Genomic DNA, 44,994 nt, shown 5'->3' with positions numbered 1-44,994 from the left:
GGAGTTGAATCTCCGCTACAAGATGCTGGAAGACTTTCTCGAAGATTTCAGGTGATAACATGCTTTGTTTTCTCGAAAGTTGAGACGTGCTTATTGCATCGATTTCAATCTGTGTATGAAGATCTTCTCCGTCTCTTACAAACTTCGATAAGTGCGCTAAACTATCGAGTTTGTTCACTTGGGCAGTGATAAGAAGTTGAAGAAACTTGTAGGCAGTCAGCTTTTTTACGTATTTATCAAGATCCATGACGTTCAAAATTCTGATGAAAGATTTCTCATCTAACTCTTTTAACAGTTCATTTATTGTGGTTTTTGTGTTATTCTTGTCCATGTGATTTCTCCTTATAATTAGGGATTTGGACAGGACTATCAAACCTAATTATAAGGGGTTTTTTTATCTATTAATAGTCTTAAAACTTACATTTTAGTGAAAATCAAACATTTCGTTATTGGTATTTTAGGAACTTGACAAATCGAAATAGTTTTTATGCAATGCTACTGAAATTTAGTACCAGTATTATATTTTTCAGGAGAAATAGGATTCCTTTGGGGATCTCTTTGAAGGAACAAATCCTTGTAACCGTTGATAACATTATAATAATTTTCGGCTTCTAAAATACGCATAGCTTTGGAGCCATTGTTTATTATAAGTCCTCTGTCTCTAAGACCTTTTAGTTGCATTCTATGGGTTGTAAATGGCTTCATGAAGGTGTCACTCTCCCAAAAAATAAAAATGGCCCAGTCCTCGGAAGGAACATGGGCCTAATCGTTTAAAATCATTATAGTATATGCCGTTCACATAGTCAATATGTATGCTTTTTATGAATTGATTGAATTTCATAGTTCTCAGTCCATATACATCAAGGCTTTTTATCCATTGATTTCCGATGAAGTAATTGATATTTATACCCCGCTCAGCATCGAAAGTCCTGATATTTTGATTCTGTCCGATGGATATTTAGAAGAAGTGGCTTTCTATGATGCATTAGCTTCACATGATACGGCAGAACAAGTATTAGGCGATGACATCTTGAAAGTGATTGCCCATGAGCTGACGAAGGCAATCAAAGAGAATATGAGCATCGACTGGAATTTACGTGATTCCGCGAGAGCCAAGATGAGGATTACCGTTCGGAGGCTGCTGGGATGGATGTATAGGATTGATTTAAGGCCCTGGTGTTCAGAAATGGATGCTGGGGTTTTTATTATTGGTTAAGTAGACCAATTGTTTTGATTTATTGGTATAAACAGTATGGTTTGTGGTAGGATTGAGTTAAGAATATACGTTCCTTTGATGCAATCTATTTTCCTATTAAATTAACTATTGTGCAGAAAAGAAAATTTTAAAAACAGCAACGATTGAAGGGGGATTTTATGCGGATTTTGAGTGCTATCTATTTGGATAAGGATGGAGTAACAAAAGAGATTCATCCTAGAGAGATAACAGCTCGTATTTATGAGAATGAACTAAAACGAAAACTATACTGCCCAACAGAAAATTGTCCAGCTAAAATTAGCTTTAGTAGTGGGAAAACAGCACATTTTAGAACTTGGAGATTTGACGAACATTCGAGAGATTGTTTGTTTTATTTTGATAGGATACCTATGAGTTTAGGCAGGAACACAACGAATATAATTAGTGTTGAAATTACTTATAATAGAAGACAAAATGCTTTGCAAGATGCTTTTGTACAAATGAATTTAACCGAAGAAGAAAAGGAGATTCGACAGAAGAATAGAGCTACTACTGGAGCAAGAAAAAAAGAGAGAGCAGTTACAAATGCCAAAAGGAACGCGTCTTCAATTCAAATGGTTTTGTTTGATGGTGACCTCTATGAAGATGAACTTCTTCTTAGAAGAAGGAATATTTCCAAACGGTTCGTTGATGAAATAACGTCATCAGATATTGGAGAAATTCGCTTGATAATGGGTAATGTGAAAAGTATTCAGCAACTTGGAGAAGTAGCGGAAATAGTTATTGAAAATAATAAAGAAACCATAACGGTAGTTTTTGAAGAAGCTTTTACCGCTGAACGATTAAACAGCAGTTATCTAAAAAAGTTTTGGTCCATAGAACGTTTAGTTGACCAACATGGACAAGTTCAATTCACGGGCATTGGGGATGTGCGTGAAAATCTAAGAAGGAATAGATTGGAACTGGCGATATACATGGGAAGTGATTTCCGAGTTAATAATTGGGATATGTTTGTGTTGGTTGGTTGGTTTGCGAGGGGGGATCTTGAGAAAAGATAGATAAAAAAAGGGGAGAGGAAGAGTATGTCAATTAGTATGTTACTTAGCCAGATAAAAAGTTTAGAAACGGGTATTACTAGTATCAATAAGAAAATAGATGCACAAAAATTAAAAGAAGCAAAAGCAATTGAGAAGATAGCGAAGGCGCAGAAAAAGTCGATGGGAGCAAAAACTATATCCACAATAAGCTCCGCTCAGAGAGAATATCAATCGGCATCTAAGGAGCTGACAAGTGCGCAAGCAGAACAAGTTAAATTATCCAAACAACTGGTCGATAAATCTAAAGGGCTGACTAATAAACAGAGTGACTTGATGAAAGCACAAGCAAAAGAGCGGGAACAGCATCAAAAAGCTATGGAAACACTTCAGCAGAAAGCCCTTGCAACACAAAAATCACAAATTCAAGAAATAATAAAAGTTGATACAGATAATACTTTTTTGGACAAGAAATATGATGTGTTTATTTCGCATGCATCTGAAGACAAAGACGATTTTGTAGAACCTTTAGCTAGAGCTTTGCAAGAGGCAGGTATTGATACTTGGTATGATTCAGATCAGATTGGATGGGGCCAAAGTATTCGCCAAAGCATTGATAAAGGTTTAATTAATTCACGCTTTTGTCTGATTGTGTTATCACAAAGTTTTTTAAAGAAGTATTGGACGAATTATGAACTGAACGGTATTTTCCAAAAGGATGCGACTACTGATGGTTCAGTTATATTGCCAATATGGCATAATGTCACACGTGATGAAATTCAAAAATTAAATTTAACTTTGACAGATATGTTAGCAATGAACACTGCTATACATTCCACTGAAGATATTGTAAGGTCCTTGAAAGAGTTGGTTGATGCTCTTAAATGAGACAGTGAAAATGCATGGCAGTTCTGTAATTTTGATTTGAATCGGAGTCCAATATTATTGGATACGAGGGAGGTATATCATGTTTGTCGTCGATCAAGGTTTAAATAAAATTACAAAAATTGCAAATAAAACTTTTCAGGAATTAGGCATACGGGAGAGGGAGCATCTCCAAGAGTGGATTGCGGATAATACGGAGTGCCTTGGAGAAGAGCTGTTAATCATTCAGAAGGAATTCGATGATTTTGATGATACCAATGAAAGATCAGTCTGTCGTTTTCATCTGGAAAATTTTACATTGAAATATGCTCTTTTAGAGTTATACTATATATTTAGAATCCTCTGTAGCATTAGGAAGAAGTATTATAATGAAGGATTCATTAGAAACGGTAGAGATGGGGATGGAAATGGATAATAATTCACATGCACAAAATGGGAAAAGCTCGGAATTATACGCGCAGGTCGAGCGTTTTCATCAAGATGATGAGCATCAGCAAATTATCGAGTTAATTCATCAAATTGAAGGTTACGAAAAGGATTATGAACTAATTGGTTTGTTGGCAAGAGCGCATAACAATCTGGATGAATATTCGGAAGCAATTGCGCTATTGGAAGGTGTAGCACCAGAGGGGGAGAATGATAGTTTATGGCATTATCGACTTGGCTACGCTTATTATTATGATACGGACGATGAGGAATTGATGAGAAGAGCGTTGAATCATTTTGAGAAAGCTTATAAATTAGGGGATGAGGAATCTCTTGGTATGCTTGCAATGGTTAAGTCGGGGTTGGAGCTTGAATTATCCGAAGCTGAGGATGCTGCGCTGATCGCATTGGTAGGAGAGTATGATCAGGAAGTGTATGAACCTCTTGTATATAGCGAAGAAGAGATGCAGGCGATTGAAGAACATACGACAAAATGGTTTGGAGAGCATAAAAATGTGTTTCATGAATTGGTTTCGCCTGATTTACATATCGATCTTCTAATTATAGAGCCTAGACCAGAGCATGATTACTACACAATTGTCACAATGGGGGCAGGCATGCATCAGATGAACATTCCTGATGGCTATGAAGGACCAAAACGTGCAGAGTTTTTGATTAATTTACCAAAAGATTGGGATGTACATAGTGAGGATGAAAAAGATTACTGGCCATTACGCTGGTTAAAAATTCTTTCTCGTTTTTCTTTACAGCAAGATACATGGCTTGGCTGGGGACATACGATTCCAGCAGGAGAACCATTTGCAGAAAATACGTTATTGAACAGTATCATGTTGTCAGTGCCACTTAATTTCGAAGAGGAGAGTTTAGTTAGTGCGCTTCCTAATGGTGATCAAGTGGTATTTTGGCAAGTCGTTCCACTTTATGAGGAGGAAGTGCAGTATAAGCTTCGCAATGGGGTGGAGGCATTGGAGGAAGAGTTTGATTGTTTCCCTTCTGTGCTGGATATTACACGACCTTGTGTAGTGTCCTTAAACCCGCAGAAAGATTTTGCATTACAGCCGGAGCAAATCGAGGAGTTATTTTCTTGGGATGAGCCAATGGGATGCTTTGCAACAGACGGCATTTTGGTTGATGGCAAGAAAGTCGGCTATATGTACCGAGAAGAGCCGGATTTGGATAAAGAAGAATATGATAGTGGTTGGCGTTTTGTTGCTGGTGATGAAGATGATGAGTATATGGATAATGAGGAAAACTTAGGTGTCTATTCGCTGAACACAATTGCCAATTACGACCGAGATATTATTCCATTCTTAAAGGAAAGTTATCCTACTACATTTGCGCGTGATGAAAATGGAAAGTTTATTAGAGTAGAGACGAGGGAATAGGTAATTTCTTCATTTTTATAGGGTAGTATAATTTGGGGGGAATGATGATTTTATTAGCTATTTTATAAACAACCGCATGTAAAGTTCTGGTGTTTGTACTTGGCTTTCGATATAAAAGACCACGCCTGGTAACTACTCAGGGCATGCCAAAAAAGTAAATTGTGCCCTTTGTAAAGAACATTTTAAAAAAGCCTAGGCAACTTGTTGAAGCTGCTGTCTGTATTTTGCAGGCGGCAGCTTTTTTAAATTCCGTTGCCCTCGATAATGATTGTAGTAAGTCATATAACTTTTAATTTCACGTTTTACTTCCTCTAATGTTTCACACTCTTTAATAATCGTTTCATCTTTAAAATGCCCAAAAAACGATTCCTGGGGAGCGTTATCCCAACAGTTTCCCCGGCGTGACATCGATTGACCTAGCCCCATCTTCTTTACTAAAGCTTGGAATTGTGGATTTGTATAATGGAAACCTTGATCTGAATGGATAAAGGCATCTTCTGCTAAATGGCTATGTTTTTTCAACTTATGGAGCTATGAAAGAAAATAAAGACTTACGAATGCATGAGCGCTATCTAACAATTTTGATGCTTCTACGCGGTGAATCATATGAAAACATAGCGGAAGTACTCGGCCGAAGAATTTCCACACTGTACAATTATAGTAAGGCGTATCGTGAGAAAGGTCTGGATGGACTACATAGGGGTCATCCCCCAGGTCGTAACCCGATGCTTACTCCCGAGCAGGAACAGAAACTCTATCAGACGATTGTAAACCAGACACCTGTAGATGTAGGATTTCCAGTGGAAATGAATTGGACTTCCCCCATTATTCGTGAATGAATTAAGCGGGAATTCAATGTGCACTATTCGGACCGAGGCACACGGACTTTGCTTGAGTGCCTCAATTTAAGCTTTACAAAACCTACGTATACACTTGCTAAAGCCGATCCTGCCAAACAAGCAGCGTTTAAACAAGCGTTTGAAATCCTAAAAAAACTCTTGAATGAAGAAATTGACCGTATTTTATTTCAGGATGAATCGATGATTCGTTATTATCAAGCGCTATCACGAACGTGGTTTCCCAAAGGCCAACAAAAGATTATTCCAACTTACGGAAAACATTGGGGTGCAAAGTTAATCGGCACGTTGGATTACGCAACAGGAGAGGTTTTTTGTGTACAAGAAGAGCACTATACGGCCGTTGAGTTTCTATCTTTTCTCGAAAAAGTGGTGGCTACCTATAAAGGCGAACACATTGTCATGATTTTGGATAACGCACGGATTCATCATGCAAAACTCATTCAGCCATTTTTGGAGCAACATAAGGCGTTTTTAACGTTGATGTACCTTCCGCCTTACAGCCCAAACCTTAATATGATTGAGGAGCTTTGGGGTTGGTTAAAATCAGCTGTTATCAATAATGTATTCTTTGATTCGGTTCAGAAAATCCGTAAAGCCGTCCATGGTTTTATTTGTCACATCAACAAAAAACCATAAGTTACCATTAACAGGCTATGTATTCAATTCTAAATAATTAATGCCGAGTATATAGAAAGGATGCGTTGGTATAAACGGTATAGTTTGTGATAGGATGGAGTTGAGAATGTATGTTCTTTTTGAAATGTAGTTTACTTTTCTATTAGATTAACTGGAAATTCTAACGGAAAGAGCTCTTACTATTAATATAAGAGGAGTGGTACCATATATTTAAAAAAGGTTAGCTTAAACAATTGGAGAAAATTCAAGTCTAAAGATGAAGAAGCTCCTGCATTAGTAGAGCGATAGACACTTCGACCAGTGAATTTATCGATTTTAATTCTAATTCGGGCTTTATGGATTGGAAAAATTTTTGAGATAAGGTGATTGATTTTGGGGAGGGATGACAAAGATGAACGATGATCAAATCCATTTTAAGTATAGTCCAAATATAAGAGAAATTGATGTGCTCGAAGAGGGGGAGAGTATTTGTGAATGTTGTGGAAACACTGTAATTCTATATTATCCTACGATGTATTGCGTAGAGGATATTAATTGTCTTTGCCTATCCTGCATTGCCAGTGGAGCAGCAGCAGCCAAGTTTGATGGTGACTTTATGCAAGATGTGGAAATGGATAAGGTTTCTAATCCAGAGAAGCATAAGGAATTACTCGAACGAACACCTGGATATGTAAGCTGGCAAGGGGAATATTGGCTCGCTTGTTGCGACGATTTTTGTGCCTATCTTGGCGATATAGGAACAGCAGAGTTGGAAGAGATGGGAATTGCAGATGAAGTGCTTGCTGAATATGAGGAGCGTGGCGAATACACCGACATAAGAGAGCATTTGGTGAAGTTAGGTTCGCTGGCAGGCTATCTATTCCAATGCCTGCATTGTCAAAAATATCATTTATGGGTGGATGCAGATTAATCATATGAAATAGAAAAGAGATATGAAGAGTATTGACTGCCGATCTATTATTGTGAGGGAGATGAAATCATGAAGCATAATTGTGAGAGTTGTAGTACGCCGATTGGCTTTAAAGGAGTATGCTGGAAATGCCGAACGGAGCAAGAAAGAAACGAGGTATTGGCATGGACGCATGAGCAGATTACGAGTAAAATCCAACATCTGATTGCGCATGCTGGTCGATTGAGTAAATGGGATACTGATGAATATGATGTTTGCTGTAAACTGTTGGAAATCCGCGGCATCTGTCCACCAGAGTTGCAGCGAGCAGCATTGGAAGCAAGAGCATTTTCGATGGAGCAGCTTTATTATAACGCTCCAGTAGATGTACGTGACGGAATGATCACGTTGCTAATGGAGGCTACAGATTCGCGTGAGGCGAGCGAGCTGATGACATGTCTTGCGATGCAAGGTGATGACCAAGCATTGCAAACGTTGCTGATGCTGGAACGTAATCCTAGGCCGTGGCGTGAAAAGCTGTATGTAAATCCATCTGTCTATGCCCAAGCGGGGGGATGGACGTTTGATCAAGAGGGGAATCGACACGAGTTGAATTACGCTACTTGTTATGCAATGGAAAAGGGAGATAAAAGCATAGACAATACAGCTGTAATTGGGCGATTGTGTCAGGATACATGTCCCCACTGTAGCTGCCAATTAGTAGATATGCTCGTGTTGGATGGACAGGATGAACGGCTAAAATTTTTAGGGATGGACGGGATTTTTACCGCAACTGGTTGCCCTAATTGCTGTGGCTTTACTGATGCGGTATTCAGTCGATTTACATGGGATGGCGGAAGCACACCAATTTTTCCTTATAACGAATTGGAAGACGAGATGGAAAATTATGTGGATGAAGATGTGATGAAAGAGCTGTTAGCTAATCCCTATATACTGGGAAAAACACCGGTTCCACTATTTTACGGTGTAGGCAGTGAGGATATCAATACAATAGGTGGTTTTGCTTCCTGGGTGCAAGATTGGCAATACATTGCTTGTCCAGATTGCAGTAAGCCGATGAAATATGTGGCACAGATTCAATGGGATACAGTGATGGATTATAGTGAAGGAACGTTGTATATCGAAGTTTGCTTGGATTGCTCTATAGCCTCCATGCACCATCAACAAACATAAGCGATATGAGTAGGCGAGAATACAATAACCCAAATATAAAGAGGCGAGTAATATGTTGAAGGACATGCTGAATTATTTGCAGGAATGTGATAGCGAAACAGTGGACACATTCTGTAGTAATGGATAGAAAATATGAATTGCTCATCCTCCCCGGAGATAATTTGTTAGAAATGCTAGAGAATGTATGCGACGAAGAAGGATCACTTTCTGCTTACGTACGTCATCAACTAGTAGAGGCGCAGAACCTAAGCGTGGAAGATGCATGGCGAAAAATTGTAGCAGGGATGCCGAAAGAAAACCATCAACGCTAGAAGAAGCATTAAAGCTAGCGAAAGAGCATTTTCTGTTTTGCTAATATGTTTTTGAAGACATGCCTACCTTGGGGCATAATGCAGACTATTTAATGAGGCATGATCTATGGTACTTCTGGTGGGACTAAAATGAAAAGAGAAATGTGATGCACAAGGTCGTACAACCAGGAAGTATCTACATCATCTGGGAATCGCAGTTGTTTACCCAATATATGAACTCCGATACGCAATGAATGGGAATGAACAATTACGATTTTTGTTTTTCCCTTTAGCGTTTGATGGTAATTTGCACTATGTTTTCGTGAAATTTTTTCGGAAAACTCAAAAACCACCGGTAGATGAAACGAATCAGATGAGAGATTTGGCGTATAAGATGTATAAGGTAATATTGCAAGATTCTAAACAATACCTAGAAGGAGTTGAGTGAAATGAAGAAAAAGGTTAGAAATCTTTTAGACACTTCTGAAATTGTAAAAGTTCATCCTCATTTTCAAGAGGCATTATATGGCTTATCTGCTGTATATGGACATATTATTTTTTCGGAACGTATTCAGAAAGGTTATACTCAGCCGAAACTAGCAGAACTTTCAGGTGTTAGTATTAAGACGATTTCACGTGCAGAGGGCGGAGTTGATAACTTAGGGTTGGATGCATATGAAAAGCTGTTTAAAGCGTTAGATTTAAGTATGAGTGATGTAGCAAAACTAACGTTGAAATTTTCATCATCAACGGATGAACTTGCAATTACAATTTAAAGAGAAACGACCTTCAAATTATTCCGAAAGGTCGTTTCTCTTTGTTGTATAGCGCCAAAATTTGCCGTTGAGACGATAGATGAAGAGTCTTGGTGAAAAGAAAGAGTTTGGAAGTTCACTCAGTGAAAGGCGCCTTAATTTCAAAAGAGCAATCCATAAGTCTTTATGACTTGTAGATTGCTCTTTTTTCACACTTTTATTTTCGCATACCAAGCCGGCCTGAAATCTGTACTTTTGTTCCCATTCATCATTCTACTAAAAGCTATCCCTTGGCTTCGATAAGCATACAACGTTTGTTCTAGCTCTTTTCCACCAATCACGTAAAGCGTTTCCGATTTATCGCGATTGTCGACTATTTCGAAACCAAGTTCTTTCATTTCTTCTATCAATGTTGAGATGTGATCATCATTTGATTTTATTTGAGAATTTTTAGTGTGAGTTCCGGTCGTTAGTGCAACTGATTTATCAATAGTGAAGAAAGAAGGTTGTTCAAATTTTTTTTCGTTCGATTGCTGTTTGGTTGCACTTATTATTTTTTCCACTACAGGTGAAGTAGCCTGACTTATCGGCACAACAGGAACATCATTTCCCGTCGGACGTGTGTATTCAATAGCAGCTGGCGGTGCTGCATTAGCCCATTCATCATACGGCCTAATTTTCATCTCATCAAGCATAACCCATAAGCTTTCAAGTGCTTTTTCTGGGTTATTGTAATACATGCTACCTAGTACGCGCCAGAATGTCCACCCGGCTCTTTGTAATAAACGCTCACGCAGGAAATCACGTTCGCGGTCTTCTACGGATGTATGCCAATGGTCGCCGTCACATTCTACGACAAGTTTTGATTGTTCGCCTTGTATGACAAGATCCATTCTAAAACCAGCGACTTCGTATTGTGGAATGACACGGTATCCATTCGCCACGATGGCATCAAACACATTCTCTTCGAACTTACTTTCACATTTCTGGCGATTCGCTTCTGTTTCCTCTTTTAAAGGATCTGCAATGTAGGTAAGGAGTTGGTAACGTAAGCAATCAGGATTGCTAATGTCATTCACCGAGATAGAGTGCATGACCCAAAGCTGATCTTTGGCACGGCTTACCGAAACGTTGTAACGTTGCCTAGCGGAATCGGCTACCTGTGCTGTCAATCTTGTTTCACCTAGCGAAGCTACCATTGATAGGAAAATGACATCACGTTCATCTCCTTGGAATGCATACGCATCCCCACAAATGATTTTGCGCTCTTCCATCAGTTCTGCACCAAGTACGGCGATTAATTTAGTTTGAATGAGTTTCGCTTGGTTATTGCCAAGTAGTGAGATAACCCCAATTGTCTTTCCTGCATAGTGCGGATTGTTGATGCAATTCTTGATTTCTTTGACGATTTCATCTGCTTCCACTTCATTGGAGGCATTTTGAGCGCTACCTTCCCGCACACCATGTGGTAAATACCTCGAGATGATGGGTTCCAATCGATTGGCAGGGTATTGCCTTAATGGAATCAATGGACTGTTTGGGTATGAAATTCGATTGGAAAAACCGATAATTTCTGGCATACATCTGAAATGTTCACGAAGTGTGATGGTTTCTTTGAACATGATGTAAGCAACATCGAAAAATGAATTGGCTGCATTTAGCGTATCCGCAAATTCAAACTCGATGGGTTTAAGATATTTGTGATTCAATTTATTAATGTCGTCGACTTGGATACCAACGATACTTGGACTAATCTGTTTATCATCCCCGACAATGATCATTTTCTTTGCCAAGTATTTGAGTAGTAGGGCATCATGCCAGGATTGACTCGCTTCATCGACAATGACGATGTCAAAAAGGCCCGGACGGATTTCAAAGTTCTCGAAAACCCGGTTAAGTGGCATAATCCAAGCAGGGATGGCCTCTTTACATTGTTCCATATGCATTTGGGCCTCCGCGATATAGCGTGGAGCATTTTTCCCAGTACCTTTCCCAATGTTTTTTACGGAGCGGGCCCACGCTTTCAAATGTCTGGACTGGGAATCGGTCATGGTACTCAACATGCTAATCCATGCTTTTGCTGTACCGATTTCAGTAATGGTTTCACTGATTTCCTTTTCAAGCTGATCAAATCTGGAGGAAAGAGCTGCTTCGTCTTTCTGCGCGAAATCATAAAGCCAACTTTTCTGTTGTTTCCAGTATTGCGCCTTGTCCCAAATGGCTATCCGTTGCGTCCATATCGGCTGTTGGTAGGTCGATTCTAGCTGTTCTAACAGTACTGGAGATGCGGCGCCAATCTTATTGGAAATTGTTTTAACCGTATTGTCGCGATTCATCACCTGTTGAAAATGCTCATAGTGTGCCCAAAGAGCTTGTAAGTCCTCGATTTTTCGTTCATTCAAAGCCGCAATCATCTTTGCGTATAGTGGATGTACTTTGACAGTCAGTTCGTTTTCAATAGTTGCCGTCGCAATACGTAGTTGTTCAGATTTTTGCTGTAGTGCATTCTTAACATGGAACAGTTCAATATTGGCTCGTAATGAATGGACGAGCTGTTCGTTAAAAGTATCGGCAGAGAGACTAGTGACATCACTTAATACAGCAGCTCTCCATTGTTGAATCTGTATGGCCTCATTTAGTTGGGATAAGACCGTTTCATATTCAGTAAAGGCAAGGTCTTCGACAAATGGTTTTTCCTCCAGAAGATGTGGAACGACTAATTTTTCTGTGTTTTCATAGGCATACTTTGTACGTGCATATGCATGTATTTTTTTCACGTCATCTTCAGATTTAATCGGTAAGCCGTTGTAAGTGACCTTTTGCAAGGTAGGTTTATATTGCTTCACAATTTGGGGCTGAACAAGGAAGTTGCCCATCGTACCGCCATCCGCAAAATGTAAGGATAAGTCTTCCGCCATCTTTTTTAAAGAGGCTGTTGGAACACCGTCAATTAAAACGAGATTCAGATCAAAATTATTTTTGGCATCATCGATTACGGCTAAATGTTCGGTTAGATCCTGTTGGATTTTCTCCCACAAATGACTCCGATTGTCGAATATATCCTGGATGACTTTTTTTAGCTTAGGATATGTGTTGAATAGAAGTGGTTTTAACAAATCATCATAACGTGATAGTGATGTCTGAAGTGTTGTCGTGTCCTCATCCGAAAGACCAGTTAAATATCCTTGAAGCTCAGATACTTCATTTCCAATCAACGATGCATATTGCGATTTTAGGTTTAATTCCTCTTTCATATCCTGAACAATGCGATTCAAATCGACAGCTTGTGGGAGGGCAGGGTAATCAAATTGATCATAGCCTACTGGTACTTCCATATCCGTGTTCTTTAGTTCAATGAAACGGGAAACAAGTTCCTTTTCCTTAAGTAAATATGAATCGGCTGTGTCGGTATTGACAGGTGTTGTATACCAGTCATAGAGAGCTGTATCCGCGTTCAATTGGATAGCAATCTGTTGTGCAGTCCCAGAATAGGGTGGGTCAAATGGATGGATATACGTCTCAGTTTCACGGATTTCCATTAGTTCTGTTTTCGTTTTATTCAAATCTTCTTTTCGTCTTTTTAGTGCTGTTTCTTTCTTTTCGACGGTTGAAGCCATGTCAGTCAAATCAAACCGTTCTTTATTGACCGAAATGGTGGAGACGACTTTTTCCAGGTCTTTCATGGAAGCAGAATCGCCACCAAGTAGGCTAACAGAAAGGTTTTGAAGTTCTTCAGGAAGTTTACTTTTTAACACACTTAAAGCTTTTGCTGTTTGGCTCGTGATTAATACACGCTGCCCAGTCGCCAACAAATGTGAAGTTAAATTGGCGATTGTATGTGTTTTACCAGTGCCGGGAGGTCCTTGAACAAGTACGCTGCTCTTGTTGTTAAGTGTTGAAATAATTCTGCCTTGTTCTTCATTAGATACTAATGGGAAATAAAATTCTTGAGCCTGACGAAATGCTGCGTCATCTGCATGATTTTCACCTTCAACATCCGCTAACCGTCCGAACATATTAGCCATATTTTCTGGAACAGACGAATCATCCATTTCCTTTAGTTGCTCGACGGCTGTATCACAAGCAAATTGAAAACTCTTTTGTGACTTCTTTCTTAAAATAAACGCAGGCGATAAAGAAATGAGTGGCCCTCCAGGCGAACAGCTTGGAATGTCAATTGCATTCACGTATGTACCACGGGAATCCAGCGCATTAACTATGTGAGTGAGTAGAGTAGGGAAGTTCTCTCCAATCGTATTCTCTTGATGATACGAATTCAGCAGCGACTGTATTTCTTTATTATCATCTCCAGAAAGGCGGTCTTCTACAAGTAGCATATCTTCTTCAAATTCGAAATGAATTCCTTTGAAAGAAGGAACGATTGTTATTTCTGCACGCTCTTTATTGAATTGCAATTCTACCGCAGAAGTGAGTAAGTGTCTTTCTACTGTGCTTTTATCATCTTGCTTCCATTGTAATAGACCAACGCTCACCACAAGTTCAAGTAGCTCGCAATTAGTGTGTAATTCCTGGTGAATTTTGTAGAGTTGGTCGTATAGCGATTGAATGTCGTTAACACGTTCATATTCTTCTCTGTACGGATTCCAGAGATTATCTTGAAATTGTTTAATTTCATTTACGACATCTGGTAAATCTTTGAGAAAAAATTCTTCCGTGACTTGTTCACCTTCATCCGTCTTGCCTAACTTGACGACGATACTGTTATTCACAGAAATCGTTCCACGGCTCGAATCGATAATAATCCATTCTTGAATCTCTTTCGGTACGACCGGTAAAGTGGGGAATTTCGGTTTTTTCACATATAACCAGTCATCCAAATCATTTCTAAACGCATCTAGGCATTCTATCTCTAGTGGTATGCGATCAATCCAAAGAACATCTTCATAGTTTTTATGCGAATAGACAGGTTTTTGCTTGAGCTGTGTCAATTCATTTATGTACTGAACGAGATTTGAAACTTTTTGATTTAACGGGATTGTATGCATTCTGTCACCTCGGGGATTTTTGATGTTTTGGTGAAAAATTAGTGAGTTCTAAGGGGATTATACCATGTGTATCGACCTATTTCGGAAAAATTAAAATGTTTTGATGGTTTGGAGGCTGTTCATACATGGACAGCATATTGATAAGCATTCAATTGAAGAGCTTAAATTGAGATTGAAAAAGTTCCGCAAAAGACTTGCAGATGAAACGGAACGAAAGGCATTCCACATATTTATGAACAAAACGTTGGACGGCTTAGTTGAAATGAGACCGACTACGCTGGATGCCTTGCGGAAAGTAGAAGGGATAGAGGAAAAAAGTTAGAGGAGTTTGGGACAGAGTTATTGACGATTATAAGGGAAAGTGTACGATGAGCTATGAACAGTAGCCTGGAACTTTGTTACATATATTTGCAAGGAAGTGTAGAAATTGAATGATTTTAAACGAGGTGATTACGTTGGAGCTTATCGAAGAACTTATTGATGTTTTTTTACAAGGGGATCAAAGTGAAATGCCGTATGTCCTTAATCGTCAAACCTGGGGAGGTTTTTTTGGACGCGCCGGAAGAGCTGACAGGAGAGCCTGAAATTGATTGGGACGACGAAGAGGCTACTGCGTTTTTAGTAGCTATTCCACAAATTACTTCGGCTGAAGCCTTTGATGTCATGGTCAGTTTTGCTAAAAAGCAAGATGATACAATCGTGGTTCAGTTGGTAACTCTCCTTAATGGAAGAAGGCCTTTTCGCTCTTTTAAAAACAAGTTAATCGAATTTGGTGTCGAAAGTCAATGGTATGCTTTTGAAAGTGACTATGCAAAAAGTAGAATAACGGAGTGGTTAGAGAGGCATAAATGAACTACTAGTGACTTCTATTCAGCGAAGGAGTAAAGCGAGAAAAAGGTCGAGTGCCTAAGCGTTAGAATAACGAAAAGCACCCCGGTTGGGCAAAATTGCTGGTTGGGGTGTTTTTTGAGCAATTTATTTTAACTATATTTTTACACGCATGTTGATTTACCATTCCATGATGCACTGGTCTCACATGATACGGCAGAACAAGCATTAGTTGATGATGATATCTTGAAAGTAATCGCACATGAGTTGACGAAAGCGATTAAAGGGAACGTCTGCATCGACTGGAATTTGCACGATTCCGCGAGGGCAAAGATGCGAATCGCAGTTCGGAGACTACTGAAAGTTTATTTCTTTAGACATCAATGGGGGACAGGGTAGAGAAGACGCAATAGCCCTTTCTACTCCTGGCTTTTTAGTATGTGTTGAAGCGCTTCCTCGATTGTACCAAATGTAAAGTGAAACCCTTCTTTTTCTAGTCTATCCGGAACAACCCAACGACTTTTTAAAATCAATTCTGTTTCGGTTCGCATAAAGACCGCACCCATTTCAAGCATCCATTTCGGTGAAGGGAAGCCTATCTTTCGGTCCATTGATTTTCGTAGTTGTGTCATGAATTCCCGATTAGTGATAGGTTGGGGAGCTGAACAATTGAATACTCCATTCAACTGTTTATTCTCCTGAAGGAAAAGTATAATTCGAAATACATCTTCTATATGAATCCAGCTGAACATTTGGTTGCCTAATCCTTGTACACCGCCGAGTCCGAAGCGCACTAGGTTACGGTAGGGCTCCATCACTCCGCCATCCTTACCGAGTACGATGGCTATTCTTAAGGCAACTTTCCTTGTCTGAGGCAGGTCGAAAGTAAATAGGGATCCCTCCCATGCTTTAGCTACATCAACTGAGAAACCCGTTCCAATTTCACCACTCGCTTCTGTCATGGGACGATCTTCCGCATGCCGATAAATCGTAGCCGTACTTGAATTAATCCATAAAGTGGGTGGATTTTTACAGGCTAACAATGCATGCCCAAGGAGGTGGGTAGTTTCTGTTCTGGAATGTAGGATTTCTTTCTTATTCTTCTCGTTATAGCGACAATTGACGGACTTACCAGCGAGATTGATGAGCATTTCTGCATCTTCCAAAGCCTTCACTATACTTGCCCGATCCGTCCAAGAAAGATGTTGTGACTGCCTTGAAATAATAATTACTTCATATCCTAAGTTCGTAAACTTCTCCTCAAAATAGTGACCTATAAAGCCCGTTCCACCAGCAATGACTATCTTTTTTTTCATATCATTCACTCGTTTCTTATAAGTTCTTATAAATAGGACGACAGTTAGCCTGTTTATGATGCCAAGAATTACTTTATTCTTTTGAAAGTTTGAGTGACTGGTACCTTTCGCACCAGCTGCATAAGAAAAAGGTTGGAAGCTTTAGCCGAATTGCCGATTAATAGCTCCTCCCTGAAGAAATTTCAGAAAATCACATTATAAGCAAATCAGCTACTGATAATCAGAAATATGATCTGTGGTGCTGAATTTTAAAGTGATTCGGAATAGTGCCGGGAAAGTTTAATTTTTTGTGGTAATCTAGGGGGTAGGAACAAGAATGGGAGCAGGAACGTTGAGATTGAAAATAGAAGATCTAAGACATATGGCAATCGGGATGCGGAAACTGCGAAAAGACGGGGGAGCTTAGTTCCCGAATATTAGGAGGAATGCTTTTATGAAAACAGTGATTTTTGGAGATCACGAAGAAAATACTCTTCGTCAGTTTAGAAATTGTATGGAAACCGGAAATGTTATAGGTGGCGTGTTATGTGCGGATGGACATTACGGCTATAGTCAGCCAGTAGGTGGAGTCATTGTGTACGATGGACAAATATCTCCCTCCGGCGTTGGCTATGACATTGCTTGTGGAAATAAAGCTGTCAGAACGAATATTAAGTATGAAGCGATTAAAAATATTCTTCCGAGTGTTATGGATGAAATTTCTGGGAAGATTACTTTTGGTATTGGACGAAAGAACAAGAAGCGAGTAGATCACGAGTTGTTTGATGATCCGGACTGGAATGTTTTTAGTCAGATTGGTAAGCAAGAACATGATACTCTAAAAAAATTGGCAATCGATCAATTAGGGACTGTCGGTTCAGGTAATCATTATGTCGATCTTCTTGTTGAAGAACAGACAGGAGATTTATGGATTGCTAACCATTTTGGCAGCAGGGGATTTGGCCATAAGACAGCGAGTGGTTTTTTAAATTTGGCTAATAATCGTGCGTTTTCAGACCGAGCCCCTGGTGAAACCATGGAGCAAGCGCCGACATTGATTGATTTAGATAATGAGCTAGGGGATATGTATTATCGAGCGATGACGTTGGCCGGAAAATATGCGTACGCAGGAAGGGATTATGTCATTGAACAAGTTCTCCATATTCTGCGTGCCAAAGCGCTATTTGAAGTGCATAATCACCATAACTATGCATGGAAAGAGATGCACCAAGGCAAAGAAACAATCGTTGTTCGGAAGGGAGCAACGCCTTCTGCACCAGGCCAGTTAGGTTTTATCGGGGGGAGTATGGGGGACATTTCGGTTATCGTGCAAGGGAAAGGTCATGAAGACAATGAACATGCATTTTACAGTACAGTTCATGGTGCGGGGCGGATTATGAGTCGTACGCAGGCAGCAGGGAAGATGAATTGGAAAAAGCGTACTCGCTCTGGCGGCGCAATATCCCAGAAGCAGATGGATGATGCAGTGAAAGAATTTGGCGTCATGCTACGCGGGGGAGGGACGGACGAAAGTCCATTTGTTTACCGAAAACTAGAAACTGTACTGGATGCACATAAAGACACGATTGATATTTTACACGTCCTTAAACCAGTTGGTGTCTGCATGGCCGGTGCAAATGAGCTTGATCCGTATAAAGATTAAGTGATGATGTTTTTTAGATAACGATGGGTTGTTTCGATTTTCCAATTTCGCACTTCACTAGTAACTACAATTATCCTAAAAAGGAATAATTAACCTCGGTAATGTGCTACAATACGTAAGGAAGCTTGAGCGCAGTTTAAATTTTGTCTTGCTTAGTGGGGGATTTATCTTATGGTTGTCTCGCAATATGCTAAAAGCCCAATGCTAGTGTCTTTTAGCGGTTACCTCAGCGTAGTAAGAAAAAATGCTTTTAAACTGCATCAAATAATAACAGAGAGAGGAACGTGATGGTTTGAATATTTTTCTAATTATTTTCGGAGTTATTGTGGCGATTGTGATTTTACTTATCGTGGGTTTGATTACAGCGAGCAAACGAATTAAGAAGAATAATAAAAAAGCGCGATTAGAAATGGAGCTGGCTAACCCTTTACCGAAGGAGAAACAGCATTTGCTTGCCTACGGTGCGAATCTCTCTCTTTACCGCTGTGATTCGCCACGGATACTGCCGGTGAAGGAAGATAATGAATCTTTGAAGGAAGTCCTTGCTTCATACTGGGACGTTAGTAATCCAGAGGAAGCTGCAGAAACCCTGGAATGGCTGCTTACGGAAGGGCATCGTGCGAAGTATGATCAGCTTCTTATAGCGTTGAAAGCTGGCCAGTCTTTTACAGAGGAGGAAGTGGGGAAATCGCAGGAATGCTATGAATCAGCCCAAGAAGCGATGATGAAAAAGCTTTCCTTTGCTAAATCTGATTTTGACCGGTTGAACAACATTGCTGCCTGGGATTTTGACCGAGCTGTAAACGTTGCAAGATGGAGCTACATACTTGGTTATATAACCGAAGAACAGGCATGGAGCTATATAGAGAGAGCTGCTGATGCCGCGAGCCATTTCTTTCAATCCTGGAAGGACTATTTTATTTCATATGCATTTGGCCGAGCTATTGCTTACGAGGGTGACATTTACGATATCCTTTGGAATGGAAAAGAATTATTGAATGAAAAGGACTCGATCTGGAATGAATTTAGCATTAAGCGATCCGGAACAGGAAGCCAATAATTTAGCATAAGATAAGATCTAAGAGAATGTGCTGCTTGACTGTCATTATTGTAGTCTCGTTCTAGTAGCTGGATTATAGGCGTGAAAATGCCCTCTTTCTCTGCCGATTTATTAGCAAAGATAAGGGGGATTTTAGGTGAACAATTAGTAGGGAAAACTAGATTTTCATCAATCTATATCATTTTCATTGGGATTTAATCCGCCAAAAAAACAGGCTAATTGGTCATGAAATCCCCAGCCCAGCCCATCTGTATCTGTCATGACCTTTTTCAAACTTTCCTTAAAGATTTGAAATCAATTTAAAAGGCATTATGCTTTTTTGCGTAATGCTTCCGACTTCTTTTTCATCCAAGGAACAACTTTATTATTAAGCCATTGACGATCCTTCAATCTCATTCCACTGTATTTATCCATTTCCACTAGTGCAGGATTCGAAATTGTACCAGAAGAAATAACTTCAGTTAGATATGTACCGTAATTTCTTTTTCCTGCATTGTCAGTGGCCCTTATTATAGCCGAGCTTACAGGCTTCCTCTGATGCTTAATCTGTACAGCAACTTTCTCATATGTATCGGGATTCGTATAAATTAAATCAATCCCACCGTCCGCGCCTTCTTTAGTTCTTACTGGTTTGTAACCCAAGTCCTTATAATACATATAAATCAACTGTTCAAACTCCCACCACGATAATTCATTGATTTTCATAGAAATAGTTTTTTCGAATGCTAATTTTCTGCTACTACTTCTAATGCTTGTAGCTCGTGCTGGCGCATTCGTCTTTTTTTGTGACGCCGTGGTTTTCTTTTTCGGAGTAGATTTTTTCTTTTTTGTTGGCTTAGGAAAAAATAATGTTCCGATAAATAATGATCCCATAGCTAACCAAGGATTAATGGAAGAGTTAAAAATTGCATAGAATCCAAATCCAAAAAAGATAACCATAAAAAGTATCCTCATTTTTCAATCTCGCTCACTTTCCATGTCAAATAGTCAATGTTGTCTTTTAGTATCTTCAATTTCTTTTTTCATGTTTTGAAATACATTCTATTAACACTCTGCTTTCCCACTATATAGTACTTTATTGGTATGTTCAATCTACGATAAATAAAATATAGAATAGAGTGCTAAATAAGACCAATTATCCACACGAATATGCTTAGATTTCAACCTAACCCTAAAGAATATTCCCAAACTGTTGAATCAGTTCGAGAATACATAATCCAAATTAGTTGTGAATAGATTCAAAGTTGTATAGGTGACATGGGTCGACACGGTAACAATCGAAAAGAAATTCTAATAGTATGCAATTAAAGAGGTTGGTAGATGGTACTTGTATATCGATTACAAAAAAATCTTTAGGAGCGTGTGCATGTCGGCTATTACAGGAAACGATTATATGAATCGAATTGATCAGCTGAAAACAAATATATGGATGGATGGTAAGCTTATGACAGGTAAAGTTTCTGAGCATGCTGCATTTAAAGGGGTAATGAAAAGTCAAGCAGCGTTATACGATATGCAACATGATGCATCTTTACAAGATGTACTGACCTATCCATCACCTTTAACTGGACACCAAGTGGGCATGTCTTATTTACAACCGAAAACAATAGAGGATCTAGTAAAAAGACGAGTAATGATTCAACAGTGGGCTAAATCGAACAATGGAATGATGGGAAGAAGCCCAGATTATATGAATACAGTGTTAATGGCCCTTGCGTCATCTGTACATTTTTTAAAAGGAAAAGAAAACTGTTTTCCAGAAAACGTGCTATCTTTCTATGAATATGCACGTGAAAATGATATATCGATGACGCATACATTTATTGATCCACAAGTAAATCGGGCACAATTCTATTTTGAAGATACGGATGAGCCGATTGTTGCAAAAGTGGTGGGCAAAAACGAAGCGGGCATCATCGTAAAAGGTGCGCGGCTATTGGCAACACAGGGTGGAATAACGGATGAAATCGTCGTTATTTCAGCGGGAGGGGTACAGGATAAGGCTTATGGATTTGCGTTCTCTATACCTAGCGATTGTAAAGGTCTACGATTTGTGTGCAGAGAGTCATTTGTTGGAGGCGACTCTACATTTAACTACCCATTAAGTTCGCGCTATGAGGAAATGGACACGATTGTTATTTTTGACAATGTACTAGTCCCATGGGAGCGTGTGTTTTATTACGACAACATCGCAATAGCGAATAGTTTCATGACTTGTAGCTCGTTCTTACCTTTTACATTGCACCAAGTTGTTTCAAGGCAGATTGTTAAAACAGAATTTGTGCTAGGCGTTGTTCAGTCCATCATTGACTCCATTAATATCGGGGAATACCAGCATGTTCAAGAGAAGGCTTCCGAAATTATTGTTGCATTGGAAATAATGAAAGCACTAATAATCAAATCAGAAGTCGAGGCTGAGCTGGACGAATGGGGATTTATGCGACCAGATCGAACAACACTCCAAATCGCTATCAATTACTTTCCACACATCTACCCAAGATTCACTGAAATCATTCAGCTATTAGGTGCAAGTGGATTGATGTCAATCCCAACGGAAAACGCATTTCAATCGAGTATTCGAAAAGACTTAGATCAATATTTACAGTCTAAATCCAACAACGCAGAAGATCGCGTAAAAATTTTCCGTTTAGCATGGGATTTAACAATGAGTGCATTTGGTACACGCGAAACGTTGTATGAACGGTTTTTCTTTGGTGATCCAGTTAAACTGGCGAGTCAGTTGTATCACTCTTATGATAAGGAGCCGTATGTGGAGCGGGTGCAGAGTGTTTTGGGGTGATTAGATATAGTGGGAATGACGGTCAGCCATGTTATCCCGCATTAATGAGCAGTAAGACCCCTACTTCAATTCTTTGAGGAAACAAGAAAACTAAGTGGGGGATCAACTGCCCGTAAAAGCCCGAATGGTTAAACTAACAATCAGTGGGGATGAAGAAAACCCCCGCCAAGTCTAGCACCAAGTAAAATTATGCAATATCTAAAAGGAAGATCATTTAGGTTATTACAAGACGAATTCCCGGATCTAAAGAAAAAGTATTGGGGCCAACACTTATGGGCGAGAGGTTACTTTTGTGCAACGGTTGGAAATGTAACGGAAGAAATCATAAGAAACTATAAGAAATCATAAGAAATCATATAGCGAACCAATCAAATGATGAAAAGAACGATATATTCAAGATAGAGGAATGAGTTCAATCAAGTTAAGTGTGCTTCAGCATATGGACTTTGAGAAGACTTAAGTCTTAGTGGCGACTTTAAGTCGCAGACATTTATGTCTAAATCCACCTACTTTAGTGGGTGGTCGTTTATTCTCACCTATAATGACAAACCAATTGTCTATGGAAATCATTCACTATTTATAAATGACTTGTCACCTTGCATGGTACCAAAATAATTAAAGTGCCAGACCCCAGACTCTAAAATACATTATAAGCCTATCCTCATCAGCAAATCCCCTATATAATGGAGAAGATTCTGCATTTCTCGTTTGAAGATAGCGCTGGACAAGTAGAATTATTCTTAGTGAAGGAAAAGGTGCAAAACATATGAGTTTATTGACTGTAGCAAATTTAAGCCATGGCTTTGGGGATCGTGCGATTTTCGAGGATGTCTCTTTCCGTTTATTGCAGGGGGAACATATCGGATTAATTGGTGCCAATGGTGAAGGAAAGTCCACGTTCATGAATATTATTACACGCAAGCTAGAGCCCGATGCGGGAACAGTAAGTTGGTCGAAACGGGTACGGGTTGGCTATTTGGATCAGCATGTTGTGCTAAAACAAGGAATGACTATCCGTGATGTGCTACGGACCGCGTTTCAGTATTTATACGACCAGGAGACGGACATGAACGCACTCTTCGAAAAGATGGCTGAAGTGGATGCGGATGAACTAGAGGTCCTCCTTGAGGAGACGGGTCAGATGCAAGAAGAACTGACGCACAATGATTTTTACATCGTTGATTCCAAAGTCGAAGAAGTAGCAAACGGACTGGGCTTAAATGAATTCGGTCTGGATCGGGATGTTCATGATTTGAGTGGAGGTCAGCGGACAAAGGTGTTGCTTGGCAAGTTATTGCTGGAGAAACCAGATATTCTTCTTCTTGATGAGCCGACGAACTATTTAGATGTTGAGCATATTGACTGGTTGCGCAATTATTTGCAGAACTATGCGAATGCGTTTATTTTGATTTCCCATGACATTCCGTTCTTGAATAGCGTTATTCAGCTTATCTATCATATGGAGAACCAAGAGATTACCCGATATGCAGGGGATTATGATGAGTTTTTGCGCGTGCATGAGATGAAGAAGCAACAGGTTGAGGCCGCCTACAAGAAGCAACAAAAAGAAATTTCACATCTCAAGGACTTCGTAGCGCGTAATAAAGCGAATGCGGCGACGAGTCGAATGGCGATGTCCCGTCAGAAGAAGTTAGACAAGATGGATGTTATCGAATTGGATGCGGAAAAGCCGAAGCCTCAATTCGCCTTCAAACAGGCGCGGACACCGGGAAGATTTCTGTTCGAAACAAAAGGACTCGTTATTGGATATGATGAACCGTTGTCAAGGGAGCTGGATTTGACGATGGAGCGCGGATGGAAAATCGCATTGTCAGGTGCGAATGGTATTGGAAAAACGACACTTTTAAAAAGTATTCTTGGGGAAATTCCGGCACTTTCCGGTTCCGTTGAACTTGGAGAGTATTTGGAAATTGGGTATTTTGAACAAGAAGCGAAGACGGACAATAACAATACTTGTCTTGAAGAAGTATGGGAAGCTTTTCCGCATTTTACGCAATATGAAGTGCGTGCCGCTTTGGCTCGATGCGGCTTGACGACTAAACATATTGAGAGCAAGGTGAAGGTGTTAAGTGGTGGGGAACGAGCGAAAGTACGTCTTTGTAAATTAATCAACCGCGAAACGAATCTACTCGTTCTCGACGAACCGACGAATCACCTTGATTATGATGCGAAAGAGGAATTGAAACGTGCCTTAAAGGAATACAAAGGTAGTATCCTGCTAATTTCTCATGAACCTGATTTTTATGAGGGCATTGTGACAGACGTTTGGAACGGTGAAAATTGGACGACCAAAATGTTTTAATCAAGCTTGTGAATTATTTGTCTTTATGTCTTACACGGACACTCTTCACAAGAGAGAGGTAGACTAATTATGGAAGAATATATGAGCTTGAAAAAAGCCGCGTGATATCCAATTATAGTGATTTTCCTGATGATAGAGAGTGACAAAGCTATTCTACATAGGAGAGGAAAAAAGGATGACCGACATGGCTTACTATCATTGTATCAACATTGGGTGCCAGGTTCTAAAGCAACTCGGAATTCAATGAGAAACTGGTTCTCTTAATTTTTTAATTGAGGAAAGGAATCGGAGTTAATGGGATTTTAGAACGTGTGTGTGATATGATGGTAGAACAATAGAATAGGTGGCTCAAGGGTGGTCGGCCCATTCCCGAAAGAAAGGGGGTGGTGCTGATGTCAGTGTTCCAATCATTGATGTTCGCAGTAGCATTCGCAACATTAATCGTATTGATCCTGTCGTTTAACCAAAAACAAAAATAACCCATCCTTGAGTTAGCAGCTCAGATGGGTTACTCCTAATTGTCAGCCGCCCCCTTGAAGGGACCTGCTATTGCACCGACCGCCCGATTTGGTAAATCGGCGGTCTTTTTTAAGTATATTCAACACCTAAGTACATTATACAATTCAAGGAATTGCATTGCAAGAAAGTAATTTTGTTATCAGCTATGAAGAGGGAAATTTAATAAAGTGTTGGGTATCGTGAACGGTCTTTAATGAATTTCTACTTATTTTAGCTCCTATTTTTACTATACGGAGGTGTTTTAATTGGCATTTTTCACAAAGGGTTGGTATGAACAAATGCAGGATGCACATGTATTGACATTGCCGGAATCGGATGAGGAATGGACGGATTTTATTCGTAGTTTTGAAGAGAATGGCGAGGATGTGCACGCTTATTTACAAAGTGAATTGGAGCGGAACAAAGGGCGATTGTTAACAGTGCTGCCAGAGGAGTTTCATTCGTTCATTGAGGATGGTTCAATCAACCAGCCCTACTTGCCAAAAGAGGTGAGGGAGCGACTGCTAATGTGGTCAAATGAAATGGAGCAAAATTACAAGACGGTGCTTGAGCAAGCGCGTCTATATTTTGAATCGATTTGCGATCAAGTACCTGAAAATTTTGTGAAATTGCAGGAGGCGAGGCTGCACGATGCCCGTATTCTTCATATTGCGCATAAAGATGACGCTATTCGTTTGACGCTAGATGGCTCGGGTTCGTTTAATAATGCGGTTTGTATTGTGTTAACCTTTAAAAAGGTGAAGAAAGAACATAGTGATCTACCGCTTGAGGCAGGACAGCATTGGCTGTACGAAGAAGTCGATGTGCATGAGGTAGGTGCAGTCTTTCATGTACTTGTGGATTGTCCGATGACGCAGTGGATGGTTGCCGCGGAGGATGTACTCATCGAGTATTATTACAGGGCAAATAGCTTACCTGTCTGGCGGGTTGGTGAATCGATTACGGGAGCTTCGACTGAAGAACTATCTGGGGTGGAGGAGAGATTACAGGTAGCACTTCCATTGGCATATTCGGAATTGCTTACTGAACAAAATGGGGGTCAGTTAACTCATAGTTTGATTGGGACAGCTGATGCGGTAGTAGATATCGGATGGTTATTTGGTAGTGATCAGCTAGTACGAGATGGTGAGTTTGTTTGGATTGGTCAGCATGTGGCATTGAAATTTAGTGAAAATTCAGAGCCGGTTGTTGTCTATAGAAATGTTGGACAGATAGCTGAAAACTTCGAACAGTTTTTAGGATGCTGTGTATCGACTGACTATATTGATGAGTATGCGATATTTTCAGTCCCTTTAATGGATGAAGAGTTAGAGCCCGCCTTACTTGGAGAAGATTTGGAACGGATGGTACGGGCGTGGAATACGGTGTATCAACGACCGGAGGATTATGTGTCTCTTATTGAAAAAGGCATACTGTTTTTACTTGCGCAGGAGGATGAAAACCTGCTCAACATGGGTTCGACAAATGCGTCTATTTTTGAACACAAAGGGATTTTGACTGAGTTATTTAAAGAAAAATTGAAAGGGTATATGGGCTAATGCTCGATATCTAGTGACACATCGTGCATGTTTTCTTTCGATGTCGATGGTAACCGCTGCGATCGTTGCTACAACAGTCGGGTATTTGTAATGATGGGAAATATAAGTAAGAGTCTCTTTATGAAAAGGAGAGAGTAGACATGAAACTCGATTTATACAGTATAAAAAAGGCTGCTAATTCTATGGAGAGAAGTCTTCAAGTCGTGAGTAGCGAGTTGAAAGCGGAAGAGATTGATGAAGATTTGCTAGAGGTGGTAAAAGCGGGTGTTATTCAAAACTTTGCATTCACATACGAGTTATGTTGGAAATATATAAGAAGATGGTTTGATTTGAATATCAGTCGCGATTTTACAAGCGGCTTAACACGGAAACAGTTATTTCGGCATGCAATCGAAAATAAGCTGATTTCTGATTTTGAGCAGTGGGTCCGTTATCATGAACTTAGGAATTTGACTTCGCATACATATGACCAAGCGATAGCAGAAGAAATCTTTTCAACTGCGGGACAATTTTTGTGTGATGCCCAAAAGTTGATTGCTGCTTTGGAGGAAAGAAATGATTGATATCAGACAAGTTGGTGTAATTAAAGTTCTAAATTTAGACATCATCTGTTAGCGATTGTGAGATTCTTTTAAAAAATCTCTAGCCGATTTTTCGGGAAGTTTCCCAGCCCTTATCAGTTCAACTTCTTTTAAAGCATCCTTCAAATTATTACTTCGGGTGTTAGGAATAGATTTTAATACTGCTTTTGTAGACATATCAACATCCTCCTTTTTACACATACAACCACAACCTTTTCTTCAAAAAGTAATAGTAGTATATGTATTCCTATTGAAAATTATACCAGTCATTTATCAAATAAGCTATTCCAAGAATAGGGTGATAGGGTGACTTACACAGCAATACTCCAAGTGTCTTTCAAAAACAAAATTCATAAAAAAAAGATTTCCGACCATACTTTGAGTATTATTTCAAAGTAGGAGGTTTTTTAATTTGAATAAAACTGAAAATAAATTGTCGGTTTTTGCGCTAGGTGGCATTAACGAAATTGGGAAAAATATGTACGTTCTCCAATATGAAAACGATATCATTGTGATCGATTGCGGTTCAAAGTTTCCTGATGAAAGTTTATTAGGAATTGATTTAATCATCCAGGATATTGCGTACTTACAGGAAAATAAGGATAAGATACGTGCGTTAGTTGTTACCCATGGGCATGAAGATCATATTGGGGGCATCCCATACTTATTAAAACAACTAAATATGCCAATTTATGCGACACGATTAACGCTAGGTTTAATTGAGCTTAGGCTAAAAGAACATGGGCTTCTTAGGCAAACCGAACTAGTTCTGATAAATGCTGATTCGGATTTAGAGTTTGGTACGGTGGGGTTAACGTTTTTCAAAACAAATCACAGTATTCCCGATTGTCTAGGCGTTGTATTTCATACACCTGAGGGGGCAGTCGTACATACTGGTGACTTCAAGTTTGATTTAACGCCTGTGAATGAGGAATATCCAGATATTCATAAGATGGCTAAAATCGGTAGTGACGGTGTATTGCTTCTATTATCGGAAAGCACGAATGCGGAGCGTCCTGGTTTTAATCCATCTGAACAACTTGTAGGCGGTCATATTGAAGAAGCATTCCGCAAAGCCCGCCGGAAAGTATTTATCTCTACATTCGCATCTAATGTCCATCGACTACAGCAAGTGGTAGATGCTGCGCAAAAAACAAACCGTAAGCTTGCATTGCTTGGGCGAAGTATGGTGAATGTGGTAGCGGTCGCATCGGAACTCGGCTATTTAACTATCCCTGAAGGTATGTTAATCGAGAAAAATGAAGTCAAGGGAATGGACCCAGAGAGGATTGCTATTCTTTGCACGGGAAGTCAAGGAGAGCCTATGGCAGCTCTGTCTCGTTTGTCCAGTTCAAATTTCCGTGAGGTAGAAGTTCAGCCTGAAGATACGGTTATTTTTGCCTCAACACCAATTCCAGGGAATGAAAAAAGTGTTTCACGTATTATCGATAATTTATTTCTTTTGGGGGCCAAAGTAATCTATGGTTCAGGAACCGCTACAGGTATGCACGTTTCAGGACATGCTTGTCAGGAAGAACTGAAACTAATGTTAACTTTAATGAAACCTAAATATTTCATTCCCATTCATGGTGAATTTCGAATGCTTTATCAGCACCGCATATTAGCGGAATCCGTTGGAGTGGAAAGAGAAAACATTTTCATTATTAACAATGGTGATGTTGTCGATATTACTAATCAAGTTGCTCGCCAAACACGAAAAGTGCAATCGGGGAATATTTTCGTAGACGGATTGGGTATTGGTGATGTTGGAAATAGCGTGCTACGTGATCGGAAGCTACTTTCTGAGGAAGGTATGCTGGTCATAGTTATTACCTTAAGCAAAACGGATGGTCAGCTAATTTCTGAGCCAGATACAATTTCTCGCGGATTTGTGTATAGTAGCGATTCGGAAGCACTTATGAATGAAGTGAAACAGTTAGTCAAAACGACCATTAACAAATCGCAAGGAGCCAATGGAAACCAAAGAATAAATCTAAAACAGCACATAAAGAAATCGATTGAAACACTTTTATATACTCGGATAAAGAGGAGACCGATGATTCTTCCACTCATTATTGAAATTTAATATCGACCTATGATAAAGGGCGAACTCCTTGCAGTATGGGGGGGCGCTCTTTTTTAGCTTTTTATTTGGATAGGCATTACAAGAAAGAAATGAATTACATCGTCTGCTGGATGAAGAAGTATTTGCTCTGGATCATCCAAAAGATGTTACTATTAAGATGCAAAGATATTTAAAGAACAAATAAAAAACCTTCAAAAAGAGGCGTTATGGTGAGAAATACCAAAGATATTACCGTATTATCAGGAGGGGATTACAATGATCCTAATAAAAATATTGGCACTATTTAATTTTTCTTTTGGGCTTTTTCATCTGTTTTTCTGGAAGTTATTAAATTGGAAAGCTCAGCTTAAAGAATTAACTGCCGTTAACAGAGCAGTTGTTCAAACATTAAATATCTGTTTAACATTCATGTTTTTCTTGGTCGCATATATTTTTTATTTTTCTGCAACGGAAGTTAAAACAACAGGGATAGGCAACATATTACTGTTTGGGATGGGAATATTTTGGTTTATTCGTGCTTTACTGCAATTGTATTTATTTGAAATGAAAGAAAAAATACATAAGGTTCTATTATTTCTTTTTTTTATAGGAGCAGTAATTCATGTAAGTTCAATATTCATACTGTAAGCGAGTTTTTGAATGAGTGCCAAGTGCATTAGACAGACATTTCCCCATCCCACGTCTCAATATCTCTTCTGTCGACGTGCCTTCTACTGGAGTATAAATACTACATCTCAAATCCATATCGCCTTGTACTTGGAGTGCGCAGCCATCGTTTTGAAAAAGTATGAGAATTAGGGTGGTACACATTTAACCGTACTTTCAAAACAACTCATTAGATTCATCGTAATGAGTACCGTGCTTAATATGATTATTCCACTTCTTTCAAAATTGTTTCAATAGAAGCCAATCGAGCTTTTACTTCCTTTAACTCTTCAGCCAAGAACTGTTGTTGGCCCGCGGATTCCTTTTGCAGTTGGGCTGATTCAGCAGCAATATCCTGTACGACTGTTTGATTAGCCGAATCAGGCTTCTTTTTTAATAATTTCACAATAAGAACAATAATAAGGGTGAAAAGTGCTATATAAAAAACAAATGGTAACAAAGAAACAAAATATAGGTTAATCCCCATTTTATTTCCCCTCTTTCTTTTTAATCGATAGTGTTTTTACAGCCTCTGAGATCATCTCTTGATTAATCTGAAATTCAAAAGGTATGAGTTCATAATATTTCATCGCCTTGCCATCATCTGAAAGTTCCATTTCACTTTTCACAATACTAGCCTGCTCTAGTTTTTTTAAATGCATATACAATAACGGCCGACTCATCTCTGCATCCCTTGCTAGCTGACTGACATATTGTCTTCCTACACTCAAAATTGAAATGATATTCAAACGATGTGGGTTGGACAATGCTTCAAAAAGTGCAAGGAGCTCATCGCCGTTTTGTGAAGGATTATTTTTCATTATGATTTACCCGTTTTAGAAACGTTTATGACAAAAAATAGTATACCCATCCCCTTGCTCCTTTCTTTTTTCATGTTCCAATTTCCACTTGTTATTTTCGGAAATCTTTAAAACCCTCTGGTAATAGTACAGCGAGAATTAAATAAAAAACCAAGGAGACTGGAAGAATAACGAACAGGAGTCTAACAATAAGTGGAGAGACAGCAAAAAACTCCGCTATTCCTGCACACACACCCAATAACACTTTATCGGTTGATGACTTCGTTAATCTATTCAGTGGAATACCTTCTTCCTTAAATTTATTTGTAACACCTGAAATAAATCTATTACAGGTGATGCGTTTTGTCAATGTATTAATAGAGTGATTAGCTTTCTTTGCTGCTTTCGGTACTAGGTTCATACATCCACTATTTGATTTCGTGTTCCGTTTTTTTCTATAATTGTGCTAGACTATCTATAAACAAAGTGGATGGGGGAATTTAAAATGAAGGTGTTACAAGATTACATCAAAGCAACAAATTCGCATAAATTTGATGAAGTTAGAAAAGTGCTTCATCCAAATGCAGTTTATTTTTTCACAGATCGAAATTGTACGACTCACGAAGAAATACAGGCATACTTTGAAAACGCTTGGTCAGTGGTGAAAAATGAAAATTATGAAGCACAAGATGTGAAATGGCTATATAGGGGAAGTAACTCCGCAACGTGTACTTATACATATTTCTATGAAGGGTATATCAATGGAAATTATACAAATGGTCATGGAAGAGCCACAAATGTCTTCGTCAAAGAATCAGATGAATGGTTGCTAATTCACGAGCATTTAAGTCCATTATCCAAATGATTTTTTTATGAATGAGCTGATCTGGAAATTGGGTGTTGGCACTCATTCAATCGTGAAAGTTTAAACGAATAGGGGATTTTCAGTGACACCGTTTACTAACATATTCTAAAGGATGTGATGGTTGTGGAATGGTGTTAACTATTCGGAAAGTGCACTACAATTGCATAGAGAAAAATGAAAACCACTCACGTAAAAGGGCTGGTTTTCATTTTTCTCTATGTTTATTTTGTTAAGCAAATTGTAATCAGTGTGTTTCGCACAAGTATCTTAATTTCAGTGTTAGATCAAAACTCTAGAATCTCGTGCATATCGAACATATACGACAAAAAACAGGGCGGCACTTAGTAAGCGTAGGCCGGAGTTAATATACATTGCCGTTTCAACACCTAACGTATCTAGCATCCAAATGCCGATTTGTGGAGCAAGGAAAGCCACGACCGCGAGTAAAACATTGTATGTTGTAATGCAATATGTTCGCGATGCTTCGGGCGATTGTTCGAGCAATAAATTGAATAGCAGCAACAATACACCTGATAAGAAAAAACCTGATGTTGTTTGCACGAGTGTTAAATAATACAAGTTCGTAGATAATACCGTTAAGAATGGTGTTGTTGCCATGCCTATCGCTGCCCACACAAAAATGCGTATGTTTGATTTCCGTTCTGCCCATTTTTTCCATAGCGGAAAAGTCAATATTTGCATCAACATATTTCCAACTGAAAACATACTAATCCAAAAAATTGTTGCTCCAACGATACGTACATGATAAATATTAAAAATTCCCCACGCCATTTGCCACGTGAAATTGAAAAAAAGTGCAGCAACTAAAAACCATACATAGCTGGAATGTTGAAAAATTGACCATTCCATCAATTTCTTCTTCGCTATAGGGCCTTCAATTTTCATTGGTTCTTCTTCATGTTTCATCAATAAAAATACTTCCACTAAACCAAAACAAAATGCGATTGCGAATAACACTTGATAGGCGACTACATTGTCGGATGCGTCTTTCATTAGAATCCCAATCAATAGGGTTGAAACAAGGCCGACCATCGTTAACAACCGGTTGCGATCACTAAAAAATGCTCCTCGCCTCGAATTGCTAACTAAATCACCAATGAGTGTCTGCCATCCCATGTTAGCGACTGTATTTGGCATACTCATAATTGCAATAACCACAAGAAATGCCCAGGCTTGAAACGTAGCCGATGGTAAATAAACAAGCAAAATAATAAGTAAAAACATCAAACGCGCAAGCAACACTGACATCGCGACGAGTTTCTTTTGTTTATGGGCCCGATTTAATAAAATCGCAGCCGGAATCGTCATTAGTAATGCCATAAGTGGTGGCAAGGAACTTATTAAACCAACCTGATAATTCGTTGCGCCTAAAATTGTAATCGCAAAAATAGGAAAGAAGTTATTCGAAAAGTTCAACGCAACGGTCGATGCCATTCCATGATAAATACTAATTTTTTCATTATAAGTCCGCATAATATCTTCACATCCTATAAAATTTTAAACCTTATATTTTGAATTATAGACCTGTATAAAGAGAATACAAGTACTTTGAGACACGAAATTTTTTAGTTATTTCATATTATCAGTGTCAATATTACAAACGAAAGTAAATACTTAGGGATTAAGGGGTTCAAAAATAATACCAATTTGTTTCAAAACTTTTTCTGTATTTTGTTTCGTTAGAAAAATGGTATACTAATGGGAAGAAATGAAAATGATTAGTGTTTTAATATCCGGGTATTCTTATTTTGCAGTGGAGGGCGGGGAAACAATTTGATAAAGCGGCGAAGGAAAGAGCTAAGAAAAAAGAATAATGAACGTTATACAATTGGTGATTTCATCATAGATTTATTATTTTGGATTCCAGAGTTACTATTACTTCCTTTTCGTTTGTTGTTTTTCGGTGTCAGGTCTATTGTACGATACATTTCTGATTTTTGATTGTTAAGGTGTTGGTGATAGAAGTTACTGAACGTGAAGTAGCTTCAGCCGCTATATAATAGTGTGGAAGAACGCACGTGTGAAATAATGGAAGAGTGGTAGTATATGGAATTCCCAAGGGTGGTGCGAGTGACAACATTTGAAACACTTAGGGTAACGTTTACGATTACCTTATTAGTTGTAGCGATGCTGGCATTGAATACAAACCATAAAAAATAACCTACCCTTGTGTTTTGAACGGCTCAGGTAGGTTATTATTAACTATTTTACAGGTAGATCCCCTTTGAGGGCCTGCTATTACAAAGTCGTTTGACGGACCAACGTCAAGCGGTCTTTTTTTAATATACCCTGTTTCTAACGTAAGAATACCAAATCAAAGTTTGCTGTCTATGTAAGAGAAGGAGAGGGGAAATCAGTTGAACAAATTACTACGATTTCGATTTGTACTTACAATTTTTATTTTTACAATTGAATCATTTCTACCTACTGACAATTCTACTTTTTGGGAAGAGGAGTCTGAGGAGTATATAACTGGTCAAGATCAAGAAGTGTTAACGTTTAGGTTAAATGAATTGCAGCATAATGGAAATATAAATGAATCTGTATGTGAACCATTCGAAATCTATGATGAACTAGAGTCGGAATGCCATCCTCCAGAATCCTGTAAAACTTTGGATGAATGCTCCGTTTTGGGTGATGAGTTGGCCGAACAAATACTAGAACGGTTTGGAGATTTGCTTACGGACTATGAATTCGATGGGGAAGGGGATACTTACATCGAACAGGAGCTAGTCAGGTATCGGTTGGATGGCGAATTTTTGACGAATCCGCAGTTTGTGGTCGTTGATAATCAGATTTCTGCCTATCGCGATGATCTTGAAATGCATGTACAGATTTGGGAGATGTTCAGGTATTTAATTCCGGAGAAAGAGCGTAAGATGCTATCCGGCTTTACTATATTTACAGATGGAAACGAGGAGATGCTAGCACAGGTGGAGCCGGATGACGATGATGTCAACAGCTGGTTACTTGGAGTGGACATTATGGATGCAGATGAATCTTTAATACTTAAAAGTACATTACTTCATGAATACGCCCATTTACTTACACTTCAGAAAAATCAAATGGATATGAATGAGGATGTTCTATTCGCGGATGAGGATGATCCTATACATATGACTGCAGCGGCTGCTTGCGACTATTATTTTGTCGATGGTATGGGGTGTACCAAGGAAAATTCCTATTTACATCAATTTTATTTGCAGTTTTGGCAAGACTTAATCGAAGAGTGGCACGAGCGAGGCGTTGCGGATGATGAAGAAGAGATGGAAGAATTTTTTGTGGATTATGAAGACCAATTCGTTACCGATTACGCAGTCACAAGTCCTGATGAGGATATCGCAGAAGTATGGACTTATTTTATTTTATCTCCACGTCCGGATGGGGAGGAAATATGGGAGCAAAAGATATTGTTTTTTCATCAATATCCGGAACAGGTAAAGCTACGAGCCGAAATCCTCTCACGGTTGTTATCCTACTTATCGCAAAATGAAGGGTAGTAAGGAGGGACTTTTTGTTATTTTGTTGTAACGCCCACTCCGTTTTTTCATTGTCTTTGTTTTTGTAAATATCTATAGTATTTTTCCTCCTTCTCTTGTGAAAGCTGTTTAAAGAACCACTTAGAAGGAGGAAAAACTATGTTGAAATTACAAACAGGGCTTGAAGGGCAAAGGGCCTCTTTTGGTGTCGTAAGTGATTGTATTCGAGGGCTTGGCTATCATTTGGGTGGAAATTGGGATTATCATAAAGGATGCTTTGATCACACTTTATGCCGCGAAGGCGGTGAAACCATTTATATCCGTATTCCTTTTTCCGTTAGGCACGGAGAACTTGATGACTATAATGCTTCCATCGAATTTGGAATACCTTTTGTAATCAAGCATGTCGTGCATGTCGGACTAGACAGCGATGAAAGTTCATTAGTAGATGCAACTGGGTTTAGTCAATTCCAAGAACCGATAGATACAGACGGGGAAATTATCAATAAAAACAGATGGATTCATGCAGGCGAAGTCGCCGTAAAAGAACTTATGGATTGTTTGTATGCACAAGAGCACCTGAAATCAGGTTAAAGGAAAACTTCAATTAATGAGGGGTTTTTTGATCCCTCATTAATTGATTTTACAAAAGCTATGCAGTTATCCAATAGAATTCAGCCCCGGAAACGTAATAACCAGATTGCCATCATTATTCACAACCTCAATTAGTTCATCTTCAAAAAGATAGGGAGTATCATTTTTATCTTGTGGTTTAACCTTTTCATAACTATTTTTCACAGATAATATTTGAAATGTAACGGGAATATATCGACCTTTATTAAGTGTTTTCATATTGCCCATTAAAAACACTTCTTTGCTAGAAGCTGCAAAACTTAGGTGTCCTACTTCTTTATTCAAACTTCCAGATACTAATTTGACGCTTTGCAATAAGGAAATAATACACAGAATGAAATCATTGATTATTTCGGAAGACAATTTTTCAAAGCCATGTTTTAGGAATAAAGAATTAAAGCCGTTTCTTATTTCTTTGAACGAGAAAAGATCTTCAATTCTCTTGCTATTTTTTTGTTTCCCCAGAGTATTAATGATCTGCTTACACTCGTCAAGATAGTTCTTTACGTAACCTGAGCATTTTTCTCTATGTACAATGAAATTGCAGAGTTCTTTAATTACTTGATTATCTTGAGCATCTTCTTTCACTACCATTAAAAAACTGTAAAGGTCTTTTTCGTCAAAGCTTCTGTTGGTGAATTTTTCATAATAGTGTTCAACTAACTGTTGTTCTTTTTTATCCATCATTTTTCGCCCCTAACATTCTTCTTTACTTATTTTCAAGGATCTGTTCCTTAATCATAGCACGTGTTGGATCCTATTTTCAAAATACAATTGTTAAGTCAAAAGAGTTCATTGAGTTCTCCTAAAATCACGGGACATTACATTGAAAATACATTACACTATACAAAGAGTGTAAATGGAAATTAGCTAAGTGAATGAATGGCTGGTTATATACCAAGTAATTATATAAGCTAAAATCAGAAGTCAGTTATCTCAAAAGGAGATACTGACTTTTCCTTGTTTGTTAGTTCAGCGGATTGTAGAAAGAAGGCATACCAATGAAACAAGAATCAGCCATACAGAAAGCAATACAGAAAGCAATACGATGCGAATTAGGCGTAACAGATAACGCACGCAAAGGAATTATGAAATTTGCAAAGGATGAGCGTGCTTTATTTTCGATGCAAGAGGCCTTTGATGTACATATTGAAAAGCGCCCGGAAAATAGGCATGGCAATATGTCGTTTTCCATTTTCTTTGATAATGTGACGAATACTACTTTAGCAGCCCACTTAAGCGATCGGGTAGCTGTGATGGAATGTGTGTATAAAAATGAAGGTTTTCTGGCAACCGGTTTTCACGTAAGAGGCAGAAGAGAGCCTGTCCGCACGAACCGACGTCTTGCTGTACGGCTGAAGTTCAATGTTGGTCGTACTTCCGGGGCTGCGATGCCTATTGAATTGTACACGAGTATTCGGGAATTGCCGATTGCAGAAGAACGGTCTGCGTATGTGAAGAAAAGGGTAGCCAGTTGGGAAGGTTATTTGCGAATTCAAGAAAAGAATGCGGATGTCGCGGATATCACAGTGTCTTTTTCGAGGGCCAGTTTAAACGAGGATTTTAGTAAGTTGAGTCTTGTTTGTAGTGGATTGAAGGGACAGGACTGGAATGTGATAAGAGGATTCAGTGCTAAGATGAAAGGCCAGCAAAGTGATATTGGCAATGTAATCAATGCGAATAGAACCAAAAACGTTGTAGAAATCGAGCTAAGTCCTAAATGTAAAGAGATGGCGAGACGAAACGAGTGGCATCCGAAATCGTATAAGGAAGTTGTATTCAGTAACTTTGCCGAGCTTAGCCAAGTAAAGAGGCTAAGGAAAGGATTCAAAGATCTTCAAGATGGGCTAGCGGCCAATTTTAATTTAGAAAAAATCCTTTTCGAAGAGCGACCAACTGTGCGCATATCGAAGAAGCAGAAAGAGCTTGTTTTTCATAACGAGTTAAATAAGTTCCAAAAGGAAGCGGTAACCGGGGCGATGACGTCAAATGATCTTTATGTCATTCAAGGGCCTCCTGGAACTGGAAAAACAACAGTGATTTCTGAAATTTGTCACCAGAACGTAAAGGCTGGGCTACGTACATTGGTTGCTTCTCAGGCGAATCTAGCCGTGGATAATGCGCTTGGCAGATTGCTATCCCATCAAGATATCCGGATATTACGTTATGGACGGACTGACAGTATTGAAGAAGAAGGAAAAAAGTTCATCGAAGAAAATGTCGCCCTTAATTGGAGAAGCCAGACATTACATGCTGTCAATGAACAACTCCAATCTCATTCAAAAAGAGAAGCGCAACTTGAAAACGATTTGAGTTGTTGTGGTGTCGAATTAGAACAACTTCAACATGAATTGGATTTATTGACAGAAAAAATTAGATTGAAGGAAATAGCGCAAGCGGAACATCTTACGCACTCCAATGAAATCAGTAGGCTGACTAAAAAGATTGGATTCTTAACAAAAGAGCTTAAAGAACAGTTAACCAGTCAAGCTGTGTTGAAGGATTTAACCGACAAATTAGCAGTAGAAATCAATCGAATTGAACAAGTCATTCAATCACAAAGTATAAGCCCAGAGACGATTATTCAAATGGAGACAGTAGAAAAAGAAATAGAGCAGCTTCGTCATTACATAAGCTATCGTCAAACATTACAACAGATTGGTGAAACGGTAAATACCCTGGCAATGATCCATAAAGAACTTGAAGTGAAACAAAGTAAGATAAATGGACTGCACGTGTTTTTAAAGGAAGTCCAAACAATTATCAAATTGGATGGATTGAAAAATTGGATGGATTCATATGGAATTATTCCACCTTTCGTTACGAATCAAAAAGTGGTTGAATTAAATCAACTCATTGGCAAGATTAAATCCGCAACGTCTGCCGACACATCCAGCGATTGGAAGAAACTAAATAACCGGTTGCTAAACGCTATTAGCCAAATAGAGCGTGTATTGGCGGACCATGGATATATTAAACAGACAGTGAAGCGAAGTGTAAATCAAAAATACACGTCTGTGATTGACATTAATGGACTTATTGATCGTGTAGCGCGTTTTTTAATTGAACCGTCAACGAAGCGTGTTCTTGATACGCGGAACTATTCTGCTCAAAAATATGATTACCTTCAAAAGATTGCCACTGCTTTGGACATGTTACAAGAAAGGAGGAATCATGCGAAAGCACAGGAAGCAAACTTGGATAAGCTAAATCAGCTGATGCTGGACTCGAAAAAGCTGTTTGCAATCATTAGGGCAGAAATTATAGAGTTTGCGAATCAATCCATTTCGGAAATAGAGCGAGATAAAAAACGCTTGCATCAAGATACTGAAGGTCATGAAGGCCAGCTTAACGACCTCCAGCAAACGAGTTCTAGACTTGTGAAACGACTTGGTACTGTTGATGAGAATGCAACAATTAGCATAGTGAAAGAAGAGTTGGCTGAAAAAGAAGAAATCCATGTCACTTACCAAAAAACGCAAGCATCACTTAAACAATATGCATATGAGCTAGAGAATAAAAAGAACGATGCTGAAGACACGATGAACCTCATGATGAAAAATACAGAAGCGCTTCAGTTACTCAACAAGGATATTGAATTAGTGCATGTTGGAATTGGTGAACGAGAAAAGCAAGTGGAGGTTTTAGCAGAGATTTTGGAACAGAATCTTGATGTTCAGCGTCACCAAGCACTTTCTACTTTCGATGCGCTGTCAGAAAATGTGAAGGTGCTGAAAAAGGATAAAAAGCGATTGCCCATCACGCATAGCCTTCAGCAAGAGTGGTTGTCACTACTTACAGAAGCAAATGCCTATGATCTCGATGAAATTCGAAAGCTGTATGTCCGACATGCGAATGTTATCGGAACAACATGTGTTGCGTCTGCAAGGCGTGACTTCATGGAGGAGTATCCTACATTCGATGTGGTCATTATCGATGAGGTTTCAAAAGCGACACCGCCTGAACTACTACTACCTATGTTAAAAGGGAAAAAGATTATTTTAGTTGGTGATCATCATCAGTTACCACCGCTTGTAGGTCAAGAAACAATTGAGGAGTTTCTCGATGAAATCGATAGTCAGGAAGAAAAGAATGAACTGAAAAAGCTGTTGAAAGAGTCATTATTTGAACGTCTTTTCAGAACATTACCAAAGCAAAATAAGACGATGCTTGGCATTCAGTACCGTATGCATGAAAGTATCATGGAAACGATTACGCCTTTTTATGAAAATGGTCTCCAATGTGGGCTAACGGATTCTGATGCTGCACGTGATCACTTGATTGAATCTCGTTATGTGCAAAGAAATAATCATCTTCTCTGGTTCGATATGCCGAACGAACTGGATTATTTCGAGGACAAAGTAAAAGGCGGAACAAGTCGTTTTAATCAAGCGGAGTTGACGATGATTCAAAATCTCCTACTGGATTTAGAGGGGGCTACTGAACAGGCGAAAAGGGATGGAAGGCTAGTTCCCGACGCTAAAAAGAGTGTCGGTGTAATTAGTTTTTACGGTGAACAAGTGAAGCGGATTGACCGATTGATTCAGCAGGATTTGATGCCACAACATTTGCATTGTAGGACGGGGTCAGTGGACAAGTTTCAAGGGATGGAAATGGACGTTATTATTTTGAGTTTCGTGCGGAATCACCAGGACAAGGGCGGCGACATTGGCTTTGCGAAGGACTATAGACGTCTAAATGTTGCGTTGTCACGTGCGCGAGAGCTACTTATTATTGTAGGGAGTTCGGATATGTTCACAATACGGACGAAAGATGCAAGTTCGAGAGCAATGTATGGACGCCTGTTAGCAGATATCAAAAAGGAAAATGGATTTAGGGATCATGAAGGAACTGTTAAATTGTAGTTTGGGTAGGGGGCGTCGTTATGGATGAGTTAAAGAGGCGATTAACAAAGGAACTTCAAGAGGACTTCAATGTGAAAATCATGGATTCCCTGTCATGGGGCTTGCCTGTACATTCCATCGAAATTTCATTCCAGACGGTTATGCGAACTAAAATGGATATCCTGATGAAAATGATGATGATCGCTTTCCAGAAGGCGGAGATTGCAACTGTTGAAGAGCTAAGTGACATTCTTCTTGTTGAACAGCTCTTTATTCAAGATCTATTAGGGAAGATGTCAAGGGCGCATATGATTGAGAAAAAAGGCGGCTTTTATGCATTGACTACTATAGGGGTTCAGCAGCTTGAGGATGGACTTTTTGAACATGAACCGGAGAGTGGATCCAAAGATGGACTGTACAGTCCGTGCCACCGGTCTTTTCTGAATGGAGAACGCTATGATAGTTCATTTGAAGAAAAAGAAGTCTACCGCTTTGCTAATGAATTCGATGATTGGGATGTCATGTCACTGGAGGATATCGATTTAGTAAACGTATTAAAAATGATGGGTGTAGAATCAAGTGAAGGTAACATACAAATTGTTATATCCGAGATTATCTCAACAACTGATGTTCAAATTGACGCGGTACCTTGTCTTGAATTTCGTCTATATAACGTGGTAGAAGATGTATTGTATGCCCGGGTTTGGAACACACTTACGGAACATTGGGATGCGAAACTCGAAGCTCAATTGAATGAAAAAGAATTGAAAAATTGGCGTGAGATGTATTTATGAACAAACATATTGAGTCAAGAACACCCTACGTTTACTGAACGTGGGGGGAGTTCTTAATTGCCTTGACTTTTCTATTGTTAGAGCATATGATGTGTATAATGATAAACGATTAACAATTAGTTAATTGTTCATTGGATTGTTAATTCAAAATACGATGAATTGTAGGGGGGAATCAAGTGTCCAACCAAGAAGCACTCAGCCAATACGATAGTAGCCTATTTCGAACACCTGACGGTTACACATCAGATATCGCTGTATTTACTATCACATCCCATCAATTAGCTGAGTACACACCACCAAAGATGACGTTGAAACTTATGCTCATTAAACGGGCCTTGTTAAATGCAGAAGGACAAACCAATATTGAAGCAGGTAAATGGGCGTTGCCAGGTGGATTCGTCCAAGCTGCTGAGTCTGGTTTTGAAGCGGCGGAAAGAGAACTTGAAGAAGAAACAGGTGTGAGTAGTATCCACATTAAGCATTTCGGTGTGTACGACAAACCAGGTAGAGATCCACGAGGATGGATACTAACGAATGCGCATTATGCCATTGTTCCGGAACACTCTTTAGTTAAAAGAAAAGCAAATGATGATGCCGCTGAAGTTGAATTGTTCTCGATTGACGAAGTATTAACATTAGAACTAGCCTTCGATCACTACGATATTATTAAAGAGGCTATCAATCGAATTACGAATGACCTACTTCAAACAACTGTTGCACAGAACTTTTTACCGAACTACTTCACTTATTCGGAACTTCAAGCATTGTTACTTACAGTGACAAAGGATCCCGCAATTTCGAGTGATCAAAGTTTTGCCAGGAAAATAAAAACACTACCGTTTATCCAAGCAGTTCCAGGGGAGAAAACACAAAGAACTTCCAAATCACCGACTCAGCTCTATGAATTTGTAGACATTGACGTTGTGAAACCTATCTACACAGCTAGGTATTAATTTTTTGTTTTCCAAAGTTAACAAATCGTTAATAATGGTATGCAACTTACATCTAGGGGGAGGAATTAATGATGAAGAAAGCCTTGCTTAACATTGATTACACATATGATTTTGTTGCATCGGAAGGAAAGTTAACATGTGGGGATCCTGGACAGAAGCTGTTGAGGTATATTTGTGACCTTACGCGTACGTTCATGGACAGCAATGATTTGGTGGTCTTCTCGATAGATTTACATAAAGAAAATGACCAGTATCATCCGGAATCAAAACAATTTCCGCCACACAATATTGAACATACAACAGGCCGTGAATTATACAGTGAATTAAACGACCTTTACCAAGCGAATAAAGAGAATGATTCTGTTTTATGGTCAGACAAAACGAGGTTCTCAGCTTTTGCAGGAACGGATCTGGAACTTAAATTACGGGAACGTAGAATCAATGAGGTTCATCTGGTAGGCGTTTGTACGGATATCTGCATTCTTCATACAGCGGTCGATGCATACAACAAAGGTTTTAAAATCGTTATACATGAACGTGGCGTTGCAAGTTTCAATCAGGCAGGGCATAATTGGGCACTCGACCATTTTAAAAACACATTAGGGGCGGACGTTATTTAACCTAACTAGGGGGCGGCATACATGAACAGTAAATACAAAGACGATAGCCTAGCTCTTCACACGGATCTTTATCAAATCAATATGACTGAAACATACTGGGAGGATGGCATTCATAATAAGAAAGCCGTATTCGATGTTTACTTTCGGAGTCTTCCATTCAATAATGGATATGCTGTATTTGCAGGACTAGAACGGGTAATCGACTATCTGCAAAATGTTGAATTCACAACAAGTGACCTGACCTATTTACGTGATGAATTGGGGTACGAAGAGGATTACTTAGCCTATCTCAAAGATGTTCGCTTTACGGGAACTGTCCATTCAATGGTGGAAGGTGAATTAGTATTTGCCAACGAACCCATTCTTCGTATCGAAGCTCCCTTAGCAGAAGCGCAGTTAATCGAAACTGCAGTTTTGAACATTGTTAACTACCAAACGCTCATCGCAACGAAAGCGTCCCGCATTAAGCAGGTCATAGGGGATCAAACAGCGATGGAATTTGGAACACGAAGAGCGCAGGAAATGGATGCAGCGATTTGGGGGACTCGAGCAGCCTATATCGGAGGATTTGAAGCGACTTCTAACGTAAGAGCGGGCAAGCTTTTCGGAATTCCGGTTGCGGGTACACATGCACACTCGATGATCCAAGCTTACCGCGATGAATATAGTGCATTTCACAAATATGCGCGTCGACATAAAGACTGTGTTTTCCTAGTGGATACGTACGATACACTTAAATCTGGTGTACCCAATGCCATCAAAGTTGCGAAAGAGCTGGGCGATACCATCAATTTCTCAGGGATTCGCCTCGATAGCGGTGACTTAGCTTATCTTTCAAAAGAAGCGAGAAAAATGTTGGATGAAGCGGGTTTTAAAAGTACGAAGATTATTGCATCGAATGATCTCGATGAAGCAACGATTATCAATTTGAAAGCTCAAGGTGCTAAAATTGATGCATGGGGAATAGGGACAAAACTAATTACCGCCTTCGATCAACCAGCTTTAGGAGCGGTTTACAAATTAGTTTCAATTGAAGATAATAATGGTGTTATGGTTGATACGATAAAGATTAGCGGTAATCCTGAAAAAGTGACAACACCAGGTCTTAAAAAGGTTTATAGAATTGTCAATAAACTAAACAATAAAGCCGAGGGAGATTATATTGCCCTTGAGCATGAAAAACCAGAGGATGAAGAACGACTCAAAATGTTCCATCCAGTTCATACACATATCAGCAAATTTGTAACGAATTTCGAAGCGAGAAATCTTCACACAACTATATTTGAAAATGGTAAGCTTGTCTATGTATTGCCGGAACTTTATGAAATACAGCGACTTGCAAAAGAGAATCTTGCTATACTTTGGGATGAATACAAACGCACGATGATGCCAGAACAGTACCCAGTGGATTTAAGTCAACTCTGTTGGGATAATAAAATGAAAAATATTTCAGAAGCACAAAAAAAAGTGGCAGGGATAACTTCTGCTAAAAAGAAATAGCATCAGTCAACAAGTGCTGAAGAAGCAGAGGAGGAAAAACAGATGGCTAGAATAGGTATTTATGGATCGTCTTTCGATCCGATTACAAACGTACACTTATGGACTGCGAGTACAATTGCACATCGCTGTAAATTGGATAAAGTCATCTTTCTTCCTTGTTCAAGTAAACGAAAAGATAAAGGAATGAACATAAACGATGAACATCGATGGAATATGGTGGAATTGGCGATTCAAGAAAATGATAAATTCAAAGCGGATAATTATGAAATGAATCAAGAAGCCTGGAAAATAACTACTTATGAAACCCTTAACTATTTTAAACAGGAATACAAAGACGATGAAATATTCTTCATTATGGGCGCAGATTTATTAGTAGATATCGGCGATGGCAAATGGGGGCATTCAGAGTCTCTTGTCAATGAAAATAGATTTATCGTAATGGCCCGTGAAGGCGTCAATATGCTAGAAGCCATTAGTAAATCAGCTATCTTAAGAAATAATGACGATGGAAATACATTTCATTTGCTTGACAAAGGTCTATCTATGGAAATCAGTTCTACTTATATTCGTG

Annotated in this window: 38 protein-coding genes and 5 pseudogenes (1 of these 43 cut by a window edge); 31 read left to right on the top strand and 12 right to left on the bottom strand. The window is 39.1% G+C overall.

The window, feature by feature from the left end:
* Both H4683_RS13585 and H4683_RS13580 read right to left on the bottom strand, forming a co-directional pair.
* The coding region (locus H4683_RS13585; protein WP_192599357.1) for a DUF4372 domain-containing protein at positions 1 to 331 on the bottom strand (331 nt) is incomplete at its 3' end.
* A gap of 164 nt (positions 332 to 495) precedes the next feature.
* Positions 496 to 705, bottom strand: coding sequence for an Abi family protein (locus tag H4683_RS13580; RefSeq protein WP_192599356.1), 210 nt, complete (start codon positions 703 to 705; stop codon positions 496 to 498).
* A 256-nt stretch (positions 706 to 961) separates the two neighbouring features.
* Here H4683_RS13580 and H4683_RS13575 point away from each other — a divergent pair.
* The 5 genes and pseudogenes from H4683_RS13575 to H4683_RS13555 all read left to right on the top strand — a co-directional run.
* Positions 962 to 1,144, top strand: a pseudogene (locus tag H4683_RS13575) (type I restriction enzyme endonuclease domain-containing protein); the annotation flags it as partial.
* A gap of 230 nt (positions 1,145 to 1,374) precedes the next feature.
* A complete protein-coding gene (locus tag H4683_RS13570; RefSeq protein WP_192599355.1) occupies positions 1,375 to 2,253 on the top strand; it encodes a hypothetical protein in 879 nt (292 codons plus the stop codon).
* A gap of 24 nt (positions 2,254 to 2,277) precedes the next feature.
* Positions 2,278 to 3,117: a TIR domain-containing protein gene (locus H4683_RS13565; protein WP_192599354.1), complete on the top strand. Its 840-nt coding sequence runs from the start codon at positions 2,278 to 2,280 to the stop codon at positions 3,115 to 3,117.
* A gap of 79 nt (positions 3,118 to 3,196) precedes the next feature.
* A complete protein-coding gene (locus H4683_RS13560) occupies positions 3,197 to 3,529 on the top strand; it encodes a hypothetical protein (protein ID WP_192599353.1) in 333 nt (110 codons plus the stop codon).
* Positions 3,483 to 4,946, top strand: coding sequence for an immunity protein Imm33 domain-containing protein (locus tag H4683_RS13555; protein ID WP_192599352.1), 1,464 nt, complete (start codon positions 3,483 to 3,485; stop codon positions 4,944 to 4,946). The genes H4683_RS13560 and H4683_RS13555 overlap by 47 nt, the downstream gene beginning before the upstream one ends.
* 192 nt (positions 4,947 to 5,138) lie before the next feature.
* Here H4683_RS13555 and H4683_RS13550 read toward each other — a convergent pair.
* Positions 5,139 to 5,456, bottom strand: a pseudogene (locus H4683_RS13550) (IS3 family transposase); the annotation flags it as partial.
* Between the two features lie 23 nt (positions 5,457 to 5,479).
* Between H4683_RS13550 and H4683_RS13545 the strand changes: the two are divergent.
* The 5 genes and pseudogenes from H4683_RS13545 (at position 5,480) to H4683_RS13525 (ending at position 9,591) form a co-directional block, all read left to right on the top strand.
* A pseudogene (locus H4683_RS13545) lies at positions 5,480 to 6,442 on the top strand (IS630 family transposase).
* A gap of 391 nt (positions 6,443 to 6,833) precedes the next feature.
* A complete protein-coding gene (locus H4683_RS13540; RefSeq protein ID WP_192599351.1) occupies positions 6,834 to 7,352 on the top strand; it encodes a CbrC family protein in 519 nt (172 codons plus the stop codon).
* A gap of 69 nt (positions 7,353 to 7,421) precedes the next feature.
* Positions 7,422 to 8,525 (top strand): hypothetical protein, encoded by a 1,104-nt coding sequence (locus H4683_RS13535; protein WP_192599350.1) that lies wholly within the window; start codon positions 7,422 to 7,424, stop codon positions 8,523 to 8,525.
* Positions 8,526 to 8,644: 119 nt separating this feature from the next.
* The gene (locus H4683_RS21445) at positions 8,645 to 8,836 is read left to right on the top strand and encodes a hypothetical protein (RefSeq protein ID WP_225942088.1); all 192 of its coding nucleotides are present in this window, start codon (positions 8,645 to 8,647) and stop codon (positions 8,834 to 8,836) included.
* Positions 8,837 to 9,264: 428 nt separating this feature from the next.
* Entirely contained in the window at positions 9,265 to 9,591 is a 327-nt protein-coding gene (locus H4683_RS13525; RefSeq protein ID WP_192599349.1) for a helix-turn-helix domain-containing protein, read from the top strand.
* A gap of 188 nt (positions 9,592 to 9,779) precedes the next feature.
* Here H4683_RS13525 and H4683_RS13520 read toward each other — a convergent pair whose 3' ends face one another.
* Positions 9,780 to 14,576, bottom strand: a complete 4,797-nt coding sequence (locus tag H4683_RS13520) for an AAA domain-containing protein (protein WP_192599348.1) — start codon at positions 14,574 to 14,576, stop codon at positions 9,780 to 9,782.
* 166 nt (positions 14,577 to 14,742) lie between these two features.
* Here H4683_RS13520 and H4683_RS13515 point away from each other — a divergent pair, with 166 nt between their 5' ends.
* From H4683_RS13515 to H4683_RS13505, 3 genes and pseudogenes are all read left to right on the top strand, one after another.
* Positions 14,743 to 14,898 carry an HRDC domain-containing protein gene (locus H4683_RS13515; RefSeq protein ID WP_192599347.1) on the top strand — a complete coding sequence of 52 codons (156 nt, stop codon included), beginning with the start codon at positions 14,743 to 14,745 and terminating at the stop codon, positions 14,896 to 14,898.
* Positions 14,899 to 15,125: 227 nt separating this feature from the next.
* A complete protein-coding gene (locus H4683_RS13510; protein ID WP_192599346.1) occupies positions 15,126 to 15,428 on the top strand; it encodes a UPF0158 family protein in 303 nt (100 codons plus the stop codon).
* Between the two features lie 153 nt (positions 15,429 to 15,581).
* Positions 15,582 to 15,773: pseudogene (locus H4683_RS13505) on the top strand (type I restriction enzyme endonuclease domain-containing protein); the annotation flags it as partial.
* Positions 15,774 to 15,823: 50 nt separating this feature from the next.
* On the opposite strand, the gene H4683_RS13500 reads toward H4683_RS13505, so the two are convergent.
* Positions 15,824 to 16,720, bottom strand: coding sequence for a TIGR01777 family oxidoreductase (locus tag H4683_RS13500; RefSeq protein ID WP_192599345.1), 897 nt, complete (start codon positions 16,718 to 16,720; stop codon positions 15,824 to 15,826).
* A gap of 433 nt (positions 16,721 to 17,153) precedes the next feature.
* Between H4683_RS13500 and H4683_RS13495 the strand changes: the two genes are divergently transcribed.
* Positions 17,154 to 18,362 (top strand): RtcB family protein, encoded by a 1,209-nt coding sequence (locus H4683_RS13495; protein ID WP_192599344.1) that lies wholly within the window; start codon positions 17,154 to 17,156, stop codon positions 18,360 to 18,362.
* 292 nt (positions 18,363 to 18,654) lie between these two features.
* Positions 18,655 to 19,422, top strand: a complete 768-nt coding sequence (locus tag H4683_RS13490; protein ID WP_192599343.1) for a DUF1266 domain-containing protein — start codon at positions 18,655 to 18,657, stop codon at positions 19,420 to 19,422.
* A gap of 309 nt (positions 19,423 to 19,731) precedes the next feature.
* Here H4683_RS13490 and H4683_RS13485 read toward each other — a convergent pair whose 3' ends face one another.
* Positions 19,732 to 20,361: a restriction endonuclease gene (locus H4683_RS13485; RefSeq protein ID WP_192599342.1), complete on the bottom strand. Its 630-nt coding sequence runs from the start codon at positions 20,359 to 20,361 to the stop codon at positions 19,732 to 19,734.
* A gap of 427 nt (positions 20,362 to 20,788) precedes the next feature.
* Between H4683_RS13485 and hpaB the strand changes: the two genes are divergently transcribed.
* The 5 genes and pseudogenes from hpaB (at position 20,789) to H4683_RS13460 (ending at position 27,165) form a co-directional block, all read left to right on the top strand.
* Entirely contained in the window at positions 20,789 to 22,222 is a 1,434-nt protein-coding gene (hpaB, locus tag H4683_RS13480) for a 4-hydroxyphenylacetate 3-monooxygenase, oxygenase component (RefSeq protein ID WP_192599341.1), read from the top strand.
* A gap of 162 nt (positions 22,223 to 22,384) precedes the next feature.
* Positions 22,385 to 22,570 (top strand): annotated as a pseudogene (gene tnpA / locus H4683_RS13475) (IS200/IS605 family transposase); the annotation flags it as partial.
* Positions 22,571 to 22,988: 418 nt separating this feature from the next.
* Complete coding sequence (locus tag H4683_RS13470; RefSeq protein WP_192599340.1) at positions 22,989 to 24,545, top strand: ABC-F family ATP-binding cassette domain-containing protein; 1,557 nt, start codon at positions 22,989 to 22,991, stop codon at positions 24,543 to 24,545.
* Between the two features lie 764 nt (positions 24,546 to 25,309).
* On the top strand, positions 25,310 to 26,602 hold the full coding sequence (locus H4683_RS13465; RefSeq protein ID WP_192599339.1) for a DUF4085 family protein: 1,293 nt from the start codon (positions 25,310 to 25,312) through the stop codon (positions 26,600 to 26,602).
* A gap of 140 nt (positions 26,603 to 26,742) precedes the next feature.
* Positions 26,743 to 27,165 (top strand): HI0074 family nucleotidyltransferase substrate-binding subunit, encoded by a 423-nt coding sequence (locus tag H4683_RS13460; protein WP_192599338.1) that lies wholly within the window; start codon positions 26,743 to 26,745, stop codon positions 27,163 to 27,165.
* Between the two features lie 48 nt (positions 27,166 to 27,213).
* On the opposite strand, the gene H4683_RS13455 is transcribed toward H4683_RS13460, so the two are convergent.
* Positions 27,214 to 27,360 carry a hypothetical protein gene (locus H4683_RS13455; RefSeq protein ID WP_192599337.1) on the bottom strand — a complete coding sequence of 49 codons (147 nt, stop codon included), beginning with the start codon at positions 27,358 to 27,360 and terminating at the stop codon, positions 27,214 to 27,216.
* Positions 27,361 to 27,595: 235 nt separating this feature from the next.
* Between H4683_RS13455 and H4683_RS13450 the strand changes: the two genes are divergently transcribed.
* Together H4683_RS13450 and H4683_RS13445 are read left to right on the top strand one after the other, a co-directional pair.
* Entirely contained in the window at positions 27,596 to 29,269 is a 1,674-nt protein-coding gene (locus H4683_RS13450) for a ribonuclease J (RefSeq protein ID WP_192599336.1), read from the top strand.
* A 255-nt stretch (positions 29,270 to 29,524) separates the two neighbouring features.
* Entirely contained in the window at positions 29,525 to 29,896 is a 372-nt protein-coding gene (locus H4683_RS13445; RefSeq protein ID WP_192599335.1) for a hypothetical protein, read from the top strand.
* 244 nt (positions 29,897 to 30,140) lie between these two features.
* On the opposite strand, the gene H4683_RS13440 is transcribed toward H4683_RS13445, so the two are convergent.
* The 3 genes from H4683_RS13440 to H4683_RS22200 form a co-directional block, all read right to left on the bottom strand.
* Complete coding sequence (locus tag H4683_RS13440; RefSeq protein WP_192599334.1) at positions 30,141 to 30,401, bottom strand: hypothetical protein; 261 nt, start codon at positions 30,399 to 30,401, stop codon at positions 30,141 to 30,143.
* 1 nt (position 30,402) lies between these two features.
* Complete coding sequence (locus tag H4683_RS13435) at positions 30,403 to 30,735, bottom strand: ArsR/SmtB family transcription factor (RefSeq protein WP_192599333.1); 333 nt, start codon at positions 30,733 to 30,735, stop codon at positions 30,403 to 30,405.
* Between the two features lie 91 nt (positions 30,736 to 30,826).
* Entirely contained in the window at positions 30,827 to 31,135 is a 309-nt protein-coding gene (locus H4683_RS22200; protein WP_192599332.1) for a PspC domain-containing protein, read from the bottom strand.
* Positions 31,136 to 31,219: 84 nt separating this feature from the next.
* Here H4683_RS22200 and H4683_RS13425 point away from each other — a divergent pair, with 84 nt between their 5' ends.
* The gene (locus H4683_RS13425) at positions 31,220 to 31,579 is read left to right on the top strand and encodes a YybH family protein (RefSeq protein ID WP_192599331.1); all 360 of its coding nucleotides are present in this window, start codon (positions 31,220 to 31,222) and stop codon (positions 31,577 to 31,579) included.
* 279 nt (positions 31,580 to 31,858) lie between these two features.
* Here H4683_RS13425 and H4683_RS13420 read toward each other — a convergent pair whose 3' ends face one another.
* The gene (locus H4683_RS13420) at positions 31,859 to 33,073 is read right to left on the bottom strand and encodes an MFS transporter (protein WP_192599330.1); all 1,215 of its coding nucleotides are present in this window, start codon (positions 33,071 to 33,073) and stop codon (positions 31,859 to 31,861) included.
* An 884-nt stretch (positions 33,074 to 33,957) separates the two neighbouring features.
* On the opposite strand from H4683_RS13420, the gene H4683_RS13415 reads away from it, so the two are divergent.
* Together H4683_RS13415 and H4683_RS13410 are read left to right on the top strand one after the other, a co-directional pair.
* Positions 33,958 to 35,100, top strand: a complete 1,143-nt coding sequence (locus tag H4683_RS13415) for a hypothetical protein (RefSeq protein ID WP_192599329.1) — start codon at positions 33,958 to 33,960, stop codon at positions 35,098 to 35,100.
* 138 nt (positions 35,101 to 35,238) lie between these two features.
* Positions 35,239 to 35,673 (top strand): YugN family protein, encoded by a 435-nt coding sequence (locus H4683_RS13410; protein ID WP_192599328.1) that lies wholly within the window; start codon positions 35,239 to 35,241, stop codon positions 35,671 to 35,673.
* A 66-nt stretch (positions 35,674 to 35,739) separates the two neighbouring features.
* Here H4683_RS13410 and H4683_RS13405 read toward each other — a convergent pair whose 3' ends face one another.
* Positions 35,740 to 36,396, bottom strand: a complete 657-nt coding sequence (locus tag H4683_RS13405; RefSeq protein WP_192599327.1) for a hypothetical protein — start codon at positions 36,394 to 36,396, stop codon at positions 35,740 to 35,742.
* A gap of 317 nt (positions 36,397 to 36,713) precedes the next feature.
* On the opposite strand from H4683_RS13405, the gene H4683_RS13400 reads away from it, so the two are divergent.
* From H4683_RS13400 to nadD, 6 genes are all read left to right on the top strand, one after another.
* Positions 36,714 to 40,577 (top strand): AAA domain-containing protein, encoded by a 3,864-nt coding sequence (locus H4683_RS13400; protein ID WP_192599326.1) that lies wholly within the window; start codon positions 36,714 to 36,716, stop codon positions 40,575 to 40,577.
* A 20-nt stretch (positions 40,578 to 40,597) separates the two neighbouring features.
* Positions 40,598 to 41,350, top strand: a complete 753-nt coding sequence (locus H4683_RS13395) for a hypothetical protein (RefSeq protein ID WP_192599325.1) — start codon at positions 40,598 to 40,600, stop codon at positions 41,348 to 41,350.
* Between the two features lie 176 nt (positions 41,351 to 41,526).
* On the top strand, positions 41,527 to 42,303 hold the full coding sequence (locus H4683_RS13390) for an NUDIX domain-containing protein (protein ID WP_192599324.1): 777 nt from the start codon (positions 41,527 to 41,529) through the stop codon (positions 42,301 to 42,303).
* Positions 42,304 to 42,374: 71 nt separating this feature from the next.
* Complete coding sequence (locus H4683_RS13385) at positions 42,375 to 42,923, top strand: cysteine hydrolase family protein (RefSeq protein ID WP_192599367.1); 549 nt, start codon at positions 42,375 to 42,377, stop codon at positions 42,921 to 42,923.
* A 21-nt stretch (positions 42,924 to 42,944) separates the two neighbouring features.
* Positions 42,945 to 44,423 carry a nicotinate phosphoribosyltransferase gene (locus H4683_RS13380; RefSeq protein ID WP_192599323.1) on the top strand — a complete coding sequence of 493 codons (1,479 nt, stop codon included), beginning with the start codon at positions 42,945 to 42,947 and terminating at the stop codon, positions 44,421 to 44,423.
* Positions 44,424 to 44,465: 42 nt separating this feature from the next.
* Positions 44,466 to 44,994, top strand: the 5' portion of a protein-coding gene (nadD, locus tag H4683_RS13375) for a nicotinate (nicotinamide) nucleotide adenylyltransferase (protein ID WP_192599322.1). It continues 98 nt past the right edge of the window; only the first 529 of its 627 coding nucleotides appear in the window; it begins with the start codon at positions 44,466 to 44,468; its stop codon lies off the right edge, out of view.

Source organism: Sporosarcina limicola (assembly GCF_014873855.1).
Classification (GTDB): Bacteria; Bacillota; Bacilli; order Bacillales_A; family Planococcaceae; genus Sporosarcina; species Sporosarcina limicola.
Note: the sequence above shows the minus strand (reverse complement) of the source record. Positions and strands in the feature narration are given on the sequence as shown.

Bases quoted from the DNA above. Each gene is read 5' to 3' on its own strand.
- H4683_RS13580 (WP_192599356.1), bottom strand. From the start codon at position 705: ATGAAGCCATTTACAACCCATAGAATGCAACTAAAAGGTCTTAGAGAC.
- H4683_RS13570 (WP_192599355.1), top strand. From the start codon at position 1,375: ATGCGGATTTTGAGTGCTATCTATTTGGATAAGGATGGAGTAACAAAA.
- H4683_RS13565 (WP_192599354.1), top strand. From the start codon at position 2,278: ATGTCAATTAGTATGTTACTTAGCCAGATAAAAAGTTTAGAAACGGGT.
- H4683_RS13560 (WP_192599353.1), top strand. From the start codon at position 3,197: ATGTTTGTCGTCGATCAAGGTTTAAATAAAATTACAAAAATTGCAAAT.
- H4683_RS13555 (WP_192599352.1), top strand. From the start codon at position 3,483: ATGAAGGATTCATTAGAAACGGTAGAGATGGGGATGGAAATGGATAAT.
- H4683_RS13540 (WP_192599351.1), top strand. From the start codon at position 6,834: ATGAACGATGATCAAATCCATTTTAAGTATAGTCCAAATATAAGAGAA.
- H4683_RS13535 (WP_192599350.1), top strand. From the start codon at position 7,422: ATGAAGCATAATTGTGAGAGTTGTAGTACGCCGATTGGCTTTAAAGGA.
- H4683_RS21445 (WP_225942088.1), top strand. From the start codon at position 8,645: ATGGATAGAAAATATGAATTGCTCATCCTCCCCGGAGATAATTTGTTA.
- H4683_RS13525 (WP_192599349.1), top strand. From the start codon at position 9,265: ATGAAGAAAAAGGTTAGAAATCTTTTAGACACTTCTGAAATTGTAAAA.
- H4683_RS13520 (WP_192599348.1), bottom strand. From the start codon at position 14,576: ATGCATACAATCCCGTTAAATCAAAAAGTTTCAAATCTCGTTCAGTAC.
- H4683_RS13500 (WP_192599345.1), bottom strand. From the start codon at position 16,720: ATGAAAAAAAAGATAGTCATTGCTGGTGGAACGGGCTTTATAGGTCAC.
- H4683_RS13495 (WP_192599344.1), top strand. From the start codon at position 17,154: ATGAAAACAGTGATTTTTGGAGATCACGAAGAAAATACTCTTCGTCAG.
- H4683_RS13485 (WP_192599342.1), bottom strand. From the start codon at position 20,361: ATGGTTATCTTTTTTGGATTTGGATTCTATGCAATTTTTAACTCTTCC.
- hpaB (WP_192599341.1), top strand. From the start codon at position 20,789: ATGTCGGCTATTACAGGAAACGATTATATGAATCGAATTGATCAGCTG.
- H4683_RS13470 (WP_192599340.1), top strand. From the start codon at position 22,989: ATGAGTTTATTGACTGTAGCAAATTTAAGCCATGGCTTTGGGGATCGT.
- H4683_RS13460 (WP_192599338.1), top strand. From the start codon at position 26,743: ATGAAACTCGATTTATACAGTATAAAAAAGGCTGCTAATTCTATGGAG.
- H4683_RS13455 (WP_192599337.1), bottom strand. From the start codon at position 27,360: ATGTCTACAAAAGCAGTATTAAAATCTATTCCTAACACCCGAAGTAAT.
- H4683_RS13445 (WP_192599335.1), top strand. From the start codon at position 29,525: ATGATCCTAATAAAAATATTGGCACTATTTAATTTTTCTTTTGGGCTT.
- H4683_RS13440 (WP_192599334.1), bottom strand. From the start codon at position 30,401: ATGGGGATTAACCTATATTTTGTTTCTTTGTTACCATTTGTTTTTTAT.
- H4683_RS13435 (WP_192599333.1), bottom strand. From the start codon at position 30,735: ATGAAAAATAATCCTTCACAAAACGGCGATGAGCTCCTTGCACTTTTT.
- H4683_RS22200 (WP_192599332.1), bottom strand. From the start codon at position 31,135: ATGAACCTAGTACCGAAAGCAGCAAAGAAAGCTAATCACTCTATTAAT.
- H4683_RS13425 (WP_192599331.1), top strand. From the start codon at position 31,220: ATGAAGGTGTTACAAGATTACATCAAAGCAACAAATTCGCATAAATTT.
- H4683_RS13420 (WP_192599330.1), bottom strand. From the start codon at position 33,073: ATGCGGACTTATAATGAAAAAATTAGTATTTATCATGGAATGGCATCG.
- H4683_RS13410 (WP_192599328.1), top strand. From the start codon at position 35,239: ATGTTGAAATTACAAACAGGGCTTGAAGGGCAAAGGGCCTCTTTTGGT.
- H4683_RS13405 (WP_192599327.1), bottom strand. From the start codon at position 36,396: ATGGATAAAAAAGAACAACAGTTAGTTGAACACTATTATGAAAAATTC.
- H4683_RS13400 (WP_192599326.1), top strand. From the start codon at position 36,714: ATGAAACAAGAATCAGCCATACAGAAAGCAATACAGAAAGCAATACGA.
- H4683_RS13395 (WP_192599325.1), top strand. From the start codon at position 40,598: ATGGATGAGTTAAAGAGGCGATTAACAAAGGAACTTCAAGAGGACTTC.
- H4683_RS13385 (WP_192599367.1), top strand. From the start codon at position 42,375: ATGAAGAAAGCCTTGCTTAACATTGATTACACATATGATTTTGTTGCA.
- H4683_RS13380 (WP_192599323.1), top strand. From the start codon at position 42,945: ATGAACAGTAAATACAAAGACGATAGCCTAGCTCTTCACACGGATCTT.